Origin of the sequence: Mycobacterium sp. 852002-53434_SCH5985345 (genome assembly GCF_001667155.1) — a bacterium.
Classification (GTDB): domain Bacteria; phylum Actinomycetota; class Actinomycetes; order Mycobacteriales; family Mycobacteriaceae; genus Mycobacterium.
This window is the reverse complement of the sequence record NZ_LZIE01000061.1, coordinates 57672-114526: the sequence shown is the minus strand read 5'-3', so window position 1 is coordinate 114526 and position 56855 is coordinate 57672. Positions and strand designations below refer to the sequence as shown.

The window sequence follows — 56855 nt, the reverse complement described above, 5'->3', positions numbered from 1 at the left end:
CAGTTAACCAATGCCGTGGAATAGCAACCCCTTACGCTCTTGAAGGGTTTCTTGATCGGTAAACGCGGTATCGCCGAGCGTGTTAGCATCGCGACGTGACAAGCCCTTGGAATGACCCGAATATGTCGGACGAAGGGGCGCTCAGACGGGGGGATCCGTCAGGGGGCCGCAACTTCCCGGATTCGGTGTCGGACACCATGCGCATTACCGATCTGGCCGCGCCTCGAAAGATTCCTCCGGGCTCGGGTTGGCGGAAATTCGTCTACGTCATCTCTTTTAAGAAAATAAACCCGGGTGAATCGCCCAGTGAGCGGCACTACCGGGACTTGCAGAACCGCATCCGGCGCCACATCCGGCGCCAGTACGTCATCACGGTGGTGTCCGGTAAGGGCGGGGTCGGCGTTTCGACGATGGTCGCCTGCATCGGTGGGGTGTTCCGAGAATGCCGCCCGCAGAACGTGATTGCGATTGACGCGGTCCCGGGCTTCGGCACGCTGGCCGACCGCATCGATGAGTCGCCGCCCGGCGACTACACCGCCATCATCAACGACACCGACGTCCAGGGCTACGCGGACATCCGTGAACACTTGGGGCAGAACCCGATCGGACTCGACGTGCTGGCCGGAAATCGCACGTCGGACCAGCCCCGGCCGCTGGTGCCGGCGATGTTCTCGGGGGTCTTGTCGCGGCTGCGGCGAACCCACACGGTGATGATCGTCGACACCTCGCCTGATCTGGAACACGAGGTGATGAAGCCGGTTTTGGAGAACACCGACACGCTCGTGTTCGTCTCCGGGATAACCGCGGACCGGTCCCGGCCGGTGCTGCGGGCCGTGGACTATCTGCGCTCGCAGGGCTACCACGAGCTGGTCTCGCGCAGCACCGTGATCATCAACCACACCGATCAGATCGCCGACAAGGATGCGCTGGCGTACTTGACCGAGCGCTTCAGCAAGGTCGGCGCGACCGTCGAAGAGATGCCGTTCGATCCGCACCTGGCCAAAGGCGGGCTCATCGACACGGTTCATGAATTAAAGAAAAAGACGCGGTTGCGGCTTTTTGAAATCACCGCCGGCCTGGCCGACAAATACATTCCGGATGCGGAGCGGACGGCGCCGTGACATCAGCGCATAAGGTCGCTTTCCCGGCGCGCTGTGCGGTCAATATTTCCTACGAGAAGCATCTCTGCTCCCAAGTGTTCCCGGCCGGAATTCCGGTGGAGGGATTCTTCGAGGGAATGGTCGAGCTCTTCGACGCGGACCTGAAGCGCAAGGGTTTCGACGGCATTACGCTGCCGGCGGGCAGCTACGAACTGCACAAGATCAACGGTGTCCGGCTGGACATCAACAAGAGCCTGGACGAGCTGGGCGTGCAGGACGGGGACACCCTGGTGCTGGTGCCCCGAGTGGCCGGCGAATCCTTTGAACCGCAGTACGAGTCGTTGTCGACCGGCTTGGCGGCCATGGGCAAGTGGCTGGGCCGCGACGGCGGTGACCGGATGTTCGCCCCGGTAACGCCGCTGACGGCCGCGCACACCGCGGTCGCGATCATCGCGATGGCGGTCGGGGTGGTGGTGGCGCTGACGTTGCGGGCCCGCACATTCACCGACAACCCCGTCCCGGCCGCGGTGTCCGGCGCCGTCGGGGCCTTGCTGGTGGTCGGGGCCGCCGTCGTCTGGTGGGGCTGGCGGGAGCGGCGCGACCTGTTCAGCGGATTCGGTTGGCTGGCCGTGGTGTTGCTGGCCGTCGCGGGCGCATGCGCGCCCCCGGGCACGCTGGGGGCGGCGCACGGGGTGATCGGCCTCGTGATCGTGATCCTGGGTGCCATCGCCATCGGCGTGATGACACGCAAGCGGTGGCAGACCGCGGCCGTCACCGCGGTGGTGACGGTGAGCGGAATCCTCGCCGCCGTCGCCGTCGTCCGGATGTTCCGGCCGGCCTCGGCGCAGGTACTGGCCGTCTGCGTGCTGGTCGGATTGCTGATCTTGGTCAGGATGACCCCCCTGATTGCGCTGTGGGTGGCTCGGGTGCGGCCGCCTCACTTCGGATCGATCACCGGACGCGACCTGTTCGCGCGCCGCGAGGGCATGCCCGTCGACACGGTCTCCCCGGTCAGCGAGGACGAATCCGAGGACGAGGACAACGAATTGACCGACATCACCGCGCGCGGCGCAGCGATCGCCGCCTCGGCGCGGCTGGTCAACGCGGTGCAGGTCGGTGTGTGTGTCGGGGTGTCGATCGTCCTGCCCGCCGCCGTATGGGGGGTGCTGACGCCGGGGCGTCCCTGGGCGTGGTTGGCGCTGGTGGTCGCGGGACTGGTGGTGGGCATCTTCATCACCCAGGGCCGCGGATTCGCTGCCAAGTACCAGGCCGTCGCGCTCGCCTGCGGGGCCGCGGCCGCGGTATGCGCCGGAGTGGTCAAATACGCCATTTACGAACCGAAAGACGTTGTGAGCGGCCTGCTTTGGCCCGCGGTGGCCATCGCCGCCTTCGCGGCGTGCGGTCTGGCCGCGGCACTTCTTGTGCCGACGGTGCGGTTCAGGCCCTTCATCCGGTTGACCGTGGAATGGGTGGAAGTGTTGGCGTTCATCGTCCTGCTGCCCGCGGCGGCGGCCCTGGGAGGGCTGTTCACGTGGATTCGCCACTAAAGAGGGTCGCGGCGGTGACTGCCGCCGTGGCCCTCGTCGCGCTATCCGCGAATGTTCCCGCCGCGCAGGCTATTACGCCCCCGCAGGTGGATCCCGGACTGGTGCCCCCGGACGGGCCGCCCAAGCCAGACCAACCGATGCGGCGCGCCAACAGCTGCTCGACGCCCATCACTGTGCGCAATCCCGATGTGGGGCAGCTGGCGCCGGGCTTCAACCTGCTCAACATCAGCAAGGCCTGGCAATACAGCACCGGCAACGGTGTACCGGTGGCGGTCATCGACACCGGCATTTCGCCCAACCCGCGGCTGCCGGCCGTGCCCGGTGGTGACTACATCATGGGTGAGGACGGCCTGTCGGATTGCGACGCGCACGGCACCATCGTGGGCTCGATCATCGCCGCTGCGCCGCAAGGGACTCTGCCCATGCCGCGGCCCATGCCGTCGACACCGGCGTTCCCTCCGCCGGCCGGACCCCCACCGGCCAACGGCGCCCCACCGCCGCCGGTCGAGGTCCCGCCGCCGGTCGCGCCACCGCCGCCTCCCCCACCGGTGACCATCACCCAGGTGATTCCGCCGCCGCCACCCCCGCCGCCTCCGCCGCCCGAGGGAGGCGGCGCCACCGCCAGCTCCAACGGCCCGGCGGATCCGCAGACCGAGGACGAACCCGCGGTGCCCCCGCCCCCACCGGGAGCGCCCGATGGGGTGGTGGGCGTGGCCCCGCACGCGACCATCATCTCAATTCGCCAGTCCTCCAGGGCTTTTGAGCCGGTCAACCCCGGGCCGGGGGACCCCAACTCCGACGAGAAGGTCAAAGCCGGCACGCTCAACACGGTGGCGCGTGCGGTGGTGCACGCGGCCAACATGGGCGCGAAAATCATCAACATTTCCGTCACCGCCTGCCTGCCGGCGGCGGCCCCCGCCGACCAGCGGGCGTTGGGCGCCGCGCTGTGGTACGCCGCCACCGTCAAGGACGCGGTGGTGGTGGCCGCGGCCGGAAACGACGGGGAAGCCGGCTGCAACAACAACCCGATGTACGACCCGCTGGAACCGTCGGATCCGCGTGACTGGCATCAGGTCAAGGTTGTCTCGTCGCCGTCGTGGTTTTCCGACTACGTCCTGTCGGTCGGTGCGGTCGATGCCACCGGCGCCGCGCTCGACAAGAGCATGTCGGGCCCATGGGTGAGTGTGGCCGCGCCGGGCACCCACATCATGGGTCTCTCGCCCCAGGGTGGTGGGCCGGTGAACGCGTACCCGCCGTCGAGGCCCGGCGAGAAGAACATGCCGTTCTGGGGCACCAGCTTCTCGGCCGCCTACGTCAGCGGCGTCGCGGCGCTGGTCCGGGCGAAGTTCCCCGACCTGAGCGCCCATCAGGTGATCAACAGGATCGTGCAGTCGGCGCACAATCCGCCTGCGGGAGTGGACAACAAGGTCGGGTACGGGTTGGTCGACCCCGTTGCGGCACTGACGTTCAACATCCCGCCGGGTGACCGGATGCCGCCGGGCGCGCAGAGCCGCATCATCAGGCCGGCACCGCCGCCCCCACCGGCGGACCACCGGGCGCGCAACATCGCCATCGGGTTCATCGGTGCGGTGGCCGCCGGTGTGCTCGTGGCCGCGATCGCGGCGCGGCTGAGGAGGGCGCGGTGAGCTCCACCCTGACCGGGTTCAGCCGGGGTAGCAATCGGCGGGTCCTCGGGGTGTGGGTGGTGTTCTTACTCGCGGCGGCGAGTTGGGCGGTGGGCGGCTACGTCGGTGCGGCGATCGCCGTGGCGGTCGGGGTCGCGGCGGTGTTCGTCCGCTGGTGGGGTCAGCCGGCGTGGTCATGGCTGGTGCTGTGGCGGCGGGGCCGGCGCCCGATCCGCTGGAACGCCCCGATCACGGTGGCCAACAACCGATCCGGCGGTGGGGTCCGCGTGCAAGACGATGTCGCGGTGGTGGCGGTGCAGCTGCTCGGCCGGGCGCACCAAGCGACCCTGGTGACGGGTTCGGTGACCGTCGATACCGACAACGTCATCGATGTCGTCGAACTGGTGCCGATGATGCACCAGGCGCTGGGCCTACAGCTCGACTCGATCAGCGTCGTCTCACTCGGGTCCCGGCACGGCAATATCGGGGACTACCCGCGGGTGTATGACTCGGAGATCGGGACCCCGCCGTATGCGGGCCGCCGGGAAACCTGGTTGATCATGCGGCTGTCCATCATCGACAACACCCAAGCGCTCCGCTGGCGCACCACCGTTGGCGCCGCGGCCATTTCGGCGGCGCAGCGCATCGCGGGCCTGCTGCGTTGCCAGGGGCTGCGGGCGAAGGTGGCCACCGCCACCGATCTGGCCGAGCTCGATCGGCGGCTGGGGTGCGACGCCGTCGAGGGGGAGACGCAGAGGTGGAAGGCCATCCGCGGTGAGGCGGGCTGGATGACGACCTACGCGTATCCGGCCGACGCGATCGACTCGCGCGTGCTGTCGCAGGCGTGGACACTGCGCGCCGACGAGGTCATCCAGAACGTGACCGTGTATCCCGATGCGACCTGCACCGCGACGATCACCGTCCGCACGCCGACGCCGGCCCCCACCCCGCCGAGTGTGATCTTGCGCCGGCTCAACGGGGAACAGGCCGCGGCCGCCGCGGCCAACATGTGCGGCCCGCGGCCCTACCTGCGGGCACTGCGGCCCAGCCCGCTGCCCGAGCAACTGCTCACCGAGATCGGCCCTTCGGGCGTGCTGGTCGGAAAACTGAGCAACGGAGACCGCCTGCTGATCCCCGTCACCGATGCCGGCGAGCTGTCAAGGGTTTTCGTTGCCGCCGACGATCCGGTCGCCAAGCGGATCGTGATCCGCACCGCCGGCACGGGCGAGCGGGTGTGCGTGCATACCCGCGACATGACACGCTGGGCCAGCGTGCGGATGCCGGAGATCGGCGTCGTCAGCACGGCGCGGCCCGCGCCGCGCACCACCGTCAGCGTCGTGGAGCACGCCGCGCCGATCTCACCCACCCCGCGCCCCGCGACCGTGATCACCATCGCCCCGTCCGGCACGAGGCTGCCCGAGGGACACCGGCACAACTTCGAGGTGATCATCGAGCAGGTTGGCCCAGCGACGGTGCGGGTCAGCGCGGCGGGGAAGGATTGGCTGGTCGAGATGGACATGTTCCGCGCCGAGAACCGCTACGTGAGTCTCGACCCGGTCACCATGTCGGTCATGTAGAACATCGAGGATTCTAAGGCACACGCGATGGGTGATTTGCAAACTGCCCGTAGGCATTTCGACCGGGCCATGGCGGTCATGAGCAGGCAGGGCCGGGCGGCGGCGCTGCCGGAGTTCGTCGCGGCCACCGACGCCGATTCGTCGATGGCCGACGCGTGGCTGGGCCGCATCGCCTGTGGCGACAACGATCTCGCCTCGCTGAAGAGGCTCTACGCCACCAGCGAATGGCTGCACCGTGAAACGACCCGCATCGGGCAGAGGCTCGCCGCGGAGATCCAGCTGGGGCCCTACATCGGAATCACGGTGACCGACGCATCGCAAGTGGGGTTGGCGTTGTCGTCTGCGCTGACCATCGCCGGCGAATACGCCGAGGCCGACAGGCTGCTGTCCAATCGCGACCTGCTCGATTCGTGGGCCAACTATCAGTGGCACCAGCTGGCCCGGGCGTTCTTGATGTACACGACGCAGCGCTGGCCGGACGTATTGTTGGCCGCCGCCGACGAACTTCCCCCTCAGGCGATCATCATGTCGGCCGTGACGGCGTCGATTTGCGCGCTGGCGGCTCACGCCGCGGCGCACCTGGGGCAGGGGCGGGTCGCGCTTGACTGGCTCGACCGCGTGGACGTGATCGGGCAGACCAACGCGTCGGGCCGCTTCGACGCCGACGTGTTGACCGCATCGATCGGGCCGGCCGATATCCCGCTGCTGGTCGCCGATTTGGCGTATGTGCGCGGGATGGTGCACCGCCAACTGCGTGAGGAGGACAAGGCCCAGGTCTGGCTGTCGAAGGCCACCATCAACGGCGTCCTGACCGAGGCCGCGAAGGCCGCGTTGGCCGACCCGAACCTGCACCTGGTCGTGACCGACGAGGAAACGATCGCCAGCCGCACCGATCGGTGGGACGTGTCGACGGCCAAGAGCCGTGACGAGCTGGACGACGACGCCACCTCGGAGCGGCGCGCCGAGTTGCTCGCCGAGGGCCGGGCACTGCTGGCCAAGCAGGTCGGACTGGCCGCGGTCAAGCAGGCCGTGTCGGCGCTCGAAGATCAGCTCGAAGTGCGGATGATGCGCCTCGAGCATGGCCTGCCGGTGGAGGGACAGACCAACCACATGCTGCTGGTTGGCCCGCCCGGCACCGGGAAGACGACCACCGCCGAAGCGCTCGGCAAGATCTACGCCGGCATGGGCATCGTGCGCAACCCCGAAATCCGGGAGGTCCGTCGGTCGGACTTCTGCGGCCACTACATCGGGGAGTCGGGACCCAAGACCAACGCGTTGATCGAAAAGTCGCTTGGCCAAATCATTTTCATGGACGAGTTCTATACCTTGGTCGAGCGGCACCAGGACGGCACACCCGACATGATCGGCATGGAGGCCGTCAATCAGCTCCTGGTGGCGCTGGAAACCCACCGCTTCGACTTCTGTTTCATCGGCGCCGGTTACGAGGATCAGGTGGACGAGTTCCTCACCGTGAACCCGGGGTTGGCCGGCCGCTTCAACCGCAAGCTGCGGTTCGAATCGTATTCGCCGGCCGAGATCGTCGAGATCGGACACCGCTACGCGGCGCCGCGCGCCAGCAAGCTCGACGACGCCGCGCGGGAGGCATTCCTGGATGCGGCCACGACCATCCGCAACTACACCACGCCGGGCGGGCGGCACGGCATCGATGCCATGCAGAACGGCCGGTTCGCCCGCAACGTCATCGAACGTGCCGAGGGGTTTCGGGATACTCGCGTGGTCGCGCAAAAGCGTGCGGGCCAAACGGTGACGGTCGAGGATCTGCAGATCATCACCGCGCCCGACATCGAGGCCGCGGTGCGCAGCGTGTGCTCAGACAACCGCGACATGGCGGCCATCGTCTGGTAGGCCTCGGCCAGGGATCCGCGATTGCCCTTACGTCGGTTCGAAGCGGAAGACGGCGAGTCGCCCCGCCAGCGCTTCGAATTCGTCGGCCGTCCCATCGCGCACCATCCCCGACCGTTTCGCGAACGCCACACCGACGGGCACCTGGGCGGGGAACGCCCGCAGCACCGGCCGCGCTTCTCGGGCGGAGAGTTCGACGATCCGGACCTGCCGTGACCGCCGTCCCCGGCTGAGCGTGCCGGTGCCTGCCGCCCGGGCGTTGGCCGCCCAGTCGGCGCCGGGATAACCCGCCACGACATAGAGGTCACCCCGAAACTTGAATGGTGTCATCGGGGTGCTGCGAGGCCGGCCCGACTTGCGGCCGGGGACCGTCAGCACCATCGCGGGACCGGTGGGGATCCCGAGGCGTTGGACCGCCATCATCACCCTGTTCATCGGCTTGAGGTAGCGCGGCGGACGCGGTTCGGACATGTGCGGCTCCTTTGCTAACTCGCACGGGCGAAAACGTCGCGATGCCCGGCGACCCACTGGCCGAAGGGGAGCGCCGGCCGGCCGAGGATCTTCTCCACGTCATGGGTGACCAGCGCGGGTGCATCGAGTGTCGCGGCCAGCATGGCGATGTAGGCATCCGCGAAGTCGGCGGTGAAGCCCAACGCGAGGAATCGTTGGCGCACCGCGGTATTCGGGATTTCGCGGTACTGCAGCGGCCGATCCAACACGGCGCCGATGGCCTCGACCAGCTCCGAGTTGGTGAAAGCCTGCGGACCGGTCAGCGGGATCCGCTGCCCGACAAGCTCATCGGTGAGCAACGCCCGCGCTGCCACCTCCGCAATGTCGGTCTCGACGATGGGTGCCGTCGAAGCCGCGGCGTACGGCCCAAAAACCACGTCGCCCGCGCGGATCTGCGGTGACCACATGCCGGCGAAGTTCGTCGCGAATACCGTCGGCCGCAGGCTCACCCAGGCCAGGCCGGAGTCGACGGCGAGCTGTTCGACCTCCTTGTTGCGGTCCCCGCGGAAGCGGGACGGCTGCCGGGAGAAGTCGTCGTCGGCGTTGATCGCCGAGAGCGCAACCAGCTTCCTCACCCCGGCGCGCACGCACTCGGTTACCACCCGCTGCAGGTCCTCACCCAGCGCCCGGGAATTGAGGAACACCGCCGACGCGCCGGGCAGCGCCGCGGTCGCCGACCCGACCGGTTCGACGCCGGACGGAAACCCGGCCGTCTCCGGCGCACGGGTCACCGCGCGCACCGGCGCCCCCGCGGCGGCAAGGGCGGCGACGAGAGGGCGTCCGACGTTGCCGGTCGCTCCGGTTATCACAATGGTCATGGGAAGGCCCCTTTCTCGGAATTTTCTGCGGTGTTCCAAGGACGGGGCGAAAGGTGGGAAAGTTACACGTGGAAAACCTGTAACTTTTTGTCGCAGCGGATCGTCGAAGAGTCATGAACCAGTCGCAGCCAGCGGGCGACCAGGTCGCCGAGGCCTGGCGTCGTCACCGACCGTATCTTGTCAACCTCGCCTACCAAATGCTCGGCGACGTCGGTGACGCCGAAGACGTTGCGCAGGAGGCATTTTTGCGGCTCTCGCGGGCCGACGTCGGCGAGATCGATGACGTCCGAGGTTGGCTGACGGTGGTGGCGAGCCGGCTCTGCCTCGACCAGGTCCGCTCGGCACGCGCCCGCTACGAACGACCGGGCGAGGTCCAGGAGCGGCCGGCGCCGCACCGCTCCGACCCTGCCGACCGGGTCACCCTCGACGACGAGATCCGCGCCGCGTTGCTCGAAGTGCTGCGCAGGCTCAGTCCCGGGGAACGGGTCGCCTTCGTGCTGCACGACGTGTTCGGCGTCCCGTTCGAATCGATCTCCGAAACCGTGGGCCGCCCGGTGGGCACCTGCCGTCAACTGGCGCGGAGAGCGCGGGCGAAATTCGTTGCCGCGCAACCCAAAATCAACGAGGTGGGGACGGCCGAGCACCAGCTGGTCACCGAGAAGTTCATCACCGCATGCGCCAACGGCGACGTTGCGGCGTTGGCCGCCGTGCTGGACCCGACGGTGTGGGGCGTGGGCACGATCCTCGCCGACCCGCCCCCGCCGCAGCAGATCAACCACGGGCCGGACGCGGTGGCCACCAACCTGCTGCGCTACCTGTGGCCGGACGTGACGTTGGTCAGCGGCCCCGTCGGGCAACCGGTGCTGTTGGCATTCACCGATCGCCGGCTGTTCGCCGTCATTGTCCTGACGATCCGCGGGTCCCGCGTGGCCAAGATCGAGGCGATCGCGGACCCGGCCGCGCGGATGGGAAATCCGGCCGAACGAGGCTAGCCCGGCTGGTCGTCGTGACGGGCCACGAAATAGCCCGCGATCGTCGCCGTGACCTCGAGGAATTTCCGCCGCGTCGCCGACGCCATTTCGCGGCTCACATCGATGACACCGCCCGGCCGCAGGTGGGGGTCGAAGGGCACTTCGATCACCGGCCGGCCGTGATCGATGAACTCGCGGGCCAGCAACGCCCGGGTGCGCTTGTCGGCGTGGCCATCTGAATCGTTGAGCACGACGACGCTGTTCCGCAGCAGTGTGTCGAAGCCCTGATCTGCCAGCCACTCCATGGTCCTGGCGGCGGCATTCGCCCCGTCCGCCCACGGCGAGGAAACCACGATCAGCGCGTCCAAATCGCGCAGCACCTCCTGGGTGACCGGCGCGTCCATCGTGGAACCGCAGTCGATGACCGAGATCGCGAAATGACGGTCGAGGCGTAACGCGGCCTCCCGGTAGATCGCGGGGTCGAGCACCCGGCGCGGCCCGGCCGCCGGTTCACCACCGAGCACGTGCAGGCCGGCGGAGTTGCGCCCCACCCGGGCGACCACATCGCTGAAAGACTCCAGGTTCTTGTCGGCGGTGAGTTCCCAGAACGATCCGGACGACCGCGGGTCGATCCGGCTGCTGAGTCGGCCGAAGGCGGTGTCGGCGTCGATCGCCACGACGTGGTCCTGCCTTCGGAGTTCGGCGAACAGCGAGCCCACACTGGCGGCCACCGACGTTTTTCCGACGCCACCCTTGCCCAGGATGCCCACCTTGTAGTTGCCGAGCAGGCGGGCCCGGATCGCCGCCTCGAATTGGGCGTCCTGCTGTTGCGCGGATGACGGACCCAGCTTGACCAGACCAAAAGTGATGAGCCGGAGGATGCGTCGCCAACCGCGGTCGGGTGTTGCGCCGACGGGGCTGGTGGACCGCGCCGGCGTTGCGGTGATCGGCGGTACCGCAGCGGCGGGTGCGGGGGCCTCCTGTGGAGCCGGCCTCGCGGGCGGCCGCGGGAAAGCGGGCGCGGCGACGGCGGGCTGTTGGGACGGAGCGGGCGGACGCTGCGGAGGCGCCGGCGGGCGCGCCGGGGTCCCCGACGGTGGCCGCGGTGTGAGGCGCTGGCCGACAGGAGGCTGCGGCGCAGGCGGCACACTCCCGGGCGGGGGGCCGGGCGGGCGCGCCGCCGCCGTACCGGGCGGCGGCTGCAGACGGTCCCGCAGGAATTCGTCGCGCTCGTTCATGGGCTCCTCGGGTGCCGGGCGATCGGTCGGCGCTGGTGGGGTGCGTCCTGGGCTAGTGATAAGCGCCACGGCTCACCGCCGGCGCCGGATGCGGACCAGTACCCGTCCAGTATCTCCGCCGTGCCGCCCATCGCTACCGTGCAAACTTAGCAGCGCTCGCTTTGGCCTGCCCGCGGTGGCTTTGGCCGCCCGCTGAGCACGACCATGCGAGCCGATGCGGGGGCGGTCGGCACGCGCCAGTGCGGCGTCAGCAAACATCTACCGGCAGCAGATTCGGCGCACCGGACGGCGCTGCTGTGACGAAGGCTGCAACGCCAAAACAGCACGTCCGCCGGGTTGTCGCACTACGGCCGCCGCGAAATTTACGGTGCTGCCAGCTGGCGGTTAGACTTGACGAAGTTGGCATGTCAGGCGGGTATTGTCATATCGTTTTACGACTTGTCGAGACCGGTTTCCAGGCCACCGTTCAGCGCTGCACGGACGCATCCCTAACAGGATCATCTCCACCTGGGGGACAGCCTATCGAGACAAGACCGAGGGGTCTTAAGCCCGCAACCTCCGGGTGCGACTCCATCGGAGCAGCTGTTAACGGACAGCTCAACGTTCAGGCGAAGGGTCAGGTGCATATGACGCCCAAGCGCGTCGGGTTATACAACCCCGCGTTCGAGCACGACTCGTGCGGGGTAGCCATGGTCGTCGATATGCACGGCCGTCGTAGCCGCGACATTGTCGATAAGGCCATCACCGCGCTGCTCAACCTCGAACACCGCGGTGCTCAGGGCGCCGAGCCGCGCAGCGGTGACGGTGCCGGCATCCTGATCCAGGTCCCGGATGCCTTCCTGCGCGAGGTCGTGGATTTCGAGCTGCCCCCAGCTGGCAGTTATGCCACCGGTATCGCCTTCCTCCCGCAGTCGTCCAAGGACGCCGCGGCCGCTTGCGACGCGGTGGAGAAGATCGCCGAAGCCGAGGGCCTGACGGTGCTGGGCTGGCGGAACGTGCCCATCGACGACTCGTCACTCGGCGCGCTGTCCCGCGACGCGATGCCCACGTTCCGGCAGGTGTTCATGGCCGGCGCATCGGACATGACGCTGGAGCGCCGCTGCTATCTGGTGCGCAAGCGCGCCGAGCACGAACTCGGCACCAAGGGGCCCGGGCAGGACGGACCCGGTCGCGAAACCGTCTATTTCCCAAGCCTTTCCGGCCAGACGATGGTCTACAAGGGCATGCTGACCACACCGCAGCTCAAGGCGTTTTACCTTGACCTGCAAGACGATCGGATGACCAGCGCGCTGGGCATCGTGCATTCGCGGTTCTCCACCAACACCTTTCCCTCGTGGCCGCTGGCCCATCCGTTCCGTCGGGTGGCCCACAACGGCGAGATCAACACCGTCACCGGCAACGAGAACTGGATGCGTGCCCGCGAGGCGTTGATCAAGACCGAGGTCTTCGGCACGGAAGCCGACGTCGAGAAGCTGTTCCCGATCTGTACCCCGGGCGCCTCGGACACCGCGCGGTTCGACGAGGCGCTCGAACTGCTGCACCTGGGTGGCCGCAGCCTGGCCCACGCGGTGCTGATGATGATTCCCGAGGCGTGGGAACGCAACGAGTCGATGGACCCGGCGCGGCGGGCGTTCTACGAGTTCCACGCCTCGTTGATGGAACCCTGGGACGGCCCGGCGTCGATCACGTTCACCGACGGCACCATCGTGGGCGCCGTGCTGGACCGAAACGGCTTGCGCCCCTCCCGGATCTGGGTCACCGAGGACGGCTTGGTGGTGATGGCTTCCGAGGCCGGGGTCCTGGACCTGGACCCGGCGAAGGTGGTTCGCCGGATGCGCCTGCAGCCCGGCCGGATGTTCCTGGTGGACACCACCCAAGGGCGAATCGTCGCCGACGAGGAGATCAAGGCCGAACTCGCCGCCGAGCACCCGTACCAGGAATGGCTGGACCGGAACCTGGTCCCGCTCGACAAGCTGCCACAGGGCGACTACGTGCGGATGCCGCATGAACGACTCGTCAAGCGGCAGTTGACATTCGGCTACACCTATGAAGAGCTCAACCTCTTGGTGTCGCCCATGGTGCGCACGGGCGCCGAGCCGATTGGCTCGATGGGCACCGACACCCCGGTCGCGGTGCTCTCGCAGCGGCCCCGGATGCTCTACGACTACTTCCAGCAGCTGTTCGCGCAGGTGACCAACCCGCCGCTGGACGCCATCCGCGAAGAGGTGGTGACCAGCCTGCAGGGCACCACCGGCGGCGAGCGCGACCTGCTCACGCCGACCGAACACTCCTGTCACCAGATCGCGTTGCAGCAGCCGATTCTGCGCAACCACGAGCTGGCCAAGTTGGTCAACCTCAATCCCGAGGACGAGGTCAACGGGCGCCCGCATGGCATGCGGTCCAAGGTGATTCGTTGCCTGTACCCGGTCGCCGAGGGTGGCGCCGGGTTGGCGGCGGCGCTCGATGAGGTGCGCGCGCGGGCATCGGCCGCGATCGAGGACGGCGCGCGGGTCATCATTCTCTCGGACCGCGAGTCCGACGAGCAGATGGCGCCGATCCCGTCGTTGCTCGCCGTTTCCGGAGTCCACCACCACCTGGTGCGCGACCGGACGCGCACCCATGTGGGTCTGGTCGTCGAGACCGGTGACGCCCGCGAGGTGCACCACATGGCGATGCTGATCGGGTGCGGGGCGGCGGCGATCAACCCTTACCTGGCGTTCGAGTCGATCGAGGACATGCTCGACCGCGGCGCGATCGACGGCTTCTCGGACCGGCAGGACCGCGAGAAGGCGCTGAACAACTACGTCAAGGCCGCCGGCAAGGGCGTGCTGAAAGTGATGTCCAAGATGGGCATTTCGACGCTGGCCTCCTACACCGGCGCGCAGCTGTTCCAGGCGGTCGGCATCTCCGAGGATGTGCTCGACGAGTACTTCACCGGGCTGAGCTGCCCGATCGGTGGCATCACCCTGGAGGACATCGCCGCCGACGTCGCAACTCGGCACCGGCTGGCCTATTTGGATCGCCGCGACGAGCGCGCGCACCGCGAACTCGAAGTCGGCGGCGAGTACCAGTGGCGCCGGGAAGGTGAGTATCACCTGTTCAACCCGGAGACCGTGTTCAAGCTGCAGCACTCGACTCGCACCGGCCAGTACAAGATTTTCAAGGACTACACCCGCCTGATCGACGACCAGAGCGAGCGGATGGCCTCACTGCGCGGCCTACTCAAGTTCCGCGGCGGTGTGCGTCCCCCGGTCCCGCTGGAAGAGGTCGAACCCGCCAGCGAGATCGTCAAGCGCTTCTCCACCGGGGCGATGAGCTACGGCTCGATCTCGGCCGAGGCGCACGAGACGCTCGCCATCGCGATGAACCGTCTCGGCGGGCGCTCCAACAGTGGGGAAGGCGGCGAGGACGTCAAGCGCTTCGACCGCGACCCCAATGGGGATTGGCGCCGCAGCGCCATCAAACAGGTCGCTTCCGCGCGTTTCGGCGTCACGTCGCACTACCTGACGAACTGCACCGACATTCAGATCAAGATGGCGCAGGGCGCGAAACCCGGCGAGGGCGGCCAGCTCCCGGGACACAAGGTGTATCCGTGGGTCGCCGAGGTCCGGCATTCCACACCCGGCGTCGGCCTGATCTCCCCACCGCCGCACCACGACATCTACTCCATCGAGGATCTCGCACAGCTGATCCACGACCTGAAGAACGCCAACCCGTCCGCACGGGTGCACGTCAAGCTCGTCTCCGAGAACGGGGTTGGGACGGTCGCCGCCGGCGTCTCCAAGGCGCACGCCGACGTGGTGTTGATCTCCGGCCACGACGGCGGCACCGGCGCCACCCCGCTGACGTCGATGAAACACGCGGGCGCGCCCTGGGAGTTGGGCCTGGCCGAGACACAACAAACCCTGCTGCTCAACGGGTTGCGTGACCGGATCGTGGTCCAGGTGGACGGTCAGCTCAAGACGGGCCGCGACGTGATGATCGCCGCGCTGCTCGGCGCCGAGGAATTCGGCTTCGCCACCGCGCCGCTGGTGGTGGCCGGCTGCATCATGATGCGGGTGTGTCACCTGGACACCTGCCCGGTCGGCGTGGCCACCCAGAACCCGGTGCTGCGCGAGCGGTTCACCGGTAAGCCCGAGTTCGTCGAGAACTTCTTCATGTTCATCGCCGAAGAGGTCCGCGAGTACATGGCGCAGTTGGGTTTCCGCACCCTCAACGAGGCCGTCGGCCAGGTGGGGGCGCTGGACACCACGCTGGCCCGCGCGCACTGGAAGGCGCACAAGCTGGATCTCGCGCCGGTGCTGCACGAGCCCGAGTCGGCGTTCATGAACCAGGACCTGTACTGCAGTTCCCGGCAGGACCACGGCCTGGACAAGGCGCTCGATCAGCAGCTGATCGTGATGAGCCGGGAGGCGCTCGATTCCGGCAAGCCGGTGCGCTTTTCCACCACCATCAGCAACGTCAACCGCACGGTGGGCACTATGCTCGGCCACGAGGTGACGAAAGCGTATGGCGGCCAAGGGCTTCCGGATGGAACCATCGACATCACCTTCGACGGATCCGCGGGTAACAGCTTCGGCGCCTTCGTGCCCAAGGGAATAACGTTGCGGGTCTACGGCGACGCCAACGACTACGTCGGCAAGGGGCTGTCCGGTGGCCGGATTGTGGTGCGTCCGTCGGACAACGCCCCGCAGGACTACGTGGCCGAGGACAACATCATCGGCGGCAACGTGATCCTGTTCGGCGCGACCAGCGGGGAAGCCTTCCTACGCGGGGTGGTCGGCGAGCGGTTCGCGGTCCGCAACTCCGGGGCCCACGCCGTCGTCGAGGGCGTCGGTGACCATGGATGCGAATACATGACGGGTGGTCGGGTTGTGATTCTCGGCCGGACCGGCCGCAACTTCGCGGCGGGAATGTCAGGCGGTGTGGCTTACGTGTACGACCCGGACGAGGAACTTCCGGACAATCTCAACATCGAGATGGTCGATGTGGAGACCCTGGACGAAGACGATGTCGACTTCCTGCACGGCATCATCCAGGCCCACGTGGACGCCACCGATTCCGCGGTCGGCCAGCGCGTCCTGGCGGACTGGCGCGGTCAACAACGCCATTTCGTCAAGGTGATGCCGCGCGACTACAAGAAGGTGCTGCAAGCGATCGCCGAAGCAGAGCGCGACGGAGTCGACGTGGACAAGGCGATCATGGCGGCCGCACATGGCTGACCCGAGCGGCTTCTTGAAGTACACGCACCGGGAACTGCCGAAGCGCCGGCCTGTCCCGCTGCGGTTGAAGGACTGGCACGAGGTCTACGAGGACTTCGACGAAGGCACGCTGCGTGAGCAGGCGACCCGTTGCATGGATTGCGGTATCCCGTTCTGTCACAACGGGTGTCCGTTGGGCAACCTGATCCCGGAATGGAACGACCTGGTGCGCAGGGGCAGCTGGCGCGACGCGATCGAGCGGCTGCATGCCACCAACAACTTCCCGGACTTCACCGGGCGGCTGTGTCCGGCCCCGTGCGAACCGGCGTGTGTGCTTGGCATCAACCAGGATCCGGTGACCATCAAGCAGATCGAGCTGGAGATCATCGACCACGCCTTCGAGGAAGGCTTCGTGGTGCCGCTGCCCCCGGACAAGCTGACCGGGAAAAAGGTCGCCGTGGTGGGTTCGGGTCCGGCAGGTTTGGCCGCGGCTCAGCAACTGACCCGCGCCGGCCACACGGTCACCGTTTTCGAGCGGGCGGATCGGATCGGCGGGCTGCTGCGCTACGGCATTCCGGAATTCAAGATGGAGAAGCGTGTCCTCGACCGGCGCCTGGACCAAATGCGGGCCGAGGGAACCGAATTCCGCGCCGGTGTCAACGTCGGAGTCGACATCACCGCCGAACAGCTGCGCGCCGACTTCGACGCGGTGGTCCTGGCCGGCGGCGCCACCGCCGGGCGAGACCTGCCCGTTCCCGGTCGGGACCTGGACGGGATCCACCAGGCGATGGAGTACCTGCCGTGGGGGAACCGCGTGCAGGAGGGCGACGACGTCCTAGGGGCCGACGGGGAACCTCCGATCACCGCCAAAGGCAAGAAGGTGGTCATCATCGGCGGCGGTGACACTGGGGCGGACTGCCTGGGTACCGCGCACCGGCAGGGCGCGACCGTCGTGCACCAGTTCGAGATCATGCCGCGCCCACCGGACACGCGCGCCGAATCGACCCCGTGGCCGACCTACCCGCTGATGTACCGGGTGTCGTCGGCGCACGAAGAGGGCGGCGAGCGGGTGTTCTCGGTGAACACCGAAAAGTTCATCGGCGCAGACGGCCGGGTGACGGCGCTCAAAGCGCACGAGGTCACCATGCAGGACGGCAAGTTCGTCAAGGTGGACGGCTCCGACTTCGAGCTCGAGGTCGACTTGGTGCTGCTGGCCATGGGATTCGTCGGCCCGGAAAAGGAGGGCCTGCTCACCGATCTCGAAGTCAAGCTCACCGACCGCGGCAACGTCGCGCGCGGTGCCGACTTCGACACGTCGGTCCCCGGTGTGTTCGTCGCCGGGGACATGGGTCGCGGCCAGTCGCTGATCGTCTGGGCGATTGCTGAAGGCAGGGCCGCTGCCGCGGCCGTCGATCGGTACCTGATGGGTGCGACCGCGCTGCCAGCGCCGGTCAAGCCGACCGCGGTCCCACTCCAGTAGTCACAGAAGCCACACCAGAAACAGAAGCACCAACTGTCGGCGAGTCGCCCCCCGTTTGCCAGGCGGTGGTGTCTAATTGCCTGTTGTGGGCTCGGTCACACGGGCATCGGATCGGGGCCCCGGCTGAACGGAACGATCGCAGGAGTGATCACTGTGCACATCAATCCCGTACCTCGATCACGGATGGGGCGAATCGCCTGGTCCTGGTTTCGTCACCCGGTCAAGAGCCGCGAGTTCCCCGCTAAGCACGAGCGCCTGGTAACCGCCGACGATTTGCTGATCTTCGGGGCATAACCGCCCGACCGAACCCCTTCGCGCGCCGCGAGGGGTTTGCTCGTCGCGACAAAGAGGTTAACCCGGCCGCATCAACCGAGCAGCCCCGAATCGCGGATGGACTCGGCGAGCGGTTCCAAGACGGCGGGGTCGTGCGGCGGGTTGATGTACACGATGCCCAGGTCGAGTCCTTCGGCCTGAAGCCCGGCGGCCTCTTCGACGACCTTCTGGTAGTTGCGCTCCTCGTCCAACCGCAGATGGGCGGACAGCGTGATCTCCTTCGGGCCGCGCCCGATCTTCTCGCACTCCGCGGCAAGCACGTCGCGCTTGCGGGCGAACAGCTCGGGCGGACCGCCCACGAAATTCCAGTGCTGCGCGTAGCGCGCGGTGATCGGCAGCGTTCGTTTCTCCCCGCTGCCACCGATGCAGATCGGGGGATGGGGACGCTGCACGCCCTTGGGTTCGTTGCGGGCGCCCTTGAGCTGGTAGTACTTCCCGTCGAAGTCGGTGGTCTCCTGGCTGAGCAGGCTGATCAGCACCTCACACGCCTCCTCGAACCGATCGAAGCGTTCCCGGATGCTGCCCAGCTCGATGCCGTAGGCGCCCGACTCCTCCTCGTTCCAGCCGGCGCCGATCCCCAACTCGAGTCGTCCATTCGAGATGATGTCGAGCGCCGCGGCCATGTTGGCCAGCACGGCGGGGTGGCGGTAATGGATCCCGGTGACCAGGGTGCCCAGCCGCAGCCGCTTGGTCGCCTGCGCCAGCGCGGTCAGCGTCGTCCAACCCTCGAGGCAGGGCCCGCCGGCGTCGGAGAAGATCGGGTAGAAGTGGTCGAAGGTCCACCCGGAATCGAAGACGTCGATATCGTCGGCGGCCTGCCAGACGGCCAGCATGGCTGCCCAGGTGGTGTTTTGGGGGGAGGTCTTGAAGGCGAATCGCATGAAATCGACGTTAGCCGACCTTTATGAAGGGCAACTAAACTCAACCGCGCGATGAGCTACTCCCTCGGACTCGACACCAAGGCCACCCTGCTGGGGGCCGGGCTGATCTTCCTGCTCGCCCTGGCGCTCGGGGTGTGGAAGTACCGGCAGATCATGGCCGCCGCCGACCATCGCGCCCATCCCTACGTCGACATCGCGCACCGGGCCGCGTTGCTCTACTCTTTCGCGACGCTGCTGCTGGCCGTCTTCGTCGAGCTCAGCGCCTGGCCGACGTGGGTCAACCTGGCCGCGGCCGGCGTGGTCGTCTTCTTTTTCATCGGCGCCATCCTCAGCTACATCGCCCACGGGGTGCGACGCGACACCGTCAACCAATTCGAGGATCCCGCGCCCGGAACGGGACTCTTCATGGCCTCGCTGATCGCCGGTGAGATCGGGGGCTTCAGCGTGCTGCTCGCCGGTTTCGTCGCCGGGCAGTTCTGGTAAGGCAGCCAGGCACACTGGAGTCATGGACCCGGTAACAGCCTTGCGGCAGATCGCCTACTACAAGGACCGGAGCCGTCAGGACCCCAGGCGCGTGATGGCGTACCGCAACGCCGCCGACATCATCGAGGGTCTCGACGACGCGGCGCGGGAGCGGCACGGCCAGGCCAACAGCTGGCAGTCACTGCCCGGGATCGGGCCCAAGACCGCGAAGGTCATCGACCAGGCCTGGTCCGGTCGCGAACCCGACCTACTCGTCGAATTGCGTTCCGCCGCCGAGGATCTCGGTGGGGGCGACATCCGTGCGGCGTTGCGCGGGGACTTGCACCTGCATTCGAACTGGTCGGACGGGTCGGCGCCGATCGACGAGATGATGGCGACCGCGTCCGCGCTCGGGCATGAGTACTGCGCGCTGACCGACCACTCGCCGCGGCTGACGATCGCCAACGGGCTGTCGCCGGAGCGGTTGCGCGCACAGCTCGGCGTCATCGACAAGCTGCGTGAGCAGTTCGCGCCGATGCGCATTCTCACCGGCATCGAGGTCGACATCCTCGAGGACGGCAGCCTCGACCAGGAGCCCGAGCTGCTCGAGCGGCTCGATGTCGTGGTGGCCAGCGTGCATTCGAAGCTGTCGATGGATGCCGCGGCGATGACGCGGCGCATGGTGCGCGCCGTCTCCAATCCGCACACCGACGTGCTGGGCCATTGCACCGGCCGGCTGGTATCGGGCAATCGGGGCATCCGACCCCAATCCAAGTTCGACGCCGAAGCGGTTTTCGCCGCCTGCCGCGAGCATGGCACCGCGGTGGAGATCAACTCGCGACCCGAACGCCGCGACCCGCCGACCCGGCTGCTCCAGCTGGCGCTCGAGATCGGCTGCGTCTTCAGCATCGACACCGATGCACACGCGCCAGGCCAGCTGGACTTCCTCGGCTATGGCGCGCAGCGCGCCGTGGACGTGGGTGTGCCCGCCGACCGGATCGTCAACACCTGGCCGGCCGACAAGCTGCTGGAGTGGACGGGCTCGAACTGAGACGCCTCAGGCCTGCACCGTCTCCGCGAAAACGTCTGGGGCAGAGAAGAATTAGCCGACACCGGCGAATCGGTCAGTCGGGAAGGTGCGGCATCTCGATACCCAGTTCACGGCCGACCAACACCCCGCGCGTGAGGGCGGATCTGCCGAAGCGCTGACGAACCTGGTCGACCGCGGCGTCCACCGCAAGCGATTCCCCGTCAAGCGGCAACACCAATTGCTGGGCGCCGCTGCGGTCGATCCCCGACACCGCGAAACCAACCAGCGTCAGCCCGCGCTGCGAGATCAGGGGTGCGGCCGACGCAACCAGCTGCCGCGCCGCGCCCAGGATCGGCTGCGTCGACGACGTCGCCCAGGGCAGCGTCCGCGACCGCGTCGCCCGCCCGAAGTCGTCGAACCGCAGGCGGAGAACCACCGTGCGCCCGGTGCGTCCGGCGGCGCGCATCCGGCCGGTAATCCGATCGATCAGGTTGACCACCACCGCATCGATCTCGGCGGCCGACATGGTGTTGCCGGCGCGGCCCAGCGCCCGTTGCGCGCCCACCGACCGACGACGCACACCGGTGGTCACCCGGCGGCGGTCGACGCTGTGGGACAGCGCGAACAGCTGGCGGCCCATGGCGCCGCCCAGCAGCGACGCCAGCGTCGACTCGCTCAGCTCGGCGACGTCGGCGACGGTCAGGAGTCCGTGGGCGTGGAGTTTGTCGGCCGTCTTGGCGCCCACGCCCCACAGCCGCCGCACCGGCAGCGGGTGGAGGAAGGTCAGCTCCTGGTCGGGCTGTACCAGCAGAAGCCCGTCCGGTTTGGCCTCCTGGCTGGCGACCTTGGCGAGAAACTTCGTGCGCGCGATGCCCACGGTGATGGGCAGACCAACCCGGTCGCGCACGTCGGCCCGCAGCCGGCCGGCGATCTGAACCGGCGTCCCGGAAACCCGGCGCAGCCCGCCGACATCCAAAAACGCCTCGTCCACCGAGAGCGGCTCCACGATCGGCGTGCAGTCGCGAAACACTTCGAACACGGCGTCACTGGCGCGGCTGTAGGCGCTCATCCGGGGCGGCACCACCACCGCGTGCGGGCACAGCCGGCGCGCTTGCGCCCCGCCCATCGCGGTCCGCACGCCGTAGGCCTTGGCCTCGTAGCTGGCCGCGAGCACGACCCCGCCGCCGACGATCACCGGGCGGCCGCGCAACGTCGGGTCGTCGCGCTGTTCGACGGACGCGTAGAACGAATCCAGGTCCGCGTGCAGGATGGACGCATCGCACCGCACGAACATATGTTCGCACGCGCCGGTGACGACAACCGATGGTGGCGACCCGCTTCGCCCGGCTACGCCGCGCTTGCGATCGCCACTTAGCCGGTGGTGGCGACCCGCTTCGCCCGGCTACGCCGCGCTTGCGATCGCCACTAGCCGGATTCGCCGTAGATGCTGGTGACCCAGATATGGGTAAGGGTGTCGACGACCCGGTCCTCATCCACCGCCGGCGTCTCCGCGGACAGGGCGGCCATCATCGTCCGCTCATTCATCTGGTTCAGCGAGGTCGCCAGGTCAACCGCCGGGATCGTCTCCGGCGCGGCCCCGCGGGTGCGTTCGGCGGTGATTATCGCGGCCGTCTGGTCGATCCACTTCTGCATGAAGCCCAACCACACGACGCGCAGTTCGGAGCTGGTCGCCAGCGCTTCGGTGGCGGCGCGCGCCAGCCGGCGGTGGGTGCTGAACGCGGTGAAGAAAGCCTTGATGCCGTTTCGCCAGACCCGGCGGGGATCCGCGGGCAGCCGCTGCACCGCGCCGTCGAACTCGGAGTCGGCGCGCGCGATCACCGGCTCCAGCAGCGACAGCAGCACCGCGTCCTTCGACTTGAAATAGAAGTAAAACGTCGGGCGCGACAATCCTGCGCCCTTGGCCAGGTCGTCGACCGAGATGTCGGCGAACGAGCGCTGTTCGAGCAGCCGCTCGGCGGTCGCGAGGATCGCCTGCTCACGGTCGTCACCCGAGGGACGCATGGCGCGGCGGCCACGCAGGGCACGGGTCTGGCCGACGCTAGTCACGACCGTTACTTTACACCGTGTCGAAAGTTTCAACACCCTGTTGACTGCGTCGACAGGCCGTTGATAATGTGGCCCCATGACTGAGCACCTTGACGTGATCATCGTGGGCGCCGGCATCTCGGGCATCAGCGCGGCGTGGCACCTGCAGGAGCGCTGCCCGACCAAGAGCTACGCGATCCTCGAACGCCGTGAGGACCTGGGCGGCACCTGGGACCTGTTCAAGTACCCGGGCATCCGGTCGGACTCGGACATGTTCACCCTGGGCTTCCGGTTCAAGCCGTGGCGGTCGGCGAAATCGATCGCAGACGGCCCCGACATCAAGGCCTACATCAAGGAGGCGGCGGTCGAGAACAAGATCGACCGGCACATCCGTTACCGTCAGCGCGTCCTCGCCGCCGATTGGTCGGACGCCGACAACCGCTGGACCCTGACCGTCGAGTCCGACGGCCAGAAGCGAGAGCTCACCTGCTCCTTCCTCTTCGCCTGCACGGGCTACTACAACTACGACGAGGGATACTCGCCCACCTTCCCCGGCGCCGGCGACTTCGAGGGCCGGATCGTCCATCCGCAGCACTGGCCGGAGGACCTCGAATACACGGGCAAGAAGATCGTCGTGATCGGGTCGGGCGCCACCGCGATCACGCTGATCCCGGCCCTGGTGAACTCGGGCTCCGGCCACGTCACGATGCTGCAGCGCTCGCCCACTTATATCGGCTCGCTGCCCGGGGTCGACCCCTTCGCCGTGCGGTTCAACCAGTGGTTACCGGACCGCTTGGCGCACATCGCCAATCGTTGGAAAGCCATCGCGTTCAGCACCTTCCAGTACCAGCTGTCCCGGAAGCGTCCGGCCTACATGCGCAAGACGTTGATGACGATGGCCAAGCGCCGCCTGCCGCAGGGCTACGACGTCGAGAAGCACTTCGGGCCCCGGTACAACGTATGGGACCAGCGGCTGTGCCTGGCGCCCGACGGCGATTTCTTCCGGACCATCCGGCACGGCAAGGCGGACGTCGTCACCGACACCATCGACCGGTTCACCAAGACCGGAATCAGGCTCACCTCGGGTGAGGAGCTGAAAGCCGACATCATCGTCACCGCAACGGGTTTGAACATGCAGTTGCTCGGTGGGGTGCGGCCCACCCGGAACGGTCAGCCGATCGAGCTGACGTCGTTGATGACCTACAAGGGCCTGATGTTCTCCGGGGTCCCGAACTTCGCAATCACCTTCGGCTACACCAACGCGTCATGGACGCTGAAGGCCGACCTGGTCTCCGAATTCGTCTGCCGGTTGCTGAACTACATGGACGACAACGGTTTTGACTTCGTGGAGCCGCAGCATCCCGGCCCTGACGTCGACGAGCTGCCTTTCATGGACTTCAGCCCCGGCTATTTCCAGCGGGCGATGGACATGCTGCCCAAGTCTGGGTCGCGCGCACCGTGGCGGCTCAAGCAGAACTACTTGTTCGACATGCGCACGATCCGGCGCGGCAAGGTTGCCGATGAGGGCCTGCGCTTCGCGAAACACCGTGCGCCGGTAGCGGTTTAGGGCTCGACGACGACGATGCCGTCGTCGTCGCAGTAGGCGATCTCGCCCGGGACGAACCTCACCCCGCCCAGCGTGACCTCGACGTCGCGCTCGCCGGCGCCGGTCTTGGTGCTCTTACGGGGGTTGGTGCCCAGAGCCTTGATGCCGATGTCGAGTCCGCGCAGCGCGGCGGCGTCGCGCACCGCGCCATTGACGACGATCCCGGCCCAGCCGTTGGAGCGGGCCAGCTCGGCGATCACATCGCCGACCAGGGCCGCGTGCAGGGAGCCGCCGCCGTCGATGACCAGTATCCCGCCCGCACTCGGCTGCGAGAGCACCGATTTCAGCAACGCGTTGTCTTCGAAGCAGCGCACCGTGCTGATGGGTCCGGCGAATTGGGCGCGGCCGCCGAACTGGCGGAACTGGACGTCGCAGCTGCGTACGTCCGGTCCGATGTCGTCCACCAGGTCGGCGGTCGGCTGGAATGACACGGTCACGTCTGACACGGTAGCGGCTACGGCGGCGGTCAGCGGCGGCGCAGCTGCCGGATCAACAGGATCGCCAGGAGGCTGACGGCCAGGGCGACGATCAACGGGAGCGGGGACTGGGTCAGTGCCGCCGCCGGAGCGTTCGGAGAAACCGGGTCATTGGCGGCGTCCACAGTGGATTTCGCTTGCGCCGCTACGTCTTTGGCGGCGGCCGCGAGGTCGCCGTTGGTTTCGATTCGTTGCCGCACCTCTAGGGGCGGCTCGACGGCCTTTGCGGGAGCCTTCTTCGCCGGTGCCTTCTTCGCTGGCGCCTTTTTGGCGGGCGCCTTCTTCGCGGGCGCCTTCTTGGCGGGTGCTTTCGCTACCTTCTTCGCGGCCTTGGCCGGAGGCTTCTTTTCCGGCGGCGGGGTCGACGCGCCGTCGGGTTCGCTGCCGGGTGGATCCTGCGGGTCTGCCATGCGGCCGCTCCTTGAGCAATCTTTCAGTAGTTATCTAGCCCACGCGGGTTCTTCGAACCCATCATGCCAGCACGAGCGCGGGCGCCTCGGCCGCCGGTCACGGTCTGCGCCGCACCGCCCACAGGGCGCCCCCGGCGACAAGCACCGCCGCCACCACGACGAACGGCCAGACCGGGACATCGCCGCCGGCGGGGCCGCCACCCGCCGGGGGTCCCGGCGTGCCCGTGCCCGGCACGCTCAGCCGAAACGACCAGGATCCGGAGACCACGTGGCCGTCCGCGGAGGTGACCCGGTAGTTCACCGTGTAGACGCCGGCCGGTCCCAGCGGCCGAAGGTCGATGCCGACCACCGCGCCACGCACCGTCGGGTCGCCGGTGGACCACACGTTGCCGTCGGGCCCGATGACGGTCATGGCCGCGAACGTGGTCTGCAGCTGTTCGTTGAAGGTGGCGCTCACCCGCCCGGGACCCGTCGCGAGAACCGCGTTGTCCGCCGGATCGGTGGCTACCCGGGCTGCGTGCGCCGACGCGACCGGCGCCGTCAACGGTGCGATCACCAACAGGGCACCGACGCACGTGGCGATCGCCAACCGCCTCATGCCCGTCGGCGGATCAGCGCAAGGCAGATACCCAGCGCGGCCACCACCAGGGCGGCACCGCCCAGCACCCGGGCGGTGTTGTCCGCGGATCTCGGCGGTGGCGGCGCGGCCGCCTGGTCGGCCGGTGCCATCGAAGGCGGGTGATGGCCGTGGGACGCTATCGGTCCCGCGGCAAGTGTCAGCGTGGGTACCGGGTATTCCGGCTCACCGCCACCGGGCTGCGGCGGCTGGTCCCACTTCACGACGGTGCCGTCGGAATAGGTCTGTGTGGCCGGGAAGCTGACGGTCTCTGCGTCGGGCAACTTCACCGAAATCCGGAACAGGGCGAATTGGTCCACCCCGATGCCGGCGCCCGGCGCGGCCGTCCACGTGACCGAGTGCACCGCACCCGATGCCGCGTCGCGGTCGAGCTTGGTCGTCCAGCCCGGCATGCTCTCGGTGCGCGCCGAGGCCACGTTGGGCAGGGCGACGCTCAGCCCGGTGGTTACCGCGCCCGTGTTCGATTCGTTGGGCACCTGGAAGGTGACGATCGCCATGGCGCCGCGCACCGCACTGTCGCTGCTGGCGTGGACGTGCGCCCAGGCCGCCGGGAGTTGCGCCGCCGAGCCGAGATAGAGACCGAGAACAGCCACCACGGCGATGGGGAGGCGCGCCGTCCGCCGCGCGCGGGTCGAGATGCCGGGCAGCCACATTCGTTGGTCAGCTCAACCCGAGCCGGGCCATCAGGTCCGCCTCGATGCCGTCGAGCTGCGATGAGATCGCGGCGTGGGCCGCCCGGCGCCGCGCGGCCGGCATGTTCTCGGCGGCGGTGACGGCCGCGGACAGATCGGTCAGCCGCTCGGTGATGGCCGACACGAACTGCTTGGTCTCGGCGTCCTTCGGCTTCTTTTCCTGCACGGTCCGCAGGGACTTCTCAGCTCCGGCGATCCGGGCGGACAGCTGCGCGCCGTGACCGGAGAACTGCCCGATCTGGGCCAGCGGTATCCCGAGTTGGTCCGCGCGGCGCTGGTCGATCAGCGCGCGGGCCGAGACGGCGGCGCGGTAGACGACCGGAGTGAGGATCGGCGCGACCAGCCGGGACACCGTGAGTGCCCGGCGGATCCGCGTCGGCGAGAAGATCTTGCCCTCGCGCGCCGCTTTGAGTTGGGTCTCGGCCACCTTCAGGGCGTTCCGGTCGCTGTCCCGTTGGGCCTTGATCTGCGCCCTGAGCGCCTTGGCCTCCGCCCGGTGGGCGGCCTTGTACCGGCGAGTCTCGTTTCGGGCGGCGAGCTTGGCCTCCAGCTTCGCGCGGGCCTTGATCGCACGGGCTTCGGCGCGACGCGTCGCGCGACTCTTTCGCTTGCGGAACAGGGCCATTCCCGGCCGCCTCCCCGGTTTCTCGTGGCTATCGCTTTCGCGCGTGCGCGATCCGTGAGCCAACCCTAATCGGAATGGGCGGGCGCAAGCCCTCCAGGTCGGCCCCGGCCAACCGGTTGCCAGCCCGGGCGTCCGCTAGACGTCCAGGTGCTCCGCGCGGCGCAGCTCGTTGACCCGCTGCATGACCTCGTGTTGGGCCTCGGGGGACAACTCGGAGGCGCGCACGGCAATGCGACGCACGCCGTCGTCGCGCATGGTCGCCAGGAACGACAACTCCTGATCGAGCTTCTCGTAGTACTCGTCGTCGGTGAAGTAGGCCGGCTTGATGCGGAAGAAGTTGGCCAATGCGGCCATTGTCGCCGACGACGGGTTGGTGCGGTTCCCCGAACGCAACTGCGACAGGTAGGGAGCCGACATCGTGATGCCCTCCGCCTTGAGCGCCGCGATCACTTCCGCGGAGGTGTGCGGCCCCCGTCCCGGGGGATACACCGTGTCGAACAGGCGGTTCAGGCGAGCAGCGAACGTCGTGCTCATTGGATATGACCTCCACTTGGCTGTAGAAGTGAACTATTACCTAGGTGTATTTGCTGATCATGGTAGCGAGGGTTGGTTCCCCTAACTAGGTGCAAACCCCCGCGGTTGGGGTCCAGGCGTAGCTGGGGCGTGCCGATGCCACACTTGACGAGCGTCTAACTGATTCGCTGGGGTGTCCACTAAATCAGCGAAACTCACAGGTTATCCGCAGAATTCGGCTCCGGGGCCTAGGTGGCGGGGTGACCTCCCCGGGTGCGGCGAGGGGTAGGATGGGAACGTGCTGGGCGGTCGCACTGCAACCGGGCAGCAATTTATGTTCGCTTAACGCCTTATTTGCTGCCGGATGTGCTCCGAGGCCGGAAAACGCCGCTCGTGGACCTATCCGAAATACGAAAAATGGTCCGTTGGCCGTCGGCAAACCCGTCCTCGGCCAGGCCTGCCGCGCACCGTTGGGGCGAGCCGCCGGCGTGGAGCCCGGGAGTGGACGGGGGTGCGCTGTCCGCCGGTACTTGAACGATGGCCGGCTGGAGAAGTAACGCGATCGAGTTCGCTAGTCCGCTTTTCCGATTCGAGCGCCGGGCCAATTGCTCATGCCGCAAGCAGCATCGCCAGAATTGCGGTATCAGGATGACTGATGGGGTCGACGCCGACGCGGCTCACCATGGAGGTGATGGTGCCGTCGGCTTCCGCTTCCACCCAGGCGGCCCGATGCTCGAGTCCCAGGTATGGCAACCCGGGGAGCAGGACGCATCCCGAGGCCGCCCCGCTGCACTCCGGCAGCGACGGGGTGGTCTCCGAGGGCGGGTGCAACATCAGGAGCGCGGGGGGCTGATGGTCGGCGAAATAGCCTGGCTGAATCGGCGAATCACCGAAGACCGTGCCCTCGGCGAGCACCAGGCCGACGGTGCCCGGCTCGGGTTCCTCGGGCAACTCCTCGCGGGCCCCGAAAACCGTTGTGGTGGAAAGCAATCCGGGTAATGACGCGACCCTGACCGCGACCATGAGCAACTGGGCCCACTCTTTGGTCGAATCGGGCCAACGCCCGGAGATCACGAACCCTTTCAGGGCACCACGAGCATGGAAAGGGGAAACCCCTATCGGGCGGTCAGACCCAGTCTCCATTTTCGACCTCCGCGCGACGCCTCCGTCCGATCAACCACACTGGTAGCTCGAGTAATTCAGCATGCCCGCGGGTCCGGCGCCGTGCAACCCGACACGGCCAGTGGCGCACATGTTTTCGGAATGCCCGGTTCGCGGCCGGACAAACGGCAGGGGCGCCGCGCAAACCGCGCGACGCCCCTGCGATCGAGATGGACTCAGCCGAAGATCAACCCGCCGGTTTTCGACGTCGCGGCTTCGTAGCGCTTCTGCACGTCGGCCCAGTTGACGACGTTCCAGAATGCCTTGACGTAGTCCGCCTTGACGTTCTTGTACTGCAGGTAGAAGGCGTGCTCCCACATGTCGACCTGCAGCAGGGGAATGATGCCGAGGGGGACGTTGGCCTGCTGGTCGTAGAGCTGGAAGGTGAGCAGCCTGCTGCCGAGCGTGTCGTATCCCAGCACTGCCCAGCCCGAACCCTGGAGGCCATTGGCGGCCGCGCTGAACTGGGCGCGGAATTTGTCGAACGACCCGAAGGCGTCATCGATCGCGGCGGCCAGCTCCCCGGTCGGCTTGTCGCCGCCGTCCGGCGACAGGTTCTTCCACCAGATCGAGTGGTTCACGTGGCCGCCGAGGTGGAACGCCAGGTTCTTTTCGTTCAGGAAGATCGCGGCGTGGTCGTCATTGGCGCGTGCCTCTTCCAGTTTGGCAACGGCGTCGTTCACGCCTTTGACGTACGTGGCGTGGTGCTTACTGTGATGGATCTCGTTGATCTGACCCGAGATGTGCGGTTCCAACGCTGCGTAGTCCCAGTCCAGATCGGGCAGGGTGTATTCAGCCACGGCGTTCCTTTCTTCGGTTGTCTTCTTACGCTCATTCGCGGGCCCACCACGCGGCGGCCAGCCGTAGACAACCCTGCTCCATGACTGCGCGGACCGCAAGAAAGACCGCTATGAGCTCCGAAGGCGGATACCCGCTCAGCGCGGGTTCAAGACAGAACGATGAGGGCGAGAACCGCCAGCAGCGCCAGTGCGATCAGCCCGGCGCGCAATGCGGCGACGCTGTAACTGTGATTCCACGCGGGCGAGCCGGAGTACGACTTCGAGGGGGCCGGTGATCCCGGACCGAACGAATGCGTGGCCATTAATCGCCTTTCACCCGCTCCTCACCTCGCGGTAGTGAGGTGAGTCACAAACATTTTGCGCGAAGGCGATCATAGCGCTTCCGGGGGGGCTTGGAAAATGATGGGCTGAGCTGCGTGTTGAGGGCGACCGCGGGAAGGCCGGACCTGCGGCGCGGCCTGCAGGCCACCGCGCGGATGCTTAGCAAGGCAATCCATTTCGCTCACACGGGGTTTTGGGCTGTCGATGGCATGCCTCCGTGACCGCGTTGTTATCCACAGTGGTGCCACGGCCAACGGGTGAAGCTGTAGTAACGCTTCCCTTACCCACTAAAGCCATGTGGATAAACCTGTGGAAACTGTGGATAGGCCGTAATGGCTGAGTAGATAGCCGACCGGCCCCACTCCGGCCATCGCTGAGTGTCCCGCGGCGCGCATCGGCGCGCGGTTACGCTAGTCCGGTGATCCAGGTGTGCTCCCAATGCGGCACTCGGTGGAACGTGCGCGAGCGGCAACGCGCGTGGTGTCCCCGTTGTCAGGGCGCACTGATGGCGCCCCTGTCGGATGCGCCGGCCCCCGGTCCGGGGTGGAGCGCACCCACCGCCGCGGCGCCGAGCCGACCGTCCGCGGCTCGGGGCTGGCAGCGCACCCCGCCACGGCTACCACCGGGCTTTCGCTGGATAGCGGTGCGTCCCGGCGCCGCGCCGCCCACCCGGCACACAAGACGTCCCCTCGGCCCCACCCCGCGTTATGCAGTGATGCCGCGCTGGGGCTTGGACGACCGCGTCGGGCAAGCCCCAGCCGCACTCGAAAAGCCCGCGCACGCTGCGCCATCGGCAGCGATGATCCGCACCACGCTGTTCGTGAGCGTGCTCGTCCTCGGCGTCGCCGCCCTGGTCTATGTCGTGCGCTACGTCCTGCTGGTCGTCAACCGGAACACCCTCCTGAACTCGTGGGTCGCCGCCGGGGCGGACTGGCTCGGCATCCTGGCCAGCGTGAGCGCGATCGCGGCGGTGTTCACCTCCGGCGCGGTGCTGATCCGCTGGCTCATCGCGCGGCGCGCCGCCGTGTTCGCCCATCACGGCCTGCCGGAGCCGCGGTCCACCCGGGCGTTGTGGGCCGGGTGTGTAGTGCCCTTGGCCAACCTGCTGTGGGCGCCGGTCTACGTCATCGAGCTGGCGATCCTGGAAGAGCACTACACCCGGATACGCCGACCGATCGTCGAGTGGTGGATTGCCTGGGTCGCCAGCTACCTGGCCTCCGTCTTCGCCATGATCACCAGCTTCGCCGGGGACGCCCAAGGCATCGCCAATAACACCATCACGATGGTTTTCGCTTACCTGATCGCGGCGCTCACGGTCGCCGCGGCCGCCAGGGTCTTCGAGGGGTTCGAGCGCAAACCGGTCGAACGCCCCGCGCACCGCTGGGTCGTCGTTGCGGACGCGCCAGCAGCACGTCCGGTTGAGCTCGAGGGTCAGGAAGCGGCAGCATTAGGCGTATGACGTGGGCCGAGGAGGTGCTCGCCGGGCACCCCTTTGTGGTGGCCCACCGCGGCGCGTCAGCCGCGCGACCCGAACACACGCTGGCCGCCTACGACCTCGCCCTCAAAGAGGGCGCCGACGGCGTGGAATGCGACGTGCGCCTGACCCGCGACGGCCACCTGGTGTGCGTACACGACCGCCGGCTGGACCGGACCTCGACCGGGGCCGGCCTGGTCAGCACCATGACCCTCGCCGAGCTGCGTGAGCTCGAGTACGGCGCGTGGCACGACAGCTGGCGCGAAGACGGCACGCACGGCGATACGAGTTTGTTGACGCTGGACGCCCTGGTTTCCCTCGTTCTGGACTGGCATCGGCCGGTGAAGCTCTTCATCGAGACCAAGCACCCGGTGCGGTACGGCTCGCTGGTGGAGACCAAGCTGCTCGCGCTGCTGCAGCGGTTCGGCATCGCCGCGCCCGCCTCCGCCGACCGGTCTCGCGCGGTGGTGATGTCGTTCTCGGCGGCCGCGGTCTGGCGCATCCGGCGAGCCGCGCCGCTGCTTCCGACCGTGCTGCTCGGCAAGACCGCGCGCTACCTGACCAGCGGCGCGGCCACGGCCGTCGGTGCCACCGCCGTCGGCCCGTCGCTGGCGACGTTGAAGGAATATCCCCAGCTCGCGGACCGCGCGATCGCCCAGGGCCGGGCGGTGTACTGCTGGAACGTCGACGAGTACGAAGACCTCGACTTCTGCCGCGACGTCGGGGTGGCCTGGCTTGCCACCCACCACCCGGGTCGCACGAAGGCGTATCTGGAGAACGGCCGCGCGGGCGGTTAGTCCGGCGGAGCGGTGGGCACCGGGGCGTCCGCCGCCAGCGCCTCGAACAGCCGGCTGGCCTCGTCGTGGTTCCACACCACCACCGATCCGGCGTCACCGCTGGTGAACTCCCCGATCGGGACGGTCATGGTGGTGGGCGAGCCGTGCAGCCCCCAGCCGAGGCGGACCAGGTCCCACACGTGGTCGTCGCGGTCGACGGTCAGGGCGTCGGCGAGTGCGTGCGGCACGGAGTACCAGCGCCAGGGGTTGAGCCACACCGCGGGGCTGGCGGCGGCGTGCAGCAGCGCCGCGACGAACTGCCGCTGATTGACCATCCGGTCCAGATCCGCCCGGGGGGTGTCACGCGTCCTGACGTACCCGAGGGCGTTGCGGCCGTTGAGTTTTTGGCAACCGGCCGGCAGGTCGATGCCGGCCAAAGGGTCGCTGAGCGGCGTCGTCGGGCATACCGTCACCCCGCCCAACGCGTCGACCAGGCCGGCGAATCCGCCGAATCCGATCTCCGCGTAGTGGTCGAGGCGCAGCCCGGTGGCCTGCTCCAGCGTCTGCGCCAGCAGGGGTGCCCCGCCCATCGCGAAGGCGGCGTTGATCTTGTCCTTGCCGTGGCCGCGGATCGGGACGTAGGAGTCGCGCGGTATCGACACCATCGTCACCCGGCCGCCGGACCACAGCTCGGGCAGGTGTACCAGCAGGATGGTGTCGGTGCGGCTGCTGCCGATGTCGCCGCCGGTGGCGAGGTCCTCCTGCTGTTCGGGGCTGAGCCCCTGGCGGCTATCCGAGCCGACGAGCAACCAGTTCGTCCCGCGGCCATGCGCGGGGCGTCCCGGGTAGTCGGCCAGGATCTCGTCGCGGTGCAGCCTGCTGTCGAACCAGACTGCGCCGCAGACGACGCCGATGCCGGCCAGCAGCACGCCGATCACCAGGGCCGACGCGACCGCTCGTATCCAGCGGCGCCAGCCACGGCTGCGGCGCGTGCGCGCGGCGGTGGGCCGCGGCGGAGGTCCGGGCGGTTGACGGGGGCGCGACGGTTCGACGGTGCGAGGCGACGGGGGTGGAGGCGGCGGTGTTGGCCGACGCAGCGGCGTGGTCTGTTCGGCCGGTGCCGGCCGGGGGGCCCCGCGGCGAATCACCGGTGACGGCTCGGTGCGCGGTTCGGGCCGGTGCGGTGGTCGATCGCCATTCACCCGGTTAACGTACGCGGCCGGGGCCGCCGGACACGACGGGTTGGACTACGGGCGGGCGCGCAGGCCGTTGATGAACGGGCACCCCATCAGCACGCGGATGGCCTGGCTCAGCCCGGTCATGTCGTCCACGGGCTTGTGGAACGGCAGCCGGACGTCGTGGTCGCGGTCCTTGCCTTCGACGCGGAACCGCACGCCGTAGCGATCTAATCCGAGCGGGCGCACCTGCCCGCGGCGCAGCGGCGCGGGCAACCGGGACACCAGCCGCGCAACGACGTCGCTGTGTGCGGTGTCCAGATGCCACAGCAGGTTCGACTCGATCTCGCAGAACGGGTCGGGCCGGGCCGCCAGGAGATCCGCCACGCTGACGGGCTCGGCGCCGGTGGCGTCGGTGACGACGACGGATGCGACCTCCAGCCGGACCAGGGTGTAGCGAGGTTCCTGCCCGTCGGACGGCGCGCACCGCGGGGTGTCGACCTGAAGCAATGCGGGGTGCGGCCACTCGGCGGCGATCAGGTCGACCGTCTCGGCGACCTCGGCCGGGTGGAATTCGTGCAACTGCCCGCGCACCCACACCAGCGAGCGCACCGGCTCCCGCAGCGGAAGGGGTGCGTAGTCGGTCAACTCCAGGAGCGCCTGCGATCCGGCGACGGCGCCCTCCGGTCGGTCTTCGCGCTCACTGGGGATCGCCAGCGCGAACGACCCGTCGGGCAGCAGGTGATGCACGGGCGTCACGACGGGGTCCTGGCGCGCGGGCGCGGACTCCAGTGCCAGGAGGGCGCCGCCGGCTCGGACACAAGCGCTGCGGATACGTTCGGCCGTCGTCGGGGCGGGGCAGGTCAGGGGTAACACCGTACTCCTTAGATTAGGTAAGCCTAAGTTAACTTAGATGGCGAGGCGGCGCAAGAGCGGTTTGGCGGCGGTCGCCGCTAGGGTTGGGGCGTGGTCCGCATCGCTTATCTCGGCCCGGAAGGGACGTTCACCGAAGCGGCGCTGTTGCAGATCACGGCCGCCGGTCTGGTCCCAGGGCAGGGTCCCGACGAGGTCCGGCGAGTGCCCATCGACAGCACCGCCGCGGCGCTGGACGCGGTGCGCGACGGCGGCGCCGAATACGCCTGCGTCCCGATCGAGAACTCGATCGACGGGTCGGTGACGCCCACGCTCGACAGCTTGGCCATCGGTTCGCCCCTGCAGGTCTTCGCCGAGACAACCCTGGATGTCGCGTTCACGATCGTCGTCAAACCCGGCCGCACCGCCGCCGACGTGCGCACCCTGGCGGCCTTCCCCGTGGCGGCGGCGCAGGTGCGGCGGTGGGTGGCCGCCAACCTGCCCGAGGCCCAGCCCCGGCCGGCGTATTCCAATGCCGACGCGGCGCGGCAGGTGGCCGAGGGACAGGCCGACGCCGCGGTGACCTCGCCCCTAGCCGCTACCCGCTGGGGACTGGCCGCGCTGGCCGACGGGGTGGTCGACGAGCCCAACGCCCGCACGCGCTTCCTCCTGGTGGGCCTGCCGGGCCCGCCGACGCCCCGCACCGGGGCGGACCGAACGGCGGTGGTTTTACGGATCGACAACGCCCCGGGTGCCTTGTTGGGCGCGCTCACCGAATTCGGGATCCGCGGCATCGACCTGACGCGGATCGAATCTCGGCCGACCCGTACCGCGCTGGGCACCTATGTCTTCTTCGCCGACTGCGTGGGCCACATCGACGACGACGCCGTCGCCGAGGCACTTAAAGCGCTGCACCGTCGTTGTGCCGATGTGCGATACCTGGGATCTTGGCCGACCGGCTCGCCCGCCGGGGTGTTGCCGCCGCCGGCCGACGAGGCGGCCCGCTGGCTGGCGCGGCTACGAGAAGGAAAACCCGAAACGGCGGCCGGGGGAATCGAGCTGTGACCGGCCGGCTGGTGCTTTTGCGACACGGCCAGTCGTACGGCAACGTCGAACGCAGGCTGGACACCCGGCCGCCGGGGGCGGAGCTGACGCCGCTGGGCCGCGACCAGGCCCGCGCCTTTGCGCGCGGTGCGGGACGGCCCGGGCTGCTGGCGCACTCGGTGGCGATCCGCGCGTCGCAGACGGCCGGTGTCATCGGCGGCGAGCTCGAGATGGCCGCCGTCGAAGTGAGCGGAATTCACGAGGTCCAGGTCGGTGGCCTGGAAAACCGCAACGACGACGACGCGGTCGCGGAATTCAACGCGATCTACGAGCAATGGCATCACGGTGATCTCGACGTTCCGTTGCCCGGCGGAGAAACCGGCAACGACGTGTTGGGCCGCTACGTGCCCGTGCTCACCGACCTGCGCCTGCGCTACCTCGACGACCACGACTGGACGGGCGACATCGTCGTCGTGAGCCATGGTGCGGCGATTCGACTGGCCGCCGCCGTGCTGGCGGGCGTGGATGCCGGCTTCGCGCTGGACAACCACCTGGACAACGCCGAATCGGTGGTGTTGGCCCCGATCACCGACGGGCGGTGGAGCTGCGTGCGATGGGGGACCCTGACGCCGCCGTTCTACCCCGAGCCCGAGGCCAGTCCCGTCGCGGACGCGGTGCACTCGAGCACCGACCCGATGGGCTGACGGCCGGTCAAACGGCCAGCGCGACCGCTTCGAAGCACTCGCAGCCGACGGCGTCGCAGTCGATCACGAAGGCGTGCGGCAACAGCTCGGGGCTGAAGCAATCCGGCTCCGTGCACTCCGAGCGGCGCAGGGAATGGCGAATGATGGTGCCGTGACAGTGGTCTAAGCCTGCCCGGCAGTCGCGGCAGTCAGCACTCATAACCCGTTCATAGCACCGGTGGCGGACAAATCCGGGATGCCGCGCCCATAAATCCGGCACGGCTGACAGGCCGTCAGGCCCAGCCCAGTTCTTCCAGCCGGTCGTCGTCGATGCCGAAGTGGTGGGCGACCTCGTGGATCACCGTGATCGCCACCTCCTCGACGACGTCGTCCTCGGAATCGCAGACGTCCAGCAGCGCCTCGCGGTAGATGGTGATGGCGTCGGGCAGCGATCCGGCGTAGTCCGAGTCGCGCTCGGTGAGGGCGACCCCTTCGTACAGCCCGAGCAGTCCGCCGTCCTCGGGGTGGCGGTCGTCGACCAGCACCACAACGTTGTCCATCGCCGCCGCCAGCTGGGGCGGGATCAGGTCGAGCGCGTCGGACACCAGTTCGTCGAACCGCTGGGGATCCATCCGCGCGGGCACGCGGCTAGCCCCCGGCTGGCGGCGCGGGCGGCGCCTCCGGCGCCGGGTTGGCCGGCGGTGGCGCCCCGCCGTCCGCCGGTGGCGGGGCCTGCGGCGGCGCCCCGGCGTCCGCCGGGGGTGGGGGCTGCGGTGCCTGGGGAGCCGGGGTGTCCGAGGCGGGCGCCTGGGGCGCTACCGCCGGCTGCTGACCCGGGAGGTGCTGATTGTTTGGCGGGATCTCCGGGGGCGCGCTGGCCTGGCTCTGCGGAGCCTGGGCCGGCACCTGGAGCGGTATCGGCGGCATGGTGAGCCGCTCTTCGGGAATGTCGGGCGGCGGCACCGGCGGCTGACCGTTGATGAGCAGCTGGCCCTTTGCGCTGTTGACCAGGGTGGCCCAGCCGCCGTTGCCCAAGGTCGCGCCGATGCTGCAGGCGACTTCGCGGCTGCCGGCCGTCCAGCTGGCCAAGGGCACGGTGGGATAGATCAGCGTCAGGGTGGTGGTGCGCAGCTTGACCGGCGCCAGGTAGGCGTCAGTCATCTTGGTGCACAGATCCTTGATGTACCCGTCCTGGTCGGGCTCCGCGGGCAGCGCGCCGGGGAACTTCTCGGCCAGGTTGACCGTGCCGGTCACCTCCATCGCGTGCGGCGCCGCACACTCGACCGGCGCATCGACCGGCTGGTTGGTCGTCGAGTCGATGCCCAGGCAGGTGCCGGCCGGCCAGACCTTGGACTGGTCAACCTCGGCGACCTTGCCCTTGAAGGCTTGTTGCTGGTTGTTGGGGCCGGGCAGCTGGAGCCCGCACAACATGCGGCGCTCGCCGGACTGGCGCCACGCCCGGTCGCCGGGCCACAGCAGGCTGACGGTGAACTTGCTGTTGGGATCGAACTTGGGGCCCAGGTAGTTGCGCACGGCGGACTCGCACTGCTCCTGGGTGATCTGCTGAATGCGGGCGGGCGAGGGGGGAGCGGCGTTGGGGCCGTACTCGGCGCCCGGGAACGTCCGCATGTCAATGGATTCGGCGACTTCGAACTTGTGGTCGTCGGCGCAGTTGACGATCTTCGCCGACTCCGGGGTGGCGTCCGGCCAGATCAGGCAGTCACCGCTGGAGGCCTTGTTGAAGGCCGCGTCGCTCTTGCTGCCGGTGGTGGGCACCGGGTTGCCGTCGAGATAACCGGACAGCCGCCCCGCGCCGGTGCCGCTTACCGGCAGCGCGGTGACCAGCCCGGCGATCAACAGGCCGCCCAGCGCGGTCAGCAACAGGGCGCGCCGAGTCGCCTGGGCCTGCAGACTGCGTGGCCACCGGAAGCCGGGTTGCGGCTGTTCCGGCTCGGCGGAGGGGGCATCGGACTCCGGGGCTTCCGGAAGGTCCGTCTCGGGCGCTGGCGACATCGGCTCCATTCTGACAGGAGCGGCTGTGGAGTGTGACAAAAGTTACGGATGTGAGTCCTGGGACCTGGCGGGGTGGGTGCACCGCGCAGTGTGCAGTGCCGGTGAAAGTAGTCTCAGGGCCGTGATCGACCTCAAGCTGCTCCGCGAAAACCCCGACGTCGTACGCCGGTCACAGACCAGCCGGGGCGAGGATCCCACCTTGGTCGACACGCTGCTGGCGGCCGATGCCGCCCGCCGGGCGGCGATCTCGTCGGCCGATGCGTTGCGCGCCGAACAGAAGTCGGCCAGCAAGAGCGTCGGCGCCGCGTCCCCCGAGGAGCGCCCCGCCAAGCTGGCGCGCGCCAAGGAGTTGGCCGAGCAGGTGAAGGCCGCCGAGACCGAGCAGGCCGAGGCCGAGGCGGCGTTCACCGCCGCACACATGACGATCTCCAACGTCGTCATCGACGGGGTGCCTGCCGGTGGGGAGGACCAATACCGCGTGCTGGAGGTGGTGGGCGAGCCCGCTCAGCTGCAAGACCCGAAGGACCACCTCGAGCTCGGCGAGTCGCTGGGGCTGATCGACATGCAACGCGGCGCCAAGGTATCCGGCTCGCGCTTCTACTTCCTGACCGGACGGGGCGCCCTGTTGCAGCTCGGGCTGCTGCAGCTCGCGCTGCGCCTGGCCGTCGACAACGGCTTCATCCCGATGATCCCGCCGGTGCTCGTGCGCCCCGAGGTGATGGCCGGCACCGGGTTCCTGGGCGCCCACGCCGACGAGATCTACCGGGTCGAGGCCGACGACCTCTACCTGGTCGGCACCTCCGAGGTGCCGCTGGCCGGCTACCACGCCGACGAGATCCTGGACCTGTCCGGCGGACCGCTGCGCTACGCGGGGTGGTCGTCGTGCTTCCGGCGGGAGGCCGGCAGCTACGGCAAGGACACCCGGGGCATCATCCGGGTGCATCAGTTCGACAAGGTCGAAGGCTTCGTCTACTGCACGCCCGCCGAAGCCGAGGCCGAACACGAACGGCTGCTGGGCTGGCAGCGCGAGATGCTGGCCCAGATCGAGGTGCCGTATCGGGTGATCGACGTCGCGGCAGGGGATCTCGGGTCCTCGGCCGCCCGCAAATTCGACTGCGAGGCATGGGTTCCCACGCAGGGCACCTACCGCGAGCTGACCTCGACGTCCAACTGCACCACCTTCCAGGCGCGCCGGCTCGCGACGCGCTACCGCGACGACAACGGCAAGCCGCAGACCGCGGCCACCCTCAACGGCACGCTGGGCACCACCCGGTGGCTGGTGGCGATCCTGGAGAACCACCAGCAGGCCGACGGCAGCGTGCGCGTGCCCGACGCGCTGGTGCCCTTCGTCGGCACCGAGCTGCTCGAGCCGATCAGCTAGCTAGCGCGCCTTCGTCAGCCGGCCCGGGGTGTGACCGAAGGCGCGCCGGTAGGTGTCGATGAAGGCACTTGTTGTGGCCCAACCGCATTCGGCTGCCACCGACGTGACGTCGTGCCGCTCGGCGAGCAGCACCAAGGCGCGCTGCAGGCGGAGCTGGGTGCGCCATTGCGGAAAGGTCATCGCCAGCTCGTCGCTGAACAGTCGGGTCAGGGTGCGTTGGCTGACGCCGATCCGCCGGCCGATCTGCGGCAGCGTTAACGGCGCGGCCAGATTGTCGGCGATCAACGCGCACGCTTCGCGCAGCCTGCCGTCGACGGGCGTGGGAATCCACAGCGGCTCGCCGGCACTGGTCGCCCGCAACTGATCGTGCAGTACGGCCAGCATCCGGTGGTGCTCGTCGCTGTCGGTCCGATCAGTCTGCGAACACGCGATGATGAGTTCCCGCATCAACGGGTTGACCGCCAGCACGGCGGGCGCCGCCGGCCCGCGGCGATAGCGACGGGGATCCAGTGCGACCCCGTGAAACTGCGTGGGGCCGTGGAACTTATGTTCGTGCCAGCAGCCCGCCGGGATCCAGATCGCCCGGTTCGCCGGCGTGATCCAGGTGCCGGCCGGGGTGGTGACCGAGACCGCGCCTGAGGACGGGTAGACCACTTGGTGCAAGGGATGCCGATGCCGATCGATCCGGGCCCCCGGCGGCAGCGCCAGCGATGATGTCGCCGGCCCGTGATGGCTGATTTCCGACATAAATCGGCAGGATATCGGAAGTGCGCCTTCCTCCGGCGCGCCTAACGTCGCGGTTATGGGAATGAATCTTCTGCACCGGCGCCGGTGTAACTCGGCGGCCTGGGAGAAGGCGGTGGCGGGGCAGCTGTTGCCCTGGGCGTTGGACGGCGTCGAATTGGGTTCGCGGACTTTGGAAATCGGCCCGGGATACGGGGCGACGACGCGCGCCCTGCTGGACAGGGCCGATTCGCTCACCGCCGTCGAGGTCGACGCCGCGATGGCCGACCGCCTTGAGCGCCGCTACGGCGATCGGGCCCGCATCATCCACGGCGACGGCGCGGACACCGGGCTGCCCGCCGATCACTTCACCTCGGTGGTGTGCTTCACCATGCTGCACCACGTGCCCAGCGCCGAATTGCAGGACCGGCTCTTCGCGGAGGCGTTCCGGGTGCTGCGGCCGGGCGGGGTGTTCGCCGGCAGCGACGGTGTCCCGTCGCTGTCCTTCCGGCTGCTGCACATCGCCGACACCTACAACCCGATCGCGCCCGATGATCTGGGCGCGCGGTTGCGCAACGCGGGATTCGCCGATGTCCAGATCCACCCCTTAGGTGGGCGGCAACGGTGGCGCGCCGTCAAACCGACCTGAAAGTAGGGCTGCCCGCCTCGAGCGGGACCCGGGCGGAACGCGCGGTGAAACTGATCGCGTGATACCAGCCGCACAGCATCGTGAGGTCGAGGATCTGGCTTTCGTCGAATTCGGCGCGCAGCGCCGTCCAGAGGGCATCGTCGATGTCTCGACGGTCGTAGAGCGAATCCACGGCGCGGACGAGTAGGCGATCTCGCTCGGCCGTCCAGCACGGATCGTCGGCTCCGCCGTGGGTCAGGGAGTGGACCTGCGCGCGATCCAGACGGGCCTTGTCCGCGAAAAACGCGACGTGCACGCCCCATTCGTACTCGCAGTCGCAGCGAGCGCAGGTGCGGTCGATCACGATCTCGCGGTCGCGAAGGGACAGCGACAACGCGCGGCTCAGCTCGTAACCGCCCCAGAGCGTCATGGCCTCGGCCATCGGCATGTTGCGCACCACGACGCGAAACAGGGCGATGGGCGGCACGTCCGGCGGCATCATCTTCTGCAGTAGGGCCGCCACCGCGGCGTCGTACGGCGGGTCGAGGGCGTCGATGCGAGGCGTTACTATTTCCGTAACCATGGACAAGAAAGCTACGTTACGGAATCCGAAACGTCAATCGGTGGCTCGACCGGGGCGCCCCGTGCGGGGGTCGACGACCGGGCGGCCGCTCATGGCGGCCCTCGATCTCCTCGGGCGGCGCTGGTCGCTGCGGATCCTGTGGGAGCTTCGCGACGGTCCGTTGGGGGCGAGGTCGTTGCGGGAGCGCTGCGACGGGATGTCTCCCAGCGTCTTGTATGACCGTCTCGGCGAACTGTCGGGCGCGGGCCTGGTCGTCCAGCGCGACGACCAGTCTTACGAGCTCAGCGAGGTCGGCCGGTCGCTGGGCGAGGCGCTCGATCCCCTCGACCAGTGGGCCCGGCGCTGGGCGGACGGAAACTAGGCGTCGACCGTCTCGCGGGATTGCTCGTGCCGGCGCTGCCGCTCCATGGTGGCGAAGTAGAACGCGAACGCGAACGCGAAGCTGGTGAAGAGGCTGGAGACGAAGTACAGCCACGGGTGCTTGAGCCCACGGCGGTAGCCGTCCACGATCGTAAACAGCGGCAACAGAATCACATTCGCGATCGTGTAGTCCTGGCTGGCGGAGTCCGCGGCCGGATTGGTGAACATCAGCTTGATGTATTCGGCCCAGCTCCCGTGCTCGCCCCACAGCGGATTGGTGGAGCCGTGCGAGTACTGCTGGACGTAGGTGACGTTGAAATACCAGCCCAGCGCGACCGAAGCGATGCCGACGACGTAATACACGCATTCGAGCGGGGAAAACAACGGCCCGCCGGCGGGCCGGGCGAAGACCTTCGAGTTCGAGGCGACGATCCAGCCGATGACACTGAGCCCGAGAACTGCATGCACAAGAAGCGAGACCATGGCCGCAGTCTCACCCCAGAGCCGAAGTTTTGTCAATACTGACAAAAGATGGCTGAGGTACCGTACTTGCATGGTCCGGCCGGCGCAGACGGTGCGCAGCGAGCGCACCCGGGAGGCGTTGATCCAGGCCGCCCTGGTGCGATTCCTGGCCCAGGGTGTCGAAGAGACCTCGGCCGAGCAGATCGCGGCGGACGCCGGGGTCTCGCTTCGGACCTTCTATCGCCATTTCAAGTCCAAGCACGATCTGTTGTTTGCCGACTACACCGGACTGAACTGGTTTCGTGCCGCGCTGGATGCCCGGCCCGCCGATGAGCCGATCATCGACTCGGTGCAATCGGCCATCTTCTCGTTCCCGTATGACGTTGAGGCCGTGACCAAAATAGCCGCGTTGCGGGGTGGGGAGCTTGATCCCGGCCGCATCGTTCGGCACATGCAGGAAGTCGAGGCCGACTTCTCCGGCGTCATCCAGGCACAGCTGCACCGGCGTAGCTGCGCGGCGAGCAGGACGCTGGATGGGCGGTTGCGCGCGGCGGTGATCGCGCGGTGCATCGCGGCAGGAGTTTTCGGCGCGATGGAGTTCTGGATGCTGGGCGAGGATCGGTCGCTGGGCGAGCTGGCGCGGATGTGCCACGCGGCGCTGGAATCGCTGAGGGCCGGCATCGCCGACGCCTGGGCCGCCGAGGCGGGATAAAGTTTCGTCATAATTGACAAAACTTTGCGACCGTGCCAGCCTCCATTGCTGGAGGGCAGGACATGACTGAATATGACGCGATAGTTATCGGTGCCGGGCACAACGGTCTGGCCGCGGCGGTGCTGCTGCAGAAGGCCGGACTGCGGACGGTGTGTCTGGATTCCAAGCTGTACGCCGGCGGGATGGCTTCCACCGTGGAGCTTTTCGACGGGTACCGGTTCGAGATCGCGGGCTCGGTGCAATTTCCCACTTCGAAGGTGGTGGTCGACGAGCTCGGCCTGGACACCCTGCCGACGATCGACCTGGACGTGATGTCGGTTGCGGTGCGCGGCGTCGGTGACGATCCGCTGGTCCAGTACAGCGACCCCATCAAGTTGTTCACCCACCTCAACGAGGTGCACGGGGCGGACGCCGTCAACGGGATGGCGGGGCTGATGGCCTGGAGCCAGGCGCCCACCCGGGCGCTGGGCCGCTTCGAAGCCGGAACGGAGCCCAAGACCTACGACGAGATGTATGCCTGCGCGACAAACGAATTCGAACGGTCGGCCATCGACGACATGCTGTTCGGTTCGGTCACCGACGTGCTGGACCGCTACCTTCCGGACCGCGAGAAGCACGGCGCGCTGCGCGGCTCGATGACCGTGCTCGCCGTCAACACCCTCTATCGCGGGCCCGCCACGCCGGGCAGCGCGGCCGCGCTGGCGTTCGGGCTGGGCGTCCCCGACGGCGACACCATGCAGATGAAGAAGCTGCGCGGCGGCATTGGGGCGCTCACCTCCCACCTGGGTGAGCTGCTTGAGAGCCAGGGCGGCGAGGTCCGGCTGCGGACCAAGGTGACCGAGATCCTCGTCGAGGACGGGCGGGTGAGGGGGGTGCGCACCGAGGGTGGCGAGACGTTGACGGCCCCGATCGTCGTCTCCGGCATCGCGCCCGACACCACCCTCAACGATCTGATCGACCCGGCCCTGCTGCCCGGCGACATCCGGGAGCGGTATGCCCGCACCGATCACCGCGGCAGTTACCTGCAGATGCACTTCGCGCTCGAGGAAGCGCCGGAATTCGCCGCACCCTACGAGGCGCTCAACGATCCCGCGATGCAGGCGTCGATAGGCCTGTTCTGCACGCCGGAGGAGGTGCAGCAGCAGTGGGAGGATTGCCGGCGCGGCATCGTCCCGGCCGACCCGACGGTGGTGTTGCAGATACCCACGCAGAACGACCCGGACCTGGCACCCGCGGGCAAACACGCCGCGTCGGCGTTCGCGTTGTGGTTCCCGATCGAGGGTGGTGCCGACTATGGCGACGCGAAAGTCGAAATGGGCCAGCGGGTGATCGACAAGATCACCCGGTTGGCGCCCAACTTCGAACGAAGCATCATCCGGCACACCACCTTCACGCCCAAGCACATGGGCGTGATGTTCGGCGCGCCCGGCGGCGACTACTGCCACGGACTGCTCAACCCGAACCAGATCGGGCCGAACCGGCCCGGCCCGAAGGGATTTCGGGGTCAGCCGATTCCGATCGAGGGTCTGTACCTGGGCAGCGCGGGCTGCCACGGCGGACCCGGCATCACGTTCATCCCCGGGTACAACGCGGCCCGGCAGGCGCTCGCCGAGCGCGCTACCTAGGGACGGCTGTTCACACCGGCTCTCAAGGCCGATCGAAAAGCTGTAGGTGGGCCGCTAACGCGCAGCGAGGTTGATCAGCCCGAGGACGAGCATGAAACAGCCCCCGGCCGCCGCCAAGAGGGCGATGTCGCGGTGGCCGCGGGATCGCAGCCAGTTCTGCAGCCCGGCCATGACGGCGCGCGTGCGCTGCGGCGACGCCAGATATCCGACCAGCGGGATCTCGGCCACGGCGAACGCCACCACGTTGAAGGCGACCAACGCCTGCACCTGCGCGGCCGGCGCGGCGTGCGCGGCGAGGATGGCGGCCATCGAGCCCATGTAGTTCGCCGACGGCAACGACGCCCCAACCCCGCTGACCGCTGCGACGGCTAGGGAGTCACCGCGCAAGAAGATTCGCGCGCTTTCGGCCAGCCGCCGCCGTCCGCTCGGTGCCGACCCTTCGTCGAGGGCAACGTCACCGCTGCGGCCGATTACCGCATCCGCCGGTGCGGGGTGGACATGGACAACCCTGCGTCGCACAACATTGGTCGCCAACACGACGGCAACGAGCAAAGCGGCGAGCCCGGATGCGATCTGGACGTCCGCCACGCTGAAGTGGCCAACGACCGGCGCGGCACGGAGGACGAACAGCACCACCAGACCCGCGCCGACGCCCATGGCGAAGCCACCACACAAGAACGCGAGCATTTGCATGAGCGGGCGCCGCCTGCTGAGCAGCAGGACCATCAGACCGACGCGGATCGGTTCGAAGATCACCGAGCCGGCCAGCACCAGCACAGTGATCCACATGCTGGGCAACCGTACCGCAGCCAGCTCGGCCCCTGACTCAAACTCGCCCAGTCGTCCTGGCGTATGCCGGGGTCGCCGACGGCAGTCGCAGCCGGACTTTTGCGCACTCGCGCGCGACGCTAACCGCGCTGACCTAGCAGCTCATCCAGGAGTGCGGTGAACTCTTCCGGTCGCGCCGGCGTGAAGGCGGGGCTGGGCCGGACGCCGGGCACGTCCAGCGTGACCAAGGTCGACTTGAACGGCCGGCTCACGTCCAGCGGCAGCCAGCGACGCAAGTCCGAGCTGCCCCAGATCCGGAACCGATTTGTGAGCAGGCCCAGCCCTTCGGCCTTGTATCCACGAATCGACTCCAGCGCAATCACTTTCGACGTTCCGGAAGGAAAGTGATAGCGGCGCAGCGTGATCGCCGCGCGGTCCAACTGAACCAACCCGTCGTCGTAAGACCGGCCTGGGCTTTCGTTCATGCTCGCGAACTTCGCAGTTGGTGACCCCGCGCGGTCAGGCACCGCCCGTCGTCCAATCGCCACTGCCAGCCATGCAGGTTGCAGGTCAACGTATCGCCCTCCACCACACCGAATTTCGACAGGTCGGCCTTGAGATGGGGGCAGCGGCGCTGAATTTCCCAGCCGTCCAGCGTGACCGATGACGAATCGTCGTGCGCCTCGGCGAACCAGCCGTCGGCGTAGGCGATCCGTTCGTCGGTCAGGCACTTGAAGAACGTGTACAGGTATTCGTTGTAGCCGCCGACGCGCCACGCCCTGAATCGGGTGGACAGGAAGATGGTGTTCACCCAGTCCGGCTCCCGATCCCGCAGTACGGTGCGGACCAACTCCGGCGCGATGGCGAAACCGTAGCGCACCTTCTCATCGGGAATCCGTTCGCGCACGGCGCGTTTCGGGAAGTCGAGCACGACAGTCTCCGGGCCGATCACCAATTCGACGGGATAGCCGATGCCGTCGCAGATCTCGTCGCTCTGGGACATGATCGGTTCGAACAGCGCACGTAGCGGCTCGAGCAGTGGTTCCCCGGTGGCGGGCGCCCAGCTCGCGCGCTCGGCGGCCACGACCGGCGCCATCCGTTCGGCGTAGTCGGCGATGTAGGCCCGCTTCCCGGTGGTGAAGATCGCCTCGACCTGATCGTCGGGCAGCGGATGGCGCAGCGCATTCAGGGTGGTGCCGGTGAAGTCCGCGGTCGAGCCGGGGATCATCAGCAGGCCGCCGTCGCTCCCGTGGGTGCGCATCTGGTCGAGGAACACCATCTGGTCCGGAAAGATGTTGGCCGCATCGCCGTGGTCGTCGTTGAGATGACGCAAATCCGGGTCCAGAAAGCACGGCGGCCCGGCCGACGGGATGACCCACGTCGCGCCCACCTGGGCGATGTACTGGCGGGCGCGGTCCATCTGCCGCTGCCGCTTCTGGACACCGAACGACTCCTTGGCGCGGGCCGGCATGTCGTACACCATCGGGTACCAGATCGCGCCGGAGTACTGCAGCATATGCACGTCGATGTGTCCGAAAGCCGAGCTCAGCATGTCGAGATCGACCGGCCGGGCGTCGTTCATGTTGAACGCGGTCGTCACGCCGTCGGAAACCACCAGCGCCGAGTCACCGAGCGGGCCGTCGGCCGGCGCCCGCAGGGCGATGATCATCACATCGAGGTCGCCCTTGGGGCCGCTGACCCGGTGCTTGACCGAGTTGCTGGTCTCGAAGAACCGGTAGAAACCCAGCTCCTGCAACGCGTTTCGCAGGTCCGGCACCGGGAAGTCGGGCAGCAGCACCACCGCGTCTTTGTTGACGTGCTCGAGAAGATTCTTGGCGTCGAAGTGGTCCTTGTGCAGGTGCGACACGTAGAGGTAGTCGCAGTCCCCCAGCCGGTCCCAGTCCAGGCCGCTGTTGTCGGGGAACGGAAACCAGGACGCGAAGTACGCGGGATTGACCCAGGGGTCGCAAAGAATGCTGCCCGCGGGCGTCTCGATCAGAAATCCGGCGTGACCTACGCTTGTGACCTGCACAAACACCTTCCTGGGGCCGCTCAAGGGACCTGCGCGGCCCGCGGCCGGGTAACGGCTTTTTCAGCCTCCGAGCTTAGCGCGGGACGGCGTCTCGGTTTTCGGCACTTCGGCTGACTCAGGGGCTGACTCACAGCCGGGAGCACTAGGCTGATCAGCTGTGGAACCGGTATACGGGACTGTCATTCAACTTGCCCGCTTGATATGGCGCATACAGGGTCTCAAGATCACGGTCACGGGCGCCGAAAACCTGCCCAAGAGCGGGGGAGCGGTCATCGCCATCAACCACACCGGCTACCTCGATTTCACGTTCGCGGGGCTGCCCGCCTACCAGCAAGGTCTGGGCCGCAAGGTGCGCTTCATGGCCAAGCAGGAGGTGTTCGACCACAAGATCACCGGGCCGCTCATGCGCAGCCTGCGGCACATCTCCGTGAACCGGCAGAACGGGGCCGCCTCCTACGAGGAAGCGGTCCGGAACCTCAAGGACGGCGAGTTGGTCGGCGTCTACCCGGAAGCCACGATCAGCCGCAGCTTCGAGATCAAGGAATTCAAGTCGGGTGCGGCGCGGATGGCCGTCGAAGCCGGGGTGCCCATCGTTCCGGTGATCGTCTGGGGCGCGCAGCGCGTCTGGACCAAGGGGCACCCCAAGAAGCTGTTCCGTCCCAAGGTGCCCATCATGGTCGTCGTCGGTGAACCGATCGAACCGACGCTGGGCGTCGAGGAACTGAAGGGGCTGCTGCACTCGCGGATGCAGCATCTGCTGGAGCGGGCCCAGGAAATGTATGGGCCGCATCCGGCGGGTGAGTTCTGGGTGCCGCGCCGGTTGGGCGGCAGTGCCCCATCGCTGGCCGAAGCTGCCCGGATGGACGCCGAGGAGGCGGCCGCTCGCGCGGCGCGCCGGGCCGGATCCGCGGGAGCGCCGGAGTAGCGATCGATGGTGGAACCGGTCTTCCGCACGCTCGAGATCCTGGCTCGGCTGACGGTTCTGGCCACCGACACCCGGATCTCCTACGCCGGCGAGGAGAACATCCCCGACTCCGGTGGTGCCGTGATCGCGATCAACCACACCAGCTATGTCGACTTTCTGCCCGCCGCCCTGGCCGTGTATCGCCGGCGCCGCCGGCTCAGGTTCATGATCAAGGCCGAGATGCAGCAGGTGAAGATCGTCAACTTCCTGATCAAGCACACCCGGACCATTCCGGTGGACCGCGGTGCTGGCGCGGGCGCCTACGCGCTGGCGGTGCAGCGGCTGCGCGAGGGCGAGCTGGTCGGGGTGTATCCGGAGGCCACCATCAGCCGCAGTTTCGAGCTCAAGGAGTTCAAAACGGGCGCCGCCCGCATGGCCGTCGACGCGGACGTTCCGATCATCCCGATCATCGTCTGGGGTGCGCACCGGATCTGGACCAAAGACCACCCGCGCGCACTGGGCCGCACCAAGGTACCGATTAAAGTGCAGGTGGGCGCGCCCGTCGCGGCGGCCGAAGACATTGCGCGGACCGACGCCGCCCTGCGCGAGTCGATGACCGCGCTGCTACACCAGGTGCAGGAGCGCTATCCGCACGAACCGGGTGCGTACTGGACGCCGCACCGGCTGGGCGGTGGGGCACCGACCATGGCGGAGGCTGCTCGGATGGAGGCGGACGAGGCCGCGGCCCGGGCCGCCGGTCGTGATGGACGATCGTCGCGGTAGTCGAAGGAGGACACATGCCTGAGGGCTTTTACCGGTTGTGCGAATGGGTCGTCCCGCCCATGGTCGCGATGCAGGGAACCAAGTTCACCTATCGCGGGCTGGAGAACATTCCGCAGTCGGGCGGTGCACTGCTGGCGCAGAACCACACCAGCTACCTGGACTGGCTGCCGACGCTGCTTGCCGTGCGTGAGCGGCGCCGGCGCGCCTACTTCATGATCAAGGCGGAAATGGCCGACGTGAAGGCGGTCAACTACGTCATCAACCACGCCAGGCTGATCCCGGTGGACCGCACTAACGGGCACGACGCGCTCGAGCTCGCCACGCGGCGCCTGCGGGACGGCGAGCTAATCGGGATGCACCCCGAGGCCACGATCAGCCGCAGTTTCGAGCTTCGGGAATTCAAGAGAGGTGCGGCCCGGATGGCGCTGGACGCCCAGGTGCCGATCGTTCCGGTCATCGTCTGGGGTGCCCATCGGATCTGGCCCAAGGATCATCCGAAGAAGGTGTGGCGCAACAAGGTTCCGATCACCGTCGCGGCAGGGCGGCCGTTGCCGCCGCACGGCACACCCGAGCAGCTCAACGCGGCGCTGCGCGAGGCGATGAACGCGCTGCTGTACCGGGTGCAGGAGGAGTACCCGCACCCCGAGGGCGAGTTCTGGGTGCCTCGGCGGCTCGGCGGCGCCGCGCCCACCCAGGATGATTCCCGGGCGATCCGCCTGTCGGAGTTGCAGGCGCGAATGCAGAAATACGGCACCGACGGCGTGACCCGTCCGGGGCAGGACCAGAGCGGAGTGCATTGATCAGACCGGCGAGCCGCGAACGCGGAACCGTCAGATGACTTTGCCGGCGCTCATCGCCTGTGACGTCGACGGCACCCTGTTCGACGACAACGAAACCATCACTCCGCGCACCCGCGACGCCGTGCGTGCCGCCACCGCCGCCGGCGCGACGTTCGTCGTGGCGACGGGCCGGCCGCCGCGCTGGATACGTCCCGTCGTGGATGCGCTCGGCTTCGCGCCGATCGCGGTGTGCGCCAACGGTGCCGTCATCTATGACCCCGCGGCCGACCGGGTGCTGTCGGCGCGCACGCTGCCCGTGGACATGCTGGCCGAACTGGCGGAGCTCGCGACGCGCGTCATCCCGGGCGCCGGCCTGGCCGTCGAGCGAATCGGTGAACGCGCCCACGACACGGCGACCCCGCAGTTCATCAGCTCGCCCGGCTACGAACATGCCTGGCTGAACCCGGACAACACCGAGGTGTCGATCGAGGACCTGCTGAGCGCGCCGGCGATCAAGCTGCTCATCCGCCGAAGCGGCGCCCGCAGCGCCGATATGGCCGCCGCACTGGCCAGGCATGTCGGCATCGAGGGCGATATCACCTACTCCACCAACAACGGCCTGGTGGAAATCGTGCCGTTGGGCACCAGCAAGGCCACCGGTGTGGACGAGATCGCCAGGCCCCTGCAGATCGCCAGCGAAGAGGTGGTGGCGTTCGGCGACATGCCCAACGACCTACCGATGCTGCGCTGGGCCGGTCATGGCGTGGCGATGGGCAACGCCCATCCCGACGTGCTGAGTGCGGCCGACGAGGTCACCGCAGGCAACAATGACGACGGGGTGGGGCGCGTGCTGGAACGCTGGTGGCTCTGAGCGGGCTTTTCGGCTAAGTGGCGGAGGGGTGCGCCGGCAGCGAGAAGTGTTCGGGCGCGACGGTCGGACCGCTCGGGGACTCCGTCGACAGTGGCGTGGTGATGCCTTCCGCGACCTCGGTGACGTTGCCGGTCAGCCGATCGTAGTTAAGGGTTCCGTGCTGAAAGTTCTGCGTAATCCGTAGCGGCTCGTGAATTTCGGCGCTCGTCGGCAAGCCGAGCGGACCGCGTTCGTAGCTCAGCGAGGCCCAGGCGTCGTAGATCGCGCCGGTGATCGGCTGGGCGCCGGTTTCGGGCGACCAGTACATCGCTCCCCTGGCGAATGTGACGTACCGGGCGTCACCCTCCGCGCTGTCCTCCGGTGAGGTCGGCGCTCCCAGCGCGCTGTTCATGCCGCCCATCGCCTGCCAGTGGTCGTAAATCGCGCCGCCCTGCAGGGCCTTGATCAATTCCTCCGGCGGATCGTTGAAATGCGAAGCGATGTCGCGTACTTCGTCCATGAGCGCGTAGGCGGCGTTGCCCGGGCAGTCGGTGTTGCCGACGTCGCGGTGGGTGAAGATCGTGGGCAGCGTCGCGACGGAACCGGCCGGGTAGGTGGTGTAGTGGCTACCCGCCGACTCCAACGCCACGGTGCCCTTGGGGTCGACGCCGTCCAGGCCCAGCCGCCAGCCCAGCAGCCGGCCCAGGGTGCGCAGCTGGATCGGCGTCGGCGGTACGTCGTCGAAGTTGCCGATCATCGCCACACCCCAGGTGTTGCGGTTGAAGCCGCCGGTGTGGAAGGCCTCGACCGCTTTGGTGAGCCCCCCGGCGCTGCCCTCGAACACCTGGCCGTACTTGTCGACCAGGGCGTTGTAGGCGATGTCGCACCAGCCCAGGGTCTTGCTGTGATAGGTGTAGATGGCCTTGACGATCCCGGCCGATTCCAGCGGGGAGTAGTCGTTGCTGCCCGCGGTGTGGTGCACCACCCCGGCGCGAATCCCGTTGTCGTACTGCGGACTACCGCAACGCAGCGACTCGTCGGCGCCCCATTGCGCCCGGCTGATGATGGCCGGGGCTTGGCCGGGCATCAAGACCCCCGACGGTGGCGTCCACTGCGTTTCCGACGGCGCTTGCGGCGGTGAGATCAGGACGGCTGAGATGTTCTGCCCGAACGGTTGTTCCCGGGACGCAGGCTTGTAGCCGAGGCCGGTCTCGTTGGGCGGCGCGGGCGGCGGTTGGGTCACCGGCGCATCGATGGGACGGGTGACCGCGATCTGGACGGTGGTGGTGGTGCCGACGAACACCGGGTCGGTTCCGCGCGGTCCCTCGAGGGACCCGGCCGGCGTCGCGCCGTCGGGCGCCGCGGTTTCGTACTCGGTCTGGTACCAGGGCCCCCACGAACCGTCGAGACGCTTCGCTCGGACCCGGGTCGACGTGCCGGCCAGGTCGCCGGTGAGCGCCACGAGGGAAAACGGGGTGCTCTGCCCGATCTCGCGAACCGTGACGCCGCCGCCCAGCCCGACCAGCGGTTGTTCGGCCAGTTGGGTGCCGTGGGCCGGCGGCGGGCCGGCCGTGCGGCGGTCGCGCGTCGTGTCCGCCACCCAGGACACGATGACGACGGTCGCCGCGATGGCGGTGAGCAACGTCGTCGGCCCGCGACTAGGAGACACCAGGCGATGTTACTTGTGTTTCTAATGTTAATGATGAGACGACACGAACCGGGGCGGCGCGAATCTGCACGAAAATCGACGGCACCGCAGAAGAATCTGCGGTGCCGTCTGGTTGAAGGGTTCCCCTGAGGTCTACACGGGTGGCAGGACCGGCGCGGCAGCCGCCGCCGCCGGCAACGCACCGGCAGCGCCCGCGGCTGCCGGCAGGGCCCCCGCGGCACCCGGCAGAGCGCCTGCGGCACCCGGCAGAGCGCCCGCGGCGGCCGGCAGGGCACCGGCGGCACCCGGCAATGCACCCGCGGCGCCCGGCAGGGCACCGGCGGCACCCGGGAGTGCACCCGCGGCGCCGTGCTGCATACCCTGCGTGATCGCCGGCATCACCAGGCCCTTGAGCAGGTCGATGGCCTGGCCGGCGCCCAGCTGGTTGGCCGCCTGCATCACGTCGTTGACCAGGCCGCCGCCGCCGCTGCCGCTGCCGCTGCCGCCGCCCAGGCCGGTGCCACCGCCACCGAGCGGCGAACCGCTGCCGAAGGACGACGGGTCGCCGAGGATCGGGTAGGTGCCATCAGCGCCCGGATCCAAACTGGCCGGAGCGGTGATCGGCACTTCACCCGCGGCTGTCGGGGTGCCCAGTCCGGGCGTGACCGCGGTCGGGCTGGTCAGCCCGGGGTTGGAAAGCGCCGGATTGAGTCCCGCGCCCGGGGTCGCCACTCCGGCGCCCGGGGTGGTCGGCAGCGCGCCGGGCGCGGTGAGTCCCGGCGTCGTGGGCGTCAGGCCTGGGCTCGCCAGACCTGGGCTCGCCAGGCCTGGACTCGTCAGACCCGGGCTCGTCAAGCCGGGGCTGGTCAGGCCGGGACTGGTGAGTCCCGGGCTCGTCAAGCCCGGACTGGTGAGCCCTGGCGTACCGAGCCCTGGAGTGCCCAGGCCGGGACTGGTCAGGCCCGGAGTGCTGGCGGCGGTGCCCCCGTTCAGCGCGGGCACGGGGGGCAGGTTGATCCCGAATTGCGACAGCCCCTGCGACAGCGCTCCCATCAGCTCGCCGGGCAGGTCGGTCATCACGGCAGCCTGCTTGAAGTCGTGGTGCTCGGGCTGCTTGCCGCCGGCCGTCGATTCGTAGACAAGGAAGTATGCGCAAGGACTCGCCACTGCCAGGGCGGCGACCGCGCTCATGGCTGTCGAAAGCTTGCGTCGGCGTCGGTTCGGCACGGAAGTCTCCTCAATCTGGACAACTCATCTGAACTGTGTTGTTTCGGTGCGGTCCGCCGTCCTAGCTGGCGAGAACCACACAGAGTCGATGGTACGAGTGAGATTGCTGTGACTAGAGTGGTGATATTGAATCGTGAGGTAATTGCGACCCCGGTTGTGATCGGGCCGCTGAGGTGTCCCGCCCGCACCGTCATTCGGCCGAAGGCGGACTCCCTGGCCTCGCCAGATGGGTTAGACCCACGCGGTCGGATACCCTAAGCAACCGATGACCGCTCGTTTCGATCTCCTCGTCGTCGGCTCTGGATTCTTCGGCCTGACCATTGCCGAGCGCGCAGCCACCCAACTCGGGAAGCGCGTGCTCGTCGTGGAACGCCGCCCGCACATCGGTGGCAACGCCTATTCCGAGGCCGAGCCGCAGACGGGCATCGAGGTCCACAAGTACGGCGCCCACCTGTTCCACACCTCTAATAAGAGGGTCTGGGACTACGTCCGGCAGTTCACCGACTTCACCGATTACCGGCACCGGGTGTTCGCCATGCACAACGGGCAGGCCTACCAGTTCCCGATGGGGCTGGGCCTGGTGTCGCAGTTCTTCGGCAGATACTTCACCCCGGACGAGGCGCGCCGGCTGATCGCCGAGCAGGCCGCCGAGATCAAAACCGAGGACGCGCAGAACCTAGAGGAGAAGGCGATCTCGCTGATCGGCCGGCCGCTGTACGAGGCGTTCGTCAAGGGCTACACGGCCAAGCAGTGGCAGACCGATCCCAAGGAGCTCCCGGCCGCCAACATCACCCGGCTGCCGGTGCGCTACACCTTCGACAACCGGTACTTCAGCGACACCTACGAGGGCCTACCGGTCGACGGCTACACGGCCTGGCTGCAGAACATGGCCGCCGACGACCGCATCGAGGTGCGGCTGGACACCGACTGGTTCGAGGTTCGCGACCAGCTGCGCGCGGAAAGCCCGGACGCGCCCGTCGTGTACACCGGCCCGCTGGACCGCTACTTCAACTACTCCGAGGGCCGGCTCGGTTGGCGCACACTGGACTTCGAGGTGGAAGTGTTGCCGATCGGGGATTTCCAGGGAACGCCGGTGATGAACTACAACGATCCCGACGTGCCGTTCACCCGCATCCACGAGTTCCGGCACTTTCACACCGAGCGCGACTACCCCACCGACAAGACGGTGATCATGCGGGAGTTCTCGCGATTCGCCGAAGACGACGACGAGCCCTACTACCCGATCAACACCGAGGCCGACCGCACCCTGCTGGCCGCGTACCGAGCGCGGGCGAAGGCCGAAACCGCCTCCGCCAAGGTGCTTTTCGGTGGCCGGTTGGGCACCTATCAATATCTGGACATGCACATGGCGGTTGCCAGTGCACTGAACATGTACGACAACACCGTCGCACCGCACCTGCGCGACGGCGCACCTCTGGTGGAAGAAGGCGCGGGGGCAAGCGCGCCGGCGACGACGCAGATCGAAGCGAGGGGGAGGAGCGGCGCCTGATGACTGCTGTAAGCCTGCTTTCCAGAATCATCCTGCCGCGTCCGGGTGAGCCCCTGGACGTGCGCAAGCTGTACCTGGAGGAATCGACCACCAATGCGCGGCGCGCGCACGCGACCAGCCGCACTTCGCTGGAGATCGGCAAAGAGTCCGAGGTGTCGTTCGCCACCTACTTCAATGCGTTCCCCGCGAGCTACTGGCGCCGCTGGTCGATCTGTACCTCGGTGGTGCTGCGGGTCGAGTTGACCGGAACCGGCCGCGTCGACGTGTACCGGACGAAGGCCACCGGAGTGCGGATCTCTGTGGACGGCCGCCAATTCGTCGGCACCGACGACCAGCCGGCCATCGTCGAGATCGAGGTGCCGCTCAGGCCGTTCGAGGACGGCGGCTGGGTCTGGTTCGACATCACCACCGACACCGTGGTCAACCTGGTGAGCGGTGGCTGGTATGCGACCGAGCCCGCCCCGGGCGCGGCCAACATCGCCGTCGGCATCCCCACGTTCAATCGGCCCGCCGACTGCGTCAACGCGCTGGCCGACCTGACCGCGGATCCGTTGGTGGACGAGGTGATTGGGGCGGTGATCGTCCCCGACCAGGGCGTGCGCAAGGTGCGTGATCACCCGGACTTCCCGGCCGCCGCCGCCGGCCTGGGCAACCGGCTGTCCATCCACGACCAGCCCAATCTCGGTGGTTCCGGCGGCTACAGCCGGGTGATGTACGAGGCGCTGAAAAACACCGACTGCCAACAGATTCTGTTCATGGACGACGACATCCGCATCGAGCCGGACACAATCCTGCGGGTGCTCGCGTTGCACCGCTTCGCCAAGACGCCGATGCTCATCGGCGGCCAGATGCTCAACCTGCAGGAGCCGTCGCACCTGCACATCATGGGCGAGGTCGTCAACCAGTCGAACTTCATGTGGACCGCCGCACCGCACGCGGAGTACGACCATGACTTCGCCCAATTCCCGTTGAACGACAAGAACGCTCGGAGCGCGCTGCTGCACCGGCGCATCGACGTCGACTTCAACGGCTGGTGGACGTGCATGATCCCGCGTCAGGTCGCCGAGGAGCTGGGCCAGCCGCTGCCGCTGTTCATCAAGTGGGACGACGCCGAATACGGCCTGCGCGCCGGGGAGCACGGGTATCCGACGGTGACGCTGCCGGGTGCGGCGATCTGGCACATGGCCTGGAGCGACAAGGACGACGCCATCGACTGGCAGGCCTACTTCCATTTGCGCAACCGGCTGGTGGTCGCCGCGATGCACTGGGACGGCGATGTCACCGGGCTGGTTCGCAGTCACCTGAAGGCGACCCTGAAACACCTTGCCTGCCTTGAGTATTCGACGGTGGCTATCCAGAACCGGGCCATCGACGACTTTCTGGCCGGGCCCGAGCACATTTTCTCGATCCTGGAATCCGCTCTGCCCGAGGTGCATCGGCTGCGCAAGGAATACCCCGACGCGGTGGTGCTGCCGGCGGCGAGCGAACTGCCCCCGCCGGCGAACAAGACGAGGGCGATGAAGCCGCCGGTCAACCCGCTGTCGATCGGTTATCGGCTGGCCCGCGGCATCGCGCACAACGCAACCAAGGCCGACCCCGAAGCCCACCGGCGCCCGGAGTTCAACGTGCCCACCCAGGACGCGCGCTGGTTCCGGTTGTGCACCGTCGACGGCGTCACCGTGACGACCGCCGACGGGTGCGGGGTGGTCTACCGGCAGCGCGACCGCCGCAAGATGTTCCAGCTGCTGTTCGCCTCGCTGCGGCGGCAGCGCCGGCTGGCGAGCCGGTTCGATGAGATGCGCAAAACGTACCGGGATGCGTTGCCCGTGCTGTCCAGCAAGCAGAAGTGGGAGACGGCGCTGCTACCTGCCGAGCGAGAGCATGCCTGAATCGCCACCCCCTACGGGTGAGGTGGCCGCGCTGGTGGCTGTGCAGTCGGC

At 68.1% G+C, this 56855-nt stretch carries 54 protein-coding genes and 1 pseudogene (1 of these 55 only partly in view); 27 read left to right on the top strand and 28 right to left on the bottom strand.

Features of this window, described 5'->3' with window-relative positions; all coding sequences use genetic code 11:
- Window positions 1–95: 95 nt before the first annotated feature.
- From A5756_RS14940 to eccA, 5 genes are read left to right on the top strand one after another with little or no spacing between them, the layout of a single operon-like run.
- Window positions 96–1121: a MinD/ParA family protein gene (locus tag A5756_RS14940; RefSeq protein ID WP_156659540.1), complete on the top strand. Its 1026-nt coding sequence runs from the start codon at window positions 96–98 to the stop codon at window positions 1119–1121.
- Complete coding sequence (eccD, locus tag A5756_RS14935; protein WP_082960039.1) at window positions 1118–2647, top strand: type VII secretion integral membrane protein EccD; 1530 nt, start codon at window positions 1118–1120, stop codon at window positions 2645–2647. Before A5756_RS14940 ends, eccD begins: the two co-directional genes overlap by 4 nt.
- Window positions 2632–4293 carry a type VII secretion-associated serine protease mycosin gene (gene mycP, locus A5756_RS14930; RefSeq protein WP_066953550.1) on the top strand — a complete coding sequence of 554 codons (1662 nt, stop codon included), beginning with the start codon at window positions 2632–2634 and terminating at the stop codon, window positions 4291–4293. Before eccD ends, mycP begins: the two co-directional genes overlap by 16 nt.
- Entirely contained in the window at window positions 4290–5849 is a 1560-nt protein-coding gene (eccE, locus tag A5756_RS14925; protein ID WP_066953548.1) for a type VII secretion protein EccE, read from the top strand. The genes mycP and eccE overlap by 4 nt, the downstream gene beginning before the upstream one ends.
- A 27-nt stretch (window positions 5850–5876) precedes the next feature.
- Window positions 5877–7715 carry a type VII secretion AAA-ATPase EccA gene (gene eccA / locus A5756_RS14920; protein ID WP_066953546.1) on the top strand — a complete coding sequence of 613 codons (1839 nt, stop codon included), beginning with the start codon at window positions 5877–5879 and terminating at the stop codon, window positions 7713–7715.
- A 27-nt stretch (window positions 7716–7742) separates the two neighbouring features.
- On the opposite strand, the gene A5756_RS14915 is transcribed toward eccA, so the two are convergent.
- Window positions 7743–8183 (bottom strand): nitroreductase family deazaflavin-dependent oxidoreductase, encoded by a 441-nt coding sequence (locus A5756_RS14915; protein WP_066953541.1) that lies wholly within the window; start codon window positions 8181–8183, stop codon window positions 7743–7745.
- Between the two features lie 14 nt (window positions 8184–8197).
- Window positions 8198–9040: an NAD(P)H-binding protein gene (locus tag A5756_RS14910; protein ID WP_066953538.1), complete on the bottom strand. Its 843-nt coding sequence runs from the start codon at window positions 9038–9040 to the stop codon at window positions 8198–8200.
- Window positions 9041–9153: 113 nt separating this feature from the next.
- On the opposite strand from A5756_RS14910, the gene sigI reads away from it, so the two are divergent.
- On the top strand, window positions 9154–10032 hold the full coding sequence (sigI, locus tag A5756_RS14905) for an RNA polymerase sigma factor SigI (protein ID WP_066953536.1): 879 nt from the start codon (window positions 9154–9156) through the stop codon (window positions 10030–10032).
- On the opposite strand, the gene A5756_RS14900 is transcribed toward sigI, so the two are convergent.
- Window positions 10029–11249, bottom strand: a complete 1221-nt coding sequence (locus tag A5756_RS14900) for a MinD/ParA family protein (RefSeq protein WP_197505780.1) — start codon at window positions 11247–11249, stop codon at window positions 10029–10031. The two genes, sigI and A5756_RS14900, sit on opposite strands and share 4 nt — an antisense overlap.
- A gap of 626 nt (window positions 11250–11875) precedes the next feature.
- On the opposite strand from A5756_RS14900, the gene gltB reads away from it, so the two are divergent.
- Entirely contained in the window at window positions 11876–16471 is a 4596-nt protein-coding gene (gltB, locus tag A5756_RS14895; protein ID WP_066953534.1) for a glutamate synthase large subunit, read from the top strand.
- Entirely contained in the window at window positions 16464–17930 is a 1467-nt protein-coding gene (locus tag A5756_RS14890; protein ID WP_066953532.1) for a glutamate synthase subunit beta, read from the top strand. Before gltB ends, A5756_RS14890 begins: the two co-directional genes overlap by 8 nt.
- A gap of 365 nt (window positions 17931–18295) precedes the next feature.
- Here the strand turns inward: A5756_RS14890 and A5756_RS14885 are convergent, their stop codons facing one another.
- Window positions 18296–19144, bottom strand: coding sequence for an LLM class F420-dependent oxidoreductase (locus tag A5756_RS14885; protein WP_066953530.1), 849 nt, complete (start codon window positions 19142–19144; stop codon window positions 18296–18298).
- Window positions 19145–19195: 51 nt separating this feature from the next.
- Between A5756_RS14885 and A5756_RS14880 the strand changes: the two genes are divergently transcribed.
- Window positions 19196–19627: a hypothetical protein gene (locus A5756_RS14880; RefSeq protein WP_066953528.1), complete on the top strand. Its 432-nt coding sequence runs from the start codon at window positions 19196–19198 to the stop codon at window positions 19625–19627.
- Window positions 19628–19649: 22 nt separating this feature from the next.
- Window positions 19650–20657: a PHP domain-containing protein gene (locus tag A5756_RS14875; protein ID WP_066953526.1), complete on the top strand. Its 1008-nt coding sequence runs from the start codon at window positions 19650–19652 to the stop codon at window positions 20655–20657.
- Between the two features lie 73 nt (window positions 20658–20730).
- On the opposite strand, the gene dinB is transcribed toward A5756_RS14875, so the two are convergent.
- Together dinB and A5756_RS14865 are read right to left on the bottom strand one after the other, a co-directional pair.
- The gene (gene dinB / locus A5756_RS14870) at window positions 20731–21930 is read right to left on the bottom strand and encodes a DNA polymerase IV (protein WP_066953524.1); all 1200 of its coding nucleotides are present in this window, start codon (window positions 21928–21930) and stop codon (window positions 20731–20733) included.
- Between the two features lie 131 nt (window positions 21931–22061).
- Window positions 22062–22703: a TetR/AcrR family transcriptional regulator gene (locus A5756_RS14865; protein ID WP_066953522.1), complete on the bottom strand. Its 642-nt coding sequence runs from the start codon at window positions 22701–22703 to the stop codon at window positions 22062–22064.
- Window positions 22704–22779: 76 nt separating this feature from the next.
- On the opposite strand from A5756_RS14865, the gene A5756_RS14860 reads away from it, so the two are divergent.
- The gene (locus A5756_RS14860; RefSeq protein WP_066953520.1) at window positions 22780–24249 is read left to right on the top strand and encodes an NAD(P)/FAD-dependent oxidoreductase; all 1470 of its coding nucleotides are present in this window, start codon (window positions 22780–22782) and stop codon (window positions 24247–24249) included.
- Here A5756_RS14860 and rraA read toward each other — a convergent pair.
- The 9 genes from rraA to A5756_RS26265 form a co-directional block, all read right to left on the bottom strand.
- A complete protein-coding gene (gene rraA, locus A5756_RS14855) occupies window positions 24246–24725 on the bottom strand; it encodes a ribonuclease E activity regulator RraA (RefSeq protein ID WP_066953519.1) in 480 nt (159 codons plus the stop codon). The two genes, A5756_RS14860 and rraA, sit on opposite strands and share 4 nt — an antisense overlap.
- A gap of 29 nt (window positions 24726–24754) precedes the next feature.
- Window positions 24755–25174: a nucleoid-structuring protein H-NS gene (locus A5756_RS26640; RefSeq protein WP_066953518.1), complete on the bottom strand. Its 420-nt coding sequence runs from the start codon at window positions 25172–25174 to the stop codon at window positions 24755–24757.
- A 97-nt stretch (window positions 25175–25271) separates the two neighbouring features.
- The gene (locus A5756_RS14845; protein WP_066953517.1) at window positions 25272–25772 is read right to left on the bottom strand and encodes a copper resistance CopC family protein; all 501 of its coding nucleotides are present in this window, start codon (window positions 25770–25772) and stop codon (window positions 25272–25274) included.
- Window positions 25769–26464, bottom strand: a complete 696-nt coding sequence (locus A5756_RS14840; protein ID WP_066953515.1) for a YcnI family protein — start codon at window positions 26462–26464, stop codon at window positions 25769–25771. Before A5756_RS14840 ends, A5756_RS14845 begins: the two co-directional genes overlap by 4 nt.
- A gap of 7 nt (window positions 26465–26471) precedes the next feature.
- Window positions 26472–27128, bottom strand: a complete 657-nt coding sequence (locus tag A5756_RS14835; protein WP_066953514.1) for a DUF6474 family protein — start codon at window positions 27126–27128, stop codon at window positions 26472–26474.
- 135 nt (window positions 27129–27263) lie between these two features.
- Window positions 27264–27662 (bottom strand): helix-turn-helix transcriptional regulator, encoded by a 399-nt coding sequence (locus A5756_RS14830; RefSeq protein WP_066953513.1) that lies wholly within the window; start codon window positions 27660–27662, stop codon window positions 27264–27266.
- Between the two features lie 588 nt (window positions 27663–28250).
- The gene (locus tag A5756_RS14825; RefSeq protein ID WP_066953512.1) at window positions 28251–28784 is read right to left on the bottom strand and encodes a peptidase; all 534 of its coding nucleotides are present in this window, start codon (window positions 28782–28784) and stop codon (window positions 28251–28253) included.
- Window positions 28785–28978: 194 nt separating this feature from the next.
- Window positions 28979–29602, bottom strand: coding sequence for a superoxide dismutase (locus A5756_RS14820; RefSeq protein ID WP_066953511.1), 624 nt, complete (start codon window positions 29600–29602; stop codon window positions 28979–28981).
- A 146-nt stretch (window positions 29603–29748) separates the two neighbouring features.
- Window positions 29749–29904 (bottom strand): hypothetical protein, encoded by a 156-nt coding sequence (locus A5756_RS26265; RefSeq protein WP_167385587.1) that lies wholly within the window; start codon window positions 29902–29904, stop codon window positions 29749–29751.
- Window positions 29905–30341: 437 nt separating this feature from the next.
- Here A5756_RS26265 and A5756_RS14815 point away from each other — a divergent pair, with 437 nt between their 5' ends.
- Together A5756_RS14815 and A5756_RS14810 are read left to right on the top strand one after the other, a co-directional pair.
- A complete protein-coding gene (locus tag A5756_RS14815; RefSeq protein WP_082960038.1) occupies window positions 30342–31382 on the top strand; it encodes a DUF4328 domain-containing protein in 1041 nt (346 codons plus the stop codon).
- Window positions 31379–32194, top strand: a complete 816-nt coding sequence (locus tag A5756_RS14810; RefSeq protein WP_066953509.1) for a glycerophosphodiester phosphodiesterase — start codon at window positions 31379–31381, stop codon at window positions 32192–32194. Before A5756_RS14815 ends, A5756_RS14810 begins: the two co-directional genes overlap by 4 nt.
- Here the strand turns inward: A5756_RS14810 and A5756_RS14805 are convergent.
- Window positions 32191–33375: an LCP family protein gene (locus A5756_RS14805; RefSeq protein WP_066953507.1), complete on the bottom strand. Its 1185-nt coding sequence runs from the start codon at window positions 33373–33375 to the stop codon at window positions 32191–32193. The genes A5756_RS14810 and A5756_RS14805 overlap by 4 nt on opposite strands.
- Before the next feature lie 45 nt (window positions 33376–33420).
- Window positions 33421–34224 (bottom strand): DUF2470 domain-containing protein, encoded by an 804-nt coding sequence (locus tag A5756_RS14800; protein WP_066953505.1) that lies wholly within the window; start codon window positions 34222–34224, stop codon window positions 33421–33423.
- 90 nt (window positions 34225–34314) lie between these two features.
- On the opposite strand from A5756_RS14800, the gene pheA reads away from it, so the two are divergent.
- On the top strand, window positions 34315–35265 hold the full coding sequence (gene pheA, locus A5756_RS14795) for a prephenate dehydratase (RefSeq protein WP_066953502.1): 951 nt from the start codon (window positions 34315–34317) through the stop codon (window positions 35263–35265).
- Window positions 35262–35948: a histidine phosphatase family protein gene (locus A5756_RS14790; protein WP_066953501.1), complete on the top strand. Its 687-nt coding sequence runs from the start codon at window positions 35262–35264 to the stop codon at window positions 35946–35948. The genes pheA and A5756_RS14790 overlap by 4 nt, the downstream gene beginning before the upstream one ends.
- A 7-nt stretch (window positions 35949–35955) precedes the next feature.
- On the opposite strand, the gene A5756_RS14785 is transcribed toward A5756_RS14790, so the two are convergent.
- From A5756_RS14785 to A5756_RS14775, 3 genes and pseudogenes are all read right to left on the bottom strand, one after another.
- The gene (locus A5756_RS14785; protein WP_066953499.1) at window positions 35956–36147 is read right to left on the bottom strand and encodes a hypothetical protein; all 192 of its coding nucleotides are present in this window, start codon (window positions 36145–36147) and stop codon (window positions 35956–35958) included.
- Window positions 36144–36571: pseudogene (locus A5756_RS14780) on the bottom strand (metallopeptidase family protein). The gene A5756_RS14785 and the pseudogene A5756_RS14780 overlap by 4 nt, the downstream one beginning before the upstream one ends.
- 4 nt (window positions 36572–36575) lie before the next feature.
- The gene (locus tag A5756_RS14775; protein ID WP_066953494.1) at window positions 36576–37949 is read right to left on the bottom strand and encodes a septum formation family protein; all 1374 of its coding nucleotides are present in this window, start codon (window positions 37947–37949) and stop codon (window positions 36576–36578) included.
- Between the two features lie 112 nt (window positions 37950–38061).
- Between A5756_RS14775 and serS the strand changes: the two genes are divergently transcribed.
- Entirely contained in the window at window positions 38062–39321 is a 1260-nt protein-coding gene (serS, locus tag A5756_RS14770; protein WP_066953492.1) for a serine--tRNA ligase, read from the top strand.
- Here the strand turns inward: serS and A5756_RS14765 are convergent, their stop codons facing one another.
- On the bottom strand, window positions 39322–40068 hold the full coding sequence (locus A5756_RS14765) for a helix-turn-helix transcriptional regulator (protein WP_066953490.1): 747 nt from the start codon (window positions 40066–40068) through the stop codon (window positions 39322–39324).
- A 55-nt stretch (window positions 40069–40123) separates the two neighbouring features.
- Between A5756_RS14765 and A5756_RS14760 the strand changes: the two genes are divergently transcribed.
- Window positions 40124–40693 (top strand): class I SAM-dependent methyltransferase, encoded by a 570-nt coding sequence (locus tag A5756_RS14760; protein WP_066953488.1) that lies wholly within the window; start codon window positions 40124–40126, stop codon window positions 40691–40693.
- Here the strand turns inward: A5756_RS14760 and A5756_RS14755 are convergent.
- Window positions 40680–41255 (bottom strand): carboxymuconolactone decarboxylase family protein, encoded by a 576-nt coding sequence (locus A5756_RS14755; RefSeq protein WP_066953486.1) that lies wholly within the window; start codon window positions 41253–41255, stop codon window positions 40680–40682. The two genes, A5756_RS14760 and A5756_RS14755, sit on opposite strands and share 14 nt — an antisense overlap.
- Window positions 41256–41346: 91 nt before the next feature.
- On the opposite strand from A5756_RS14755, the gene A5756_RS14750 reads away from it, so the two are divergent.
- Window positions 41347–41616, top strand: coding sequence for a helix-turn-helix domain-containing protein (locus A5756_RS14750; protein ID WP_232005351.1), 270 nt, complete (start codon window positions 41347–41349; stop codon window positions 41614–41616).
- Here the strand turns inward: A5756_RS14750 and A5756_RS14745 are convergent.
- On the bottom strand, window positions 41613–42098 hold the full coding sequence (locus tag A5756_RS14745) for a DUF2834 domain-containing protein (protein ID WP_066953482.1): 486 nt from the start codon (window positions 42096–42098) through the stop codon (window positions 41613–41615). The two genes, A5756_RS14750 and A5756_RS14745, sit on opposite strands and share 4 nt — an antisense overlap.
- 70 nt (window positions 42099–42168) lie before the next feature.
- Between A5756_RS14745 and A5756_RS14740 the strand changes: the two genes are divergently transcribed.
- Window positions 42169–42789 (top strand): TetR/AcrR family transcriptional regulator, encoded by a 621-nt coding sequence (locus A5756_RS14740; RefSeq protein ID WP_066953480.1) that lies wholly within the window; start codon window positions 42169–42171, stop codon window positions 42787–42789.
- A 62-nt stretch (window positions 42790–42851) separates the two neighbouring features.
- Entirely contained in the window at window positions 42852–44414 is a 1563-nt protein-coding gene (locus A5756_RS14735) for an NAD(P)/FAD-dependent oxidoreductase (protein WP_066953478.1), read from the top strand.
- Between the two features lie 54 nt (window positions 44415–44468).
- Here A5756_RS14735 and A5756_RS14730 read toward each other — a convergent pair whose 3' ends face one another.
- The 3 genes from A5756_RS14730 to A5756_RS14720 form a co-directional block, all read right to left on the bottom strand.
- Window positions 44469–45203, bottom strand: a complete 735-nt coding sequence (locus A5756_RS14730; protein WP_066953476.1) for a GAP family protein — start codon at window positions 45201–45203, stop codon at window positions 44469–44471.
- Between the two features lie 119 nt (window positions 45204–45322).
- Window positions 45323–45667, bottom strand: a complete 345-nt coding sequence (locus A5756_RS14725) for a hypothetical protein (RefSeq protein WP_066953474.1) — start codon at window positions 45665–45667, stop codon at window positions 45323–45325.
- Window positions 45664–47214: an MBL fold metallo-hydrolase gene (locus A5756_RS14720; RefSeq protein ID WP_066953611.1), complete on the bottom strand. Its 1551-nt coding sequence runs from the start codon at window positions 47212–47214 to the stop codon at window positions 45664–45666. The genes A5756_RS14725 and A5756_RS14720 overlap by 4 nt, the downstream gene beginning before the upstream one ends.
- Before the next feature lie 157 nt (window positions 47215–47371).
- Between A5756_RS14720 and A5756_RS14715 the strand changes: the two genes are divergently transcribed.
- The 4 genes from A5756_RS14715 to A5756_RS14700 are packed head-to-tail and all read left to right on the top strand — an operon-like array spanning window position 47372 to window position 50551.
- On the top strand, window positions 47372–48139 hold the full coding sequence (locus tag A5756_RS14715; RefSeq protein WP_066953472.1) for a 1-acyl-sn-glycerol-3-phosphate acyltransferase: 768 nt from the start codon (window positions 47372–47374) through the stop codon (window positions 48137–48139).
- A gap of 6 nt (window positions 48140–48145) precedes the next feature.
- Entirely contained in the window at window positions 48146–48901 is a 756-nt protein-coding gene (locus tag A5756_RS14710) for a 1-acyl-sn-glycerol-3-phosphate acyltransferase (protein ID WP_066953470.1), read from the top strand.
- Window positions 48902–48915: 14 nt separating this feature from the next.
- On the top strand, window positions 48916–49701 hold the full coding sequence (locus A5756_RS14705) for a 1-acyl-sn-glycerol-3-phosphate acyltransferase (protein WP_066953468.1): 786 nt from the start codon (window positions 48916–48918) through the stop codon (window positions 49699–49701).
- 34 nt (window positions 49702–49735) lie between these two features.
- Window positions 49736–50551, top strand: a complete 816-nt coding sequence (locus A5756_RS14700; protein WP_066953466.1) for a Cof-type HAD-IIB family hydrolase — start codon at window positions 49736–49738, stop codon at window positions 50549–50551.
- A 13-nt stretch (window positions 50552–50564) separates the two neighbouring features.
- Here A5756_RS14700 and A5756_RS14695 read toward each other — a convergent pair whose 3' ends face one another.
- A complete protein-coding gene (locus A5756_RS14695; protein ID WP_197505779.1) occupies window positions 50565–52199 on the bottom strand; it encodes an LGFP repeat-containing protein in 1635 nt (544 codons plus the stop codon).
- A 132-nt stretch (window positions 52200–52331) separates the two neighbouring features.
- Complete coding sequence (locus A5756_RS14690) at window positions 52332–53405, bottom strand: PirG (RefSeq protein ID WP_197505417.1); 1074 nt, start codon at window positions 53403–53405, stop codon at window positions 52332–52334.
- 265 nt (window positions 53406–53670) lie between these two features.
- On the opposite strand from A5756_RS14690, the gene glf reads away from it, so the two are divergent.
- The 3 genes in view from glf to A5756_RS14675 are tightly spaced (each overlapping or abutting the next) and all read left to right on the top strand, a layout consistent with a single transcriptional unit that may run on beyond the window.
- Entirely contained in the window at window positions 53671–54915 is a 1245-nt protein-coding gene (gene glf, locus A5756_RS14685; RefSeq protein WP_066953460.1) for a UDP-galactopyranose mutase, read from the top strand.
- A complete protein-coding gene (locus A5756_RS14680) occupies window positions 54915–56804 on the top strand; it encodes a glycosyltransferase (RefSeq protein WP_066953457.1) in 1890 nt (629 codons plus the stop codon). The genes glf and A5756_RS14680 overlap by 1 nt, the downstream gene beginning before the upstream one ends.
- On the top strand, window positions 56797–56855 hold the 5' end (the start) of the coding sequence (locus A5756_RS14675) for a phosphatase PAP2 family protein (RefSeq protein WP_066953455.1). The gene runs 481 nt beyond the window's last position; the window shows 59 of its 540 coding nt (coding positions 1–59); the start codon lies at window positions 56797–56799; its stop codon lies off the right edge, out of view. Before A5756_RS14680 ends, A5756_RS14675 begins: the two co-directional genes overlap by 8 nt.

Excerpts from the sequence above, each read along its gene's own strand:
- A5756_RS14745 (WP_066953482.1), bottom strand. The coding sequence starts at position 42,098 with ATGGTCTCGCTTCTTGTGCATGCAGTTCTCGGGCTCAGTGTCATCGGC.
- A5756_RS14835 (WP_066953514.1), bottom strand. The coding sequence starts at position 27,128 with ATGGCCCTGTTCCGCAAGCGAAAGAGTCGCGCGACGCGTCGCGCCGAA.
- A5756_RS14750 (WP_232005351.1), top strand. The coding sequence starts at position 41,347 with ATGGCGGCCCTCGATCTCCTCGGGCGGCGCTGGTCGCTGCGGATCCTG.
- A5756_RS14725 (WP_066953474.1), bottom strand. The coding sequence starts at position 45,667 with ATGAACGAAAGCCCAGGCCGGTCTTACGACGACGGGTTGGTTCAGTTG.
- A5756_RS14915 (WP_066953541.1), bottom strand. The coding sequence starts at position 8,183 with ATGTCCGAACCGCGTCCGCCGCGCTACCTCAAGCCGATGAACAGGGTG.
- A5756_RS14885 (WP_066953530.1), bottom strand. The coding sequence starts at position 19,144 with ATGCGATTCGCCTTCAAGACCTCCCCCCAAAACACCACCTGGGCAGCC.
- A5756_RS14860 (WP_066953520.1), top strand. The coding sequence starts at position 22,780 with ATGACTGAGCACCTTGACGTGATCATCGTGGGCGCCGGCATCTCGGGC.
- gltB (WP_066953534.1), top strand. The coding sequence starts at position 11,876 with ATGACGCCCAAGCGCGTCGGGTTATACAACCCCGCGTTCGAGCACGAC.
- A5756_RS14840 (WP_066953515.1), bottom strand. The coding sequence starts at position 26,464 with ATGTGGCTGCCCGGCATCTCGACCCGCGCGCGGCGGACGGCGCGCCTC.
- A5756_RS14705 (WP_066953468.1), top strand. The coding sequence starts at position 48,916 with ATGCCTGAGGGCTTTTACCGGTTGTGCGAATGGGTCGTCCCGCCCATG.
- A5756_RS14775 (WP_066953494.1), bottom strand. The coding sequence starts at position 37,949 with ATGGAGCCGATGTCGCCAGCGCCCGAGACGGACCTTCCGGAAGCCCCG.
- A5756_RS14825 (WP_066953512.1), bottom strand. The coding sequence starts at position 28,784 with ATGGAGACTGGGTCTGACCGCCCGATAGGGGTTTCCCCTTTCCATGCT.
- eccA (WP_066953546.1), top strand. The coding sequence starts at position 5,877 with ATGGGTGATTTGCAAACTGCCCGTAGGCATTTCGACCGGGCCATGGCG.
- A5756_RS14730 (WP_066953476.1), bottom strand. The coding sequence starts at position 45,203 with ATGTGGATCACTGTGCTGGTGCTGGCCGGCTCGGTGATCTTCGAACCG.
- sigI (WP_066953536.1), top strand. The coding sequence starts at position 9,154 with ATGAACCAGTCGCAGCCAGCGGGCGACCAGGTCGCCGAGGCCTGGCGT.
- A5756_RS14680 (WP_066953457.1), top strand. The coding sequence starts at position 54,915 with ATGACTGCTGTAAGCCTGCTTTCCAGAATCATCCTGCCGCGTCCGGGT.
- A5756_RS14760 (WP_066953488.1), top strand. The coding sequence starts at position 40,124 with ATGGGAATGAATCTTCTGCACCGGCGCCGGTGTAACTCGGCGGCCTGG.
- A5756_RS14700 (WP_066953466.1), top strand. The coding sequence starts at position 49,736 with ATGACTTTGCCGGCGCTCATCGCCTGTGACGTCGACGGCACCCTGTTC.
- A5756_RS14740 (WP_066953480.1), top strand. The coding sequence starts at position 42,169 with ATGGTCCGGCCGGCGCAGACGGTGCGCAGCGAGCGCACCCGGGAGGCG.
- A5756_RS14900 (WP_197505780.1), bottom strand. The coding sequence starts at position 11,249 with ATGAACGAGCGCGACGAATTCCTGCGGGACCGTCTGCAGCCGCCGCCC.
- A5756_RS14785 (WP_066953499.1), bottom strand. The coding sequence starts at position 36,147 with ATGAGTGCTGACTGCCGCGACTGCCGGGCAGGCTTAGACCACTGTCAC.
- A5756_RS14765 (WP_066953490.1), bottom strand. The coding sequence starts at position 40,068 with ATGTCGGAAATCAGCCATCACGGGCCGGCGACATCATCGCTGGCGCTG.
- A5756_RS14710 (WP_066953470.1), top strand. The coding sequence starts at position 48,146 with ATGGTGGAACCGGTCTTCCGCACGCTCGAGATCCTGGCTCGGCTGACG.
- A5756_RS26265 (WP_167385587.1), bottom strand. The coding sequence starts at position 29,904 with ATGGCCACGCATTCGTTCGGTCCGGGATCACCGGCCCCCTCGAAGTCG.
- A5756_RS14890 (WP_066953532.1), top strand. The coding sequence starts at position 16,464 with ATGGCTGACCCGAGCGGCTTCTTGAAGTACACGCACCGGGAACTGCCG.
- A5756_RS14830 (WP_066953513.1), bottom strand. The coding sequence starts at position 27,662 with ATGAGCACGACGTTCGCTGCTCGCCTGAACCGCCTGTTCGACACGGTG.
- A5756_RS14875 (WP_066953526.1), top strand. The coding sequence starts at position 19,650 with ATGGACCCGGTAACAGCCTTGCGGCAGATCGCCTACTACAAGGACCGG.
- dinB (WP_066953524.1), bottom strand. The coding sequence starts at position 21,930 with ATGTTCGTGCGGTGCGATGCGTCCATCCTGCACGCGGACCTGGATTCG.
- A5756_RS14845 (WP_066953517.1), bottom strand. The coding sequence starts at position 25,772 with ATGAGGCGGTTGGCGATCGCCACGTGCGTCGGTGCCCTGTTGGTGATC.
- A5756_RS14880 (WP_066953528.1), top strand. The coding sequence starts at position 19,196 with ATGAGCTACTCCCTCGGACTCGACACCAAGGCCACCCTGCTGGGGGCC.
- A5756_RS26640 (WP_066953518.1), bottom strand. The coding sequence starts at position 25,174 with ATGGCAGACCCGCAGGATCCACCCGGCAGCGAACCCGACGGCGCGTCG.
- A5756_RS14735 (WP_066953478.1), top strand. The coding sequence starts at position 42,852 with ATGACTGAATATGACGCGATAGTTATCGGTGCCGGGCACAACGGTCTG.
- glf (WP_066953460.1), top strand. The coding sequence starts at position 53,671 with ATGACCGCTCGTTTCGATCTCCTCGTCGTCGGCTCTGGATTCTTCGGC.
- A5756_RS14910 (WP_066953538.1), bottom strand. The coding sequence starts at position 9,040 with ATGACCATTGTGATAACCGGAGCGACCGGCAACGTCGGACGCCCTCTC.
- A5756_RS14810 (WP_066953509.1), top strand. The coding sequence starts at position 31,379 with ATGACGTGGGCCGAGGAGGTGCTCGCCGGGCACCCCTTTGTGGTGGCC.
- A5756_RS14755 (WP_066953486.1), bottom strand. The coding sequence starts at position 41,255 with ATGGTTACGGAAATAGTAACGCCTCGCATCGACGCCCTCGACCCGCCG.